Source organism: Amycolatopsis anabasis (genome assembly GCF_009765355.1).
In the GTDB taxonomy this organism is placed as follows: domain Bacteria; phylum Actinomycetota; class Actinomycetes; order Mycobacteriales; family Pseudonocardiaceae; genus Amycolatopsis; species Amycolatopsis anabasis.
Genome location: NZ_VTHK01000005.1, coordinates 1 through 55,116, shown reverse-complemented (window position 1 = coordinate 55,116; position 55,116 = coordinate 1). Strand labels below are relative to the sequence as shown.

Genomic DNA, 55,116 nt, shown 5'->3' with positions numbered 1-55,116 from the left:
GGATTCCCCGCTCGGCGCCGGGGAAAGCTGGACCCCGGAACTGGCCCTGGAATTCCTCCAAGCGCACAGCGGGCGAAACGCGGATTTCCTGGAGAGCGAGATCGTGCGGTATCTCGGCGGTCCCGGCCAGGCGATCAGCTACAAACTGGGCGAACGCGCCTGGCTGGCCGGACGCGAAGCCGCCCGCGCCACCCGGGGCGACGCGTTCGACCTGAAGTCGTGGCATATGGCCGCCCTGTCCCTCGGCGCCCTCGGCCTGGACGATCTCACCCCCGAACTGGCCCGCCTGTGAACTTGCCGAGGTGATCGCGGACCCACCCTTGCCCGAACCGGGCGAGGGTGTCCGATGTCCAGTCCCCGTCGATCGGCACCCCGTCCCAGAGCGGCATCCGGCCGCCACCGATCGTGCCGTGGCTGATGTCGACCTGGGTGCGTCCCTCGGGCCAGACGAACACGAAATGCGCGAACATGTAAACCCAGAGCAGGCGCCCGGACCGGCCCTGGCACTGAACGGGCCCTTCACTCGGAAACGGCGCCCGGTAGACGATCTGCTCACGCCCCTTGCTGTCGGTGCAGACCTCCGCCACCAACCCGGGCGCCACCACCGGCCGCACGCCCTCAGTCCTCGACAATCGTGATCGTGCCGGTGCCGCCGCAGTTCGCGCACCCCTTGCCGGGGCAGTCCCCGCAGCTACTGGTCAGGTCATCCATGCCCCGGAGGCTAGGACCCTCGTTGGCTTGGCGCGAGAAATGTTCTCATTCATTCTCGAACTTTTCCGGATCGTCCTCATCGGGGAACTCGGCGGCAAGCTCGTCGATCACCCGAGTGATGATCGCCCGCGCCTCGCTCCCGTAACTGGCCACCGCGGCAAGCTGCTGAAACACCCGCGAGTACAGTTCGATCTCCTGCGGCTGCGCCAGATTCAACTCCGCGGAGAAGGTCTCGATCCTCACTACGTCATCGTCGAGCAACCAAAATCCGTTGAGGGGTGCCAGCTCGAGGGTGTTCTCGAAGCCGATGATGCCCAGCCGCACGTTACGCAGCGCGGTAAGGGACACCAGGCGGTCAAGCTGCGGCAGCAACACCTCCGGCCGAGTCAGCCGGTAGCGCAGAGCGGCTTCGGTCAGGACGAAATGAAAACGCTTGTCCGACCGGTACAACATCTCCTGACGCTGCATGCGGACGCGCACCGCGTCGTCGAGGTCTTTGGCTCCAGCACCAATCCCGGACCCCAAACGCGCCCGTGCGTAGTCCGCCGTTTGAAGCAAGCCGGGCAGGATGACCGGCTCAAACACCCGAAAGAGTCTGACACGTTTGTCCTTTTCAGCCAGTTCTCTTTGATGCGGCTGAAGCCCGGGGCGGAGAACCCGCCGCCACTCGGCATGTCGAGTTTCGAGGGTGTGCAGCGAGGCCAGCAGAGCCTCGGCCTCCGACTCGCTACCGGTCGCGATCGTCCAACTGCGGATGTCATCGTCAGTAGGTGTCTGTCGGCCATTCTCCAGTTTGGAGATCTTCGAAGTAGGCCAAGACAACGACTCCGCGAGTTCCTTGCCGGTCAGCTTGGCTTCCCGGCGCAGCTCGCGGAGCCGTAATCCGAGTGCGCGGCGTGCCTCCTGCACACTGGTCACGCCGCTGGTCTTACTCGATCGCAAATTCTTCCCGTCGGACGGCACGGTGCCAGGCTAGATCACGCCAGTAGTTGTGCCGCACGATCTCGACCGGGTCATCGACGACTTCCGCTCCAACGAAGGTGTCATCGTCGTCATTGAAGTGCATCCTGACCAGCTTGCGGGAGTCGAAGAGCCAATAGTCATGGGTGGGCAAGCCTTCGGCCTGGTCGCGAGCCAGGTATCGGATGTCTTCGCCCGCGGCGTTGTTGAACTGAGAACTCCAGTAGCCATATCGGTTGTAGTCGCTTGGTGGTCGACTGACGACCCGCACCCGCTCGAACCGCTTCCCCGCGGCGACGATCTCCCCGATCATGGCATACCAGCCAGCGAAAAGATCCCGATCTTCCTCCTCTCCGGCAAGGAACTGGCGCAGCGATTCGGATTCGTGCGGCGCGTTGTAGCGGTCGCGCACCTCCAAGCGGAAGGCCGTGAGCTCGAAGTCTTTGAAGAGTTGCTGGAAGTCGTCACCGATCAAGAGGCTCATAGGCTCACCTCTCTCGCGAAGCGCAGGACGTCCGCTGGAACCTCCACCACGGACTCACCCTTGGGAAGCGGACCCAATTCACTCAAGGCTTCCGAGTCTGTGACGATCCACCCTTGAACGAGGTAGGTCTTACGTTCAGCACGGTCCGTCGCGAACAGAGTCGGCGAGTCTCCATGATCGGAGTCCGGATCCTTGCCCAGAAACTTGATATGCATCCCAGCCCACCTTAGAAAGTTTGACGAATGTTCTTGGGTAGCGTCCCGTAGGTTGGTGCGGCGGTCAATACGGCCATCGGGGGTCTGCGGTCAGCGGGTTGCCCCCGGACCGGCCACAAGATCACACGACACGGTGACGCCCGGGCAATTGCCGACGAACATTCGTTTTGTTCAGCACGAAATAAAAGGATTCGAAAACTCGGGGACCAAATCGTGGGAAATGGTGTGCAAACCGTGGACTCGGTGCTTTTCTGGACATCGTGGTGAACACACTTCCGGTCATCGACATCTCCCGGTTCCGCGGCCCGGACCGGGCGGCGTTCCTCGACGAGTTGCGGCATGCGGCGCACGACGTCGGTTTCTTCTACGTCGTGGGGCACGGTGTGAGCGAGCAGATCACCGACGGCGTGCTGGACGCCGCTCGCCGGTTCTTCGCCCTGCCCGAAGCGCACAAACTCGAGATCGAGAACGTCCACTCGCCGCAATTCCGCGGGTACACCCGCACCGGCACCGAATACACCGCGGGCAGCGCGGACTGGCGGGAACAGATCGACATCGGGCCGGAACGGGCCGCGCTGGACCTGGACGAGTCCGCACCCGCCTATTTGCGGCTGGTCGGGCCGAACCAGTGGCCGTCGGCACTGCCGGAACTGCGCGAGATCGTGCTCACCTGGCAGTCCGAGGCGCTGCGGGTGTCCCGCGAGGTCCTGCGCGCGCTCGCCGCCGCGCTCGGCCAGGAGGAGACCTACTTCGACGACTGGTTCGACGCCGAAGCCGCGCTGTTCCTCAAGGTCGTGCACTACCCGCCGCGCGCGGAGGCCACCGCGGGACAAGGGGTCGGCGCGCACAAGGACTACGGCTACCTGGCGCTGTTGCAGCAGGACGAGATCGGCGGGCTGCAGGTGCGGTCCGAGGACGGCACCTGGATCGACGCCACGCCGATCCCCGGCAGTTTCGTGGTGAACATCGGTGAGATGCTGGAGATCGCCACGAACGGCTACCTCAAGGCGACCGACCACCGCGTGGTCAGCCCGCCCGCTGGCGTCGACCGCTACTCGATCCCGTTCTTCCTCGCACCCCGGCTGGACGCCGTGGTGGAACCGCTGGCACTGCCGCCGGAACTCGCCGCCCGGGCCCGCGGAATCACCCAGGACGAGAATAACCCGCTACTCGCCGCCTACGGCGAAAACGCACTCATCGGCTGGCTGCGCTCACACCCGCGCGTCGCCGAACGCTGGTGGCCGGACGTACTCACCGCACACCAGAACTGAGCATCACCGCCCCGGCGGTAGAGCGACCGCGGCCAAAGTTTCCGCGAGCGCGGCCCGCCGGTCCGGGGAGAGCGAGCCGAGCAGTTCCTCGTCCACCCGCGCCGCGATCCCGGCGGCGGTGGCCAGCAGCTGTTTCCCGTGCGCGGTGACCTCCAGCCGCGCCGGGTGCCCGTGCCCCTCGTGGTGGCGGCGGACGGCTTCGATCTTCTCCAGCCCGCGCACGGTGGCGTGCATGCTCTGCGCGGTGACCCCCGCCCGCCGGGCGAGATCGCTGTAGGACAGGTCGGGATTGCGGGACAGGTGTCCCAGCGCGCCGACGTGTCGCAGGGTCAGGCCGTGTTCGGCCAGCGAATCCTCCATCCGCCGCTGCGCGGTGCGCCCGGCCACGATGAGCAAGAAACTCGCGGACGCGACGACCGGCGGCTTCGCGGGCGGCGGGCTTTCCGTGCTGTCCGAGCGCATGACCTCTTCCGGATCCGGGGCTGAAGTTACTCGGCACAGTCTGCCTCATCAGCCCGGTTGCAGCCCGGCTTTCAGCCTGGCTTAATGTAGCGGCATGACGAAGGTGCTGCTGAGCATCCACATCCTGGCCGGGATCCTCTTTGTCGGTCCGCCCACGGTCACCGCGAGCCTGTTCCCCCGCTACGCGCGCCTCGCGGGTGAACGGAGTGAGCGGGACCTCGCCGCGGCGCGGGTGCTGAACCGCATCACCCGGGTGTACGCCGTGCTCTCGGTGGCGGTGCCGGTGTTCGGACTGGCGACCGCGATCCAGATGAAGATCCTCACCCAGGCGTGGCTGCTGGTCTCGATCGTGCTCACCGCGGCCGCGGCGGGCGTGCTGGCGTTCCTGGTCCTCCCGCAACAGACCCGGATCCTGGCTTCGCTCACCGGACCGGAACCCGGAACCGAGCCGCATCCGCTGCTCGGCAAGGCGGCCATGTCGTCCGGAATCTTCGCGCTGCTGTGGACGGTCGTGGTGGTCCTGATGGTGCTCCGGCCCGGTTCGACGACGGGAGCCTGATCATGTCGACGACCCCGCTGCGCGCCGCCGCGTTCGCCGAGGCGTTCTCGCTGGTGCTGCTGCTGGCCAACCTGGCCACCGTGCACTGGAAACCGATCACCACGCTGGGCGGCCCGGTCCACGGCTGCGCCTACCTGGCGGTCATCGCGCTGACCTTCGCCCTGCCGGGATCCGGCCGCGGGGCGCGGCTGAGGGCCTTCGTGCCCGTGATCGGCGGCTACCTCGTGCTCCGCCGGGTTGCGGCTCCGGTCAGTCCGGGGCGTTGATCGGGCGCAGGCGGCGAGGGCCGGTGTCCGGCCGCGAGGGCGGCGGGCCGAGGACCACGCGCGCGTTGACGACGTAGGCGCCCGCGGGCGAAGCCAGGATCGGGTCCAGGCTGAGCGAACGCACCTCGGGGTTGTCCTCGGCGAGCGCGGCGACGCGGAGCACCAGATCCTGCAGCGCGGCCAGATCGGCGGGCTCGTCCCCGCGGTAGCCGGTGAGCAGCGGAGCGGTGCGCGGTTCGCGGATGAGCGTCGCGGCGTCGACGTCGGTGAGCGGGACCGCGCGGTAGGCCCGGTCGCCGAGCAGGGTGCTCACCAGGCCGGAGAGGCCGAACGACACCAGCGTGCCGAACGACGGGTCGTCCTGGAGGCCGATCAGGCAGGACAGGCCCTTCGGCGACATCCGCTGCACGTACACCTCCTCGTCGCCGGAGACCTCGCACAGATCCCGGTAACTGGTGCGCACGCTGTCCTCGGAGGTCAGATCCAGCCGGACCCCGGCGAAATCCGGGCGCCCGCGCAGCCGCTCGTCGACCGCCTTCAGCGTCACCGGATAGCCGAGCTCGGCCGCGGCGGCGACCGCGTCGTCCGCGGAGGACACCACGCGGAACGGCACGACGTCGATGCCGTAGCAGCCGAGCAGCCGCACGACCTCGTCGTCGGAGATCATCGTGGTCTTCTCGTCCGAGGTGGCCAGCAGCTCGCGCACGATGACCTGGGCCTGCTCGGTGTGCAGCCCGCCCGGCCGCACCAGGGCGCCCTGCGGCCGCTGGCGCCAGGCGGCGTAGCGGACCACCCGGGCCAGCGCGTTGACCGCCCGCTCCGGGCTCGGGTACGAGGGGATCGACCCCCGCCCGGGCGCCCGCTTCTCGTCCCAGACGGCCAGTTCCGCGGGCACCCCTTCGGCGGCCAGGAAGGTGGAGACGATCGGTTTCTCCTTGCGCAGCTCCACGACCGCCTCGCGCAGGGCCCGGGCGTAGGCGGTGCCGGGGATCGCCAGCGGCGGGACGAACACCACCACGAGCGCGTCCACCTCGGGTGCGTTGAGTTGCTCGCGCACGGCCGCGGCGAATTCCTCCGGGCCCGCCTGCGCGCCCACGTCGACCGGATCCGAGGTCAGCCGCAGCCCCTGCGCCCGCGCGGTGTCCGCGGCGAGCAGGCCGATCGCGCTGGAGTTGCCGACGATCGCGACCCGCGGCCCGGCGGGCAGCGGTTGGTGCGCGAAGACGAGCGCGGTGTCGAACAACTGCGCCAGCGTGTCCACCCGGACCACACCCGCCTGCTCGAACAGCGCCTGCACGCTGGATTCGTCCACTTCGGCCGAGGTGGCGGCGAGCTGCGGGCGAACCGCGTGCCGCCCCGACTTGACCGCCACGATCGGTTTGGTCCGCGCGAGCCGCCGGGCCAGGCGGGCGAACTTGCGCGGGTTGCCGAAGGATTCCAGGTAGAGCAGCACGAGATCGGTGTTCGGATCGGTCTCCCAGTACTGCAGCAGGTCGTTGCCGGACACGTCGGCCCGGTTCCCCGCCGAGACGAACGTCGACAGCCCCAGCCCGCGCGCCTCCGCGTCGGCGAGGATCGCGGTGCCGAGCGCGCCGGACTGGCAGAAGAACCCGGTGCGGCCCCGGGCCGGCAGGCGCGGGGCGAGGGTGGCGTTGAGCCGGATCGACGCCTCGGTGTTCAGCACCCCGAGCGCGTTCGGCCCCACGACGCGCATCCCGTGCGCCCGGGCCTCGCCGACCAGCCGCAGCTCGGCGTGCAGCCCGTGCGGCCCGGCTTCGGCGAACCCGGAGGAGACGATCAGCAGCGTCTTCACGCCCTTGGCCAGCGCTCCGTCCAAAACGGACTCGACCTGATCGGAGGGCACCGCGACCACCGCGAGATCCACCGGATCCGGGATGTCCACAACGGACGGATAGGCGCGGACGCCGCGCACCGAGTGGTGTTCCGGGTTCACCGGGTAGACGGTGCCCGCGAAATCCGCGGACAGCAGGTTCGTCAGGACCGCGTAGCCGACCTTGGTCGGATCGGTGGACGCGCCGATCACCGCCACCGAACGCGGATGCAGCAGGTTGTGCACGCTGCGCGCCTCGGCGGCCTGTTCGCGCGAACGGGCCACGGCGAGCGATTCCTCGGTCGGGTCGATGTCGAACTCCAGGTGCAGCACGCCCTCCTCGATCTCGCGGCTGACCTGGTAGCCCGCGTCCCGGAACACCCGGACCATGGCGGCGTTCTCCGCGAGCACCTCGGCGACGAACCGGCGCAGCCCGACCTCCGAGGCGGCCGCGGCGAGGTGCTCCAGCAGGATCGAACCGAGCCCGCGGCCCTGGTGCGCGTCGTCGACCAGGAACGCGACCTCGGCCGCGTCCCCGCCGTCGAGCCGTTCGTACCGGCCGACCGCGACGATGTCGTCGCCGAGCAGCGCGACGAACGCCACCCGGTCGTGGTGGTCCACGACGGTGAACCGCTCGAGGTCCCGTTGCGGGATCCGCGGATACGCGCCGAAGTACCGCAGGTACCGGGTGCGCTCGGACAACCGGCCGTGCAGCGCGACGATCTGGTCGGCGTCGCTGGGCACGATCGGTCGCAAGTGGACGGTTCCGCCGTCGGAGAGCAGGACGTCGGCCTCCCAGCGCCGCGGGTAGTCGTACGGATCGCGGGGACCGCTCGCGGTGTCAAGCTTCTCGGTGGTCATGGTTAGTCTCTCGGGTCATCCGGATCGAGGCCGTGCAACGGGAAGACCGCCCGCCGGGTGTCGCGGATCGCGATGTCCACCGGATCGTCCTCGCCGTCGCCCCAGGGGCGGAACTCGGTGGGCTCGCCGTCGGACATCCCCAGTGGCAGCTCCGCTCGGGGCGCCGCCCGCCGGACGCTGTCGCACCAGTCGGGCGGCAGCGGCGTCCCGGGTTTCACGTCGCGGTCCAGCACGGTCGCCAGCAGATGCGTCCAGGACCGTGGCACCACGCGGATCAGCTGGTATCCCCCGCCCCCGACCGCGAGCCACCGGCCCTCGGCGTACCGGTCGGCGAGCTCGCGCAGCGTGCGGTAGATCGTGCGGTGACCGTCCACCGACAGGGAGAGGTCGGCGAGCGGATCCTCGTCATGGGAGTCGACGCCGCACTGGGTCACCAGCAACTGCGGCCGGAACTCGGCCAGCAGCGCGGGCACGATCGCGTGGAAGGCGCGCAGCCAGCCGGCGTCCTTGGTGCGCGGCGGCAACGGGATGTTCACCGCGGTGCCCTCGGCACCGTCCGCGCCGGTCTCCGCGGAGTAGCCGGTACCCGGCCACAGCGTGAACGGATGCTGGTGCAGCGAGACGGTCAGCACTCGCGGATCGCCGTAGAACGCCGTCTGCACGCCGTCGCCGTGGTGCACGTCGGTGTCGACGTAGGCGATCCGGTCGAAGCCGTGGTCGAGCAGCCACGAGATCGCCGCCGAGCAGTCGTTGTACACGCAGAACCCGGCGGCGTGGTCGCGCATCGCGTGGTGCAGCCCGCCGGCGATGTTCACCGCGCGGGTGGCCTCGCCGTCGGCGAGCTTCCGCGCGCCGAGCAGGGTGGACCCGACCACCAGCGCGGCCGAATCGTGCATGTCGCTGAACACCGGGTTGTCCGGGGTGCCCAGCCCGTGCCCGACGTCGTGGCCCGCCAGCGGGGCCTGTTTGACCGCCTCCAGGTACTCCTCGGCGTGCACCCGGAGCAGTTCGGCGTCGCTCGCCGGTTTCGGCACGAGGAGCGGGACCCCGTCCAGCACACCCAGTTCGGTCGCCAGCCGGATGGTCAGTTCGAGCCGGACGGGGTTGAACGGATGGTCCCCGCCCAGGTCGTAACCCAGCAGCGCGGAATCCCAGACGACGGCGGGCGGGTGCATGACTGGAGGGTAACGAACCCGCCCGCGCTCAGCCCGGTTCTTCGCCGGTGGCCGCGGGCCGCGCGGGGTCGCCGGACCACTCCGACCACGACCCCACGTACAACGCCGCGGGCCGTGCCCGCCCGGCGACCTCCAGCGCCAGCACCACCGAACTGGCGGTGACCCCGGACCCGCAGTAGGCGCCCACCGGCGTGTCCCCGCCCGCACCGAGCCCGGCGAACCGTTCGGCGAGCTCGTCCGGGTTCCGCCAGCGGCCGTCCTCCCCGGTGTGCCCGGCGAACGGCGCGTTCACCGCGCCCGGGATGTGCCCGGCACGCGGATCGATCGGCTCGGTGTCGCCGCGGTACCGCTCGGGCGCGCGGGCGTCGAACAGGACCCCGGTACGCGCGAGTTCGGCGGCCTGGTCGGCGTCGAGCACGGGCATCCCGCCCGGCCGGACCTCGAAGTCACCCGGCGCCGGTTCGGGGGCCTCGGCGGTGACCGGACGGCCTTCGGCGGCCCAGGCGGCGAACCCGCCGTCCAGCACGGCGACCTCGGTATGCCCGGCCCAGCGCAGCAGCCACCAGGCACGCGCGGCGACCGAACCGTTCGCGTCGTCGTAGACCACGACCGGGTGACCGGCGCGCACCCCGGCGGCCCGCAGCACGCGTTGCAGATCGCCGGGCTCGGGCAACGGGTGCCGTCCCCGCTCGCCCGGCTCCCCGGCCAGTTCGGTGTCGATATCGGTGAAAACCGCGCCAGGCAGGTGCCCTTCGCGGTAGGAATCGATACCGGGCGGGCCACCGAGCCGGAAACGCACGTCCAGCAGGGTCGGGCGTTCGGCGGCGGGACGGTCCAGCAAGGCGGCCAGCTCGGCGGTGGTGATCAGGGGGCGCATGCCGCCATCCTGCCGCTTCCGTTGATCGTTCGCCCAGGTAGGCCGGACTTTTTCGGCTTCGGGCAGCGTTATCGATTCGGATGCCATAACTGGTGCCCATGACTGTCGGGGCATACGACTACCATGAGCAGCGCGGACGAAGGGGACAGGCGTGAACGAGCTCATCGACACCACAGAGATGTATCTGCGCACCATCTACGAGCTTGAAGAAGAGGGTGTCGTACCACTGCGCGCACGGATCGCCGAGCGTTTGGGCCAGAGCGGGCCGACCGTGAGCCAGACGGTCGCCCGGATGGAGCGGGACGGCCTGGTGGTGGTCGCCGACGATCGGCACCTGCAGCTGACCGACCACGGCCGGGAGCTCGCGATCGCGGTCATGCGCAAGCACCGCCTCGCCGAACGCCTGCTCGTCGACGTGATCGGCCTGGAGTGGGAGCACGTCCACCCGGAAGCGTGCCGGTGGGAGCACGTGATGAGCGAGGCCGTGGAACGCAAGCTCGTCAAACTGCTGGACCACCCGACCACCTCGCCGTACGGCAACCCGATCCCGGGCCTGGACAAGCTCGGCGAGGGCGGTGTCCCGGCTCCGCCGGCCGAGTCCGACCTCATTCGCCTGGACGAGTTCGCGCGCGCCGGTGGCGGCAAGGTCGAGATTCGCCGCATCGCCGAGTACGTGCAGGAGAACGAGGCCCTGATGACCGAGCTCAAGTCCGCGGGCATCGTGCCCGGCGGCACGGTGAGCGTCGGCAAGGCCAACGGCGGCGGCTCGACCGTCGAGATCACCGGCGCGAACAGCACCGTCCAGGTGGCCAGCTCGGCGCTGCACGCCGTCCTGGCGCAGGCGCGGTGAGCCCGGCCGCGGACGGTCGCTCCCGGATCAGCACCGGCGGGGATCAGCGCGCCGAGCCCGGCCGCGGGTAAGGACACCAGGGAACGCGCCCGGCCGAAGGCTCCGCTCTCGGGGCCTTCGGGGTGGCCGGGCGCCAGGACAGCGAAGCAGGAACAAGCATGCCCGAGTCAAGCCCTGGGGACCCGAACGCGGCCGCGCGTTCCCGGATCAGCGCGGAAGCCGTCGCCGCGTTCCGCGCCACGCACGGCCGCGCGCCGGATGGCGTGTGGTCCGCGCCGGGCCGCGTCAACCTGATCGGCGAGCACACCGACTACAACGACGGTTTCGTGCTGCCGTTCGCGTTGCCGCACCGCATCGCCGCGGCCGCGGCCGCCCGCGACGACCAGATCCTCACGGTCTCCACCCTCGGCGACGACGGCCGCCTGCAAGCCGCCGACCCGATGCGGATCCCGGATCTCAGCCCCGACGCGGTCGAGGGATGGGCCGCCTACCCCGCCGGGGTCGCCTGGGTGCTGGCCGGCCAGGGAATCGACCGGGGCGCGGACATCGTGCTGGCCGGTAACGTGCCCTCCGGCGCCGGGCTTTCCTCCTCTCATGCGCTCGAATGCGCTGTCGCGCTCGCCCTGCTCGGGCTCGCCGGCCGGGCCGAGCCCGATGTCGCCCAGCTGAACGAGATCGCCCGCTGGGTCCAGCACGCCGAGAACGATTTCGTCGGCGCGCCGACCGGGCTGCTCGACCAGACCGCCTCGCTGCGCTGCACCGCGTCGCACGTGCTCTTCCTCGACGTGCGCTCCGGCCACGCCGACCAAGTGCCGTTCGACGCGGCCGCGGCCGGGCTCCAGATCCTGGTGATCGACACCCGGACCAAGCACTCGCACAGCGAATCCGGCTACGGCGAGCGCCGCAAGGGCACCGAGCGGGCCGCCGCCCTGCTCGGGCTGAAAGCCCTGCGGGACATCGGTTCCGACGCCCTCGCCGCCTCCCTCGCCGCCCTGCCGGACGAGCTCCGCCCGCTCGTGCGGCACGTGGTCACCGAGAACCAGCGCGTGCTCGACGTCGTCGAGTTGCTGCGAGCCGACCGGCTGGCCGAGATCGGCCCGCTGCTCGACGCGTCGCACACGAGCATGCGTGACGACTACCGGATCTCCACCCCCGAACTCGATCTCGCCGTCGAGGTCGCCCGGGACAACGGCGCCCTCGGCGCGCGCATGACCGGGGGCGGTTTCGGCGGCTCGGCCATCGCGCTGGTACGGGAGTCCGATGTGGACACCATCGACGCGGCCGTGACCAAGGCCTACGAGGACGCCGGGTGGCGCGCGCCCCGCACCTTCGTGGCGGTGCCCTCGGCAGGCGCCGGCCGCGAGCCCGACACGGCGGGGGCTTCTCAGTAAGGCCGGGACCTTGGTTGCCAGGTGTCGGTGCTGGGCACGCTGGTCTGGGTTCCGGAGAGCGAGCGTCAATGCGGCCTTCGCTACCTTCAACGTCCCCAACGCCACATTGAGGTCTTCTCGGTAGGGCTTCTCGAGAGGTGCTCGGAGTGCTCGATGCGGTGTGGGGAACCTTGCCTTCCCGCGTGCACCGAAGGCCGCATTGACACCCGCCAACTCCCGAAACGGGGGAACTCGGGCTCCCGAAACGGGAAACACGCCCGACCAGAACGGGGAACTCGCGGCAGCGGCCTCATTCGGAGCGATCACTCACAGTTAGGGGCAACCCCCGGGAACGTGGCGCGTCGACCTACAGAGACACTAAGCGCTAACTCGGCATGCGTACCTCCCGGATGAGAAAGGCTCCGATCGTGACGGAGAAGCAGAGCAAGACCCTGAAACTGATCGTCACGGGCGGTGCCGGGTACGTGGGCAGTGTGTGCGCGGCACGGCTCGTCGAGGCCGGGCACGAAATCGTCGTTGTGGACGACCTCTCCACGGGCCACGCCGACGCGGTTCCCGAGGGCGCCCGGTTCGTCGAAGGCGACGCCGCCGACGCCACCGAGTCGCTGCTGCACGAGGGCTTCGACGGTGTCCTGCACTTCGCCGCCAAATCACTGGTCGGCGAGTCCATGCAGGACCCGGCCAAGTACTGGCACGGCAACGTGGTGACCTCCCTGCGCCTGCTCGACGCCATGCGCGCCCACGGCACCCCGCGGCTGGTTTTCTCGTCCACGGCGGCCACCTACGGCGAACCGGAGCAGTCCCCCATCCCGGAGAGCGCGCCGACCCGGCCGACCAACACCTACGGCGCCACCAAGGTCGCCATCGACCACGCCATCACCACCTACGCTCGGGCGCACGGGCTCGCCGCGGTGAGCCTGCGCTACTTCAACGTCGCCGGGGCCTACGGACGGTTCGGCGAGCGGCACCTCACCGAGACGCACCTCATCCCGCTCGTCCTGCAGGTCGCCACCGGCGACCGCGAACAGATCTCGATCTACGGCGAGGACTACCCCACCGACGACGGCACCGCGGTCCGCGACTACATCCACGTCACCGATCTCGCCGACGCCCACCTGCTCGCCCTGGAGCACGCCCGCGCGGGCGAGCACCGCATCTACAACCTCGGCAACGGCACCGGCTTCTCCGTCCGCCAGGTGATCGAGGCGTGCCGCGAGGTCACCGGGCACCCCATTCCGGCGGTGGTGGCTCCGCGGCGCTCCGGAGATCCGGCGGTGCTCGTGGCCGCGAGCGACCGGGCCCGCGAAGAACTCGGCTGGAAGCCCGAGCGGGCGGATCTGGGCGGGATCGTGGCCGACGCCTGGCGGTTCGCCCAGGAGCGCGCGGCCCAGGCCGGACAGCGCAGCTGAGAACCGGAGCGACCCGCGGAAAACGCGGCGGCAGTGCGCCTGACGGTGAAAGCTGAGCGTGGCTCGTCCAGGTGCGCCCGGTTGACGTGATCGCGGAGCGAGTTCTCAGAAAGGCACCGAACCCGGCGGCCGTCATCGGTCCGGCTCCCAGAGACCGGGGACCGTGTCCACGCTGGCGAGGCGCCGCAGTTTCCGCGGTGGTGTGCCGTGCCAGAGGCACTGGCTGAGCAGCTGGGCGAGCGTGTGCCGGGGATCGGCCCGCAACGCGTTCTCCAGTGCCATGTTCGCCAGCGTGCCGTCACCGCGCATGTACGCGGAGAAACCGAGCAGGCTCGCCGGTTCGGCACGCCCGGGTGCGGGCGCGGCACGGATGAGCGCGGTCCACAGGCGTTCCGCCTCCTGGCTGCGCTTGCCTTCCGGGGGCAGGGCCGTCGCCAGGCAGGCGTCCCGCACCTTGGTCTCGGACAGCGCGAGCACCAGCCGCACCACCTGCTCGTCGGTGAGGGCGAGTTCCCCGTCCGCCGCCTGCCGCAACGCGGCCCGGACCTCGGCACGCCCGGCCTCGGCCCGCCGACCGGGATCGTCGTCCAACTCGTTCCGCGCCGCCTCCAGCAGGCCCGCCCGGCGTGCCAGCGCGCCGGGATCATCCGGGGCCAGCTGCCGTTCCATCGCCTCGCGGCTGCCGAAGGTCACCATGCCCACGCTCGCGGCGGCCGCGGCCATCACCGTGCTCCCCGGATCGGGCAGCAGGCCGCCGCAATCCTGGTCGTCGTAGCACCGCCAGCGCACGCCCGCCCGGATCTCGGGCGTCCACATGGCGTGCAGCACCGGAACGCCCACCCGGCGGAGCGCTTCGGTCATGCGCTTGACGAACCGGCCGTGCGGCGGCCGCTCATCGGGCGGGGAGCGGTCCGTGCGGCGCCCGACCACGATGACGGTGGCGCCGATGGCCGGGGCTTCGGAGCGCAGGCCGAGGTTGGCGGCCAGATGCTCGGCGGCCGCCCGCTCGTATTCGCGGGCGGGCAGGTCGAGCCGCTGGACCAGGCCCACGCGCCGCCCGGCGCCCGGGCTGTGCCCGATGAGCACGAGGGACTCGGCCGGGCGGAAGCCCAGCAGGTGGGGTATCGCGGAGATCAGTTGGGCCGGTTCGGAGAGGTTGACCTGGATCCGGTCGGCCGTTGATGAGGTGGTCATGCCTCCACCCTGCGGCACCGGAGGGTCGCGGGGTGGAGGCGAGGGAAATCTGTGGACAACCGGGGTCGAAGTGGACAGTTCGGGGTAGTCGATCTTGGTTCGGCGGTTTTCGTCGGGGGTGTGCGCTAAGGTGCGCGGCTTCCTAGTCGCAGTGCTCGAACGGGCTCTCGTAGCTCGAGGAGCCCACCGAGCCACCCCATTTCACGCAGGTGGAACCCGCCGCCTTGGTGACCGGGCCCGCGTAGTAGGTGAAGTTGCCCGAGTCGGTCACCCGCGCGGAACCCTGCACCTCCAGGAACGCCGACACCGCCGAAGCCTGGCCGAGGGACACCGCCTTCAGCGTGGTCACGCAGTTGCTCTTGGTCGAGCCGTTGTAGAGCAGGTACGCCGTCCCCGCGGTGCCCAGCGCCTGCGAGTCGACCACCGAGAATCCCGAGCCGCACACCTGTTCCGGCGAGTACGGGTTGCCGCCGCAGCCGTTCTTGCTGGTGAAGTTCGTGTGGCCGTAGTACGGCACCGCGACGCCGTTCAGCACGGCCTTGACCACCGTTCCGGACGAGCGCTGTTCGTAGTGCAGATGCGGCCCGGTGACCCCGCCGGTCGCCCCGGCCTTGCCGATTTCCTTGCCCAGCGCGACCTGCTGCCCCACCGACACCTCCTGCGCGGAAAGGTGCGCGTACCGCGTGGTCCAGCCGCCGCCGTGGTCGATCTCGATCCAGCGCCCGTAGCTCACGTTGCCCTCGTTCGCGACCCGGGTGACCTTGCCGGGGGCCGAGGCGAGCACCGGCATCCCGGTGATCCCGGACTTCTGGAAGTCGACCGAATAGGGCGGGTTGTGGCCGGAGAACGTGGCGGCGGTGACCGTGACACCGCATTTGAACGGAACCTGGAAGTTGGGGGCCGCGGACGCCGGGGCCTGGGCCGCCACCACGCCGAGCCCGGCGAGCACCGCGGTGGCCGCCGCGAGCCCGAGTCTTCTCCACACCGATCGCATTGAAACCTCCGGAGAGCAGGGAATCCGGCTCCAGGAAAGCGGGCGGCGGTACACGTTCCATACAAATGCTCCGCCCTGGGGTTGACCCGCGGGTCCGGCGAACAGCGCTTCTCCGAAGCTGGAAGCACGACGACTTCGGAGAGGACAACACCGTGCACAACGGTGACGGGGACCGCCCCGGCGCCCTGAGGAACGGGACGGGGCGTCGACCCGGGCAGCGGTGACGTCATCGGCACCGAGGAAGAGCAGACCGCCACCAGACCGGCGGGCGAGGTCAACTGGCGGAACTCCAGGGTCGGGGCGATCACCCAGGGCGTCGCCGACGAGATCGGGGCGCCGCCTGTGCGCTGAGCCGTTCGGGACGCGAACCATCCGGCCGGGGTGAAGGACCGAGCGGCCCGGTGACTCGAATACGCGTGTTACCGGGCCGCTCGGCATTCATCATTCCGAGTGGGTTTTCGGGGAAATCCTCCTCGAGTAGGCCACCAAAAACACCGATCCGGGTGATTTTCGAAACACGGTGGCGGAAACTCCGTGCGCGCCGGACCGGCCCGCCCCCGGTAGTTTCACTCGTTACGGGCTGCCGGGAGAACCACCACCATCGGGCGGGGATCCGCACACGAACAGCAGCAGAACTCCACTCGATGAACGGAATACGGTTTTTCCCGGAAGCATCGCAGCGACCAAGGGGAGAGAACGAAATGCGCCATCGTGTTCGAGTGTTGCTCGCCGCCGCCTTGATTTTCTCCGCGCAGGCGGCCGTGCCCGCCGCCACCGCCGAACCCGCGCGGCCCGCGGCCGGGAATCCCATACCCGGCCAGTACCTGGTGACCCTGAAGACCGGGTACAACCCGCAGGAGGTGCTGAACCGGCTCGGCGCCACCCCGCTGTTCGTCTACGCGACCGCGGTCATCGGATTCGCCGCGAAACTCACCGCGTTGCAGGTGAACCTGCTGCGGAAAACTCCCGGTTTCGAAAGCATCGAGCAGGACGCCGAGATCGACGCGGTGTCCATAACGGACTCCCAACGGGCGCGGGCCGTGGGTTCCTGGGGTCTGGACCGCATCGACCAGCGCGACTTGCCGCTGAACGGCGCCTACACCGCCAGCCACGACGGCTCGAATGTCACCGCCTACATCGTCGACACCGGGATCGACTTCGGGCACGGCGAGTTCGGCGGGCGCGCCCGCGCGGGCTACGACGCGATCGGCGACGGCCGCAACGGCGCCGACTGCAACGGCCACGGCACCCATGTGGCGGGCACGGTCGGCGGCTCGACCTACGGCGTGGCCAAGAAGGTCAAGCTGGTCAGCGTCCGGGTGCTCGGCTGCGACGGCCGCGGCGCCTGGTCCGGGATCGTCGCCGGATTCGACTGGGTCGCCAGGAACGCCGTGAAACCCGCGGTGATCAACGCCTCGCTCGGCGGCACACCCGGCGTGAACGCGGTCGACTCGGCCTCCGACGGCGCATCGAACAACGGCGTGTTCACCGCCGTGGCCGCGGGCAACGACACCGCCGACGCCTGCGACTACTCGCCCGCCCGCGCGTCCAAACCGATCACCATCGGCGCGACCACCAAGACCGACGGCTACGCCGGCTACAGCAACCGGGGCACCTGCGTGCAGCTGCTCGCCCCCGGCACCGACATCACCTCGGCCTGGCCCGGCGGCGGGACGAACACGATCAGCGGGACGTCCATGGCGAGCCCGCACGTGGCCGGGGTGGCCGCGCTGTACAAGCAGGCCTACGGGGACAGGTCCCAGGCCGAGGTCAACAACTGGCTGTGGCAGAACGCGAGCACCGGCAAGATCGGCTCGGTGCCCGCGAACACGCCCAACTACCTGTTGTTCTCCGCCGGTCTCTGACCGGAAGCTAGAAGGCCGCCCGCAGGGCCGCCTTCCCGCCGACGACCGGCAGGGTCACCGCGGTGCGGGTCAGGTCGATGGCCAGGCCCGCACCCGGTTTGGGCCGCAACGTGAAGTCGTGATCGCTCGACGCGAGCACGAACTCCAGCTTGTGACCGGCCGCCAGCAGGTAGTCCTTCGGCATCAGCTCGACCTCGACCCGGTAGGTGGCGCCGGGCTGGATCGGCTCGGTACGCGCCGGGTCGTGGCGGTTCTGGGGGTCGGTCCAGCCCCGCGTGATCACGCGGGAGGTGCCGTCCGGCGCGCGGTCGACGAGCACCCCGGTGATGTTCGCGGCGGGCCGGTCGAACGAGATCGCCAGGCCGACCTTGGCGGTACCGGACAGCCGGACCGCCTTCTTCGCCGCCGAGGTGGCGTAGGCGAGCCGGTTGCCGGAACTGGGCAGGTCGGCCAGTTGCTCGATCGTCTTGGTCGCGTCATCGGCGAGCCGTTCCACGTTCGCGGTGCCGGGCACCGGGTTCCGCACGTCGATCGTGCCGCGCTTCGACCCGCCCGGCCACGGGTAGACCTTGGCGTCCTCGGTGCCGGCCGCGGGCCAGTCGGCCTCGTCGATCCAGGACTTGTCCTCGCGCTGGATGGTCGCCTTCGGCGCGAGCTGGATGCCGTTGTCCACCCCGAAGAGGTAGTGCGACATCCACTTGTTCAGCGTGACCAGCCACTCGTCCCGGCGCAGGCTGTACGGATCGGCGTGCCCGGCCTGGTGCAGCCAGATCTTGTGCTCGATCCCCCGCTCTCGCAGCGCCGCGTACCATTTAGCGACCTGGCTCATCTTGACGTTCCAGTCGTTCATGCCGTGCACGGCGAGGACCGAAGCGCGCACCTTGCCCACGTCGTTGCGGTAGTTCCGGTCGTCCCAGAACTCGCTGTAGTCACCGGTGACCCGGTCCTGGTCGGTGTCGAGCTTGTCGATCACCGGGCGGCAGATCGCCCGGTCGGCACGCGTGTAGACGTAGTCGGCCAGCACGTCCGCGTCCTCGCCCTGGTAGCCGCCCGGGGCCACGACGGCGCCGTCCTCGCGGTAGTAGTCGTACCAGCTGGAGATCGCCGCGATCGGCACGATCGTCTCCAGCCCCGCCACGCCCGTGCTCGCCACGGCGTTGGGCAGCGTGCCGTTGTACGAGACGCCCATCATGCCGGTCTTGCCGGTGCTCCAGTCGGCCTTGACCGCTTTCCCGGCCGCGTCGCGTGCGGGGGCCCGGCCGTTCAGCCAGTCCACTACCGACTTCGCGCCGATGGTCTCGTTCTTGTCGCCGGTGGTCGGGCAGCCGGTCGACTGCCCGCTGCCCAGGGACTCGCCGTACACCACGGCGAACCCGCGGGCGGTGAAGTACTGCTCGTAACGCCAGGTGATCGGCGCGGCGGCCGGGCCCACCACCGAGGTCGGGATCCGGGGTCCCTCGGCACCGCGCTTGCCGCCCGGGACGTACAGCTCGACGTCGACGTTGTGGTTGGCCACGTCGTTCCCGCCCGCGTAGTACGGGCTCGCCTGGTACACCACGGGCGCCTTCATGCCCTGCTGGGTCGCGCGCGGCCGGACCACCTCGACGTGCACCTGGTCGTCCTTGCCGTCGTGGTCGCTGTCCACCGGCGCGGTCACCCAGAGGCTCTCCCGCACCACGTCCGCCGGGTCGAACACCGGCTGTGCCTGGCCGCCGGAGAACACCGGCGCCGGAGGCGTTTCCGCCTGCGCGCCCAGGGGGAACAACGGCGCCGCGACGACCGCGGCGAGCAGTGCGGCTAGGCGTGCGGTTCTCACTCAAAACCCCCAGTCGGGCCGGGACTCTCCAACGGCCTAAACCTTCCCCGCGGGTCAGACGGTGTCAAGAAAATCGCGGCGCTCCCCGACGAAAGGCGGGAGCCATGCCGACACTTGGCTGAGCCCGTTGCGGCGTCGGCGGTACCGTGCGGACATGGACGCCCCGATCGTCGCCGTGACCGTCTATCCGCACAACGCCCGGATCACCCGCCGGGGCCGGGCAAAACTCGGCGACGGCAACCGGTTCGCCGTGTCCGGGCTGCCGCTCACGCTGCAGCAGGACTCGGTCCGGGTCAGCGGTTCCGGCCCGGCCTCGATCGCGGGGGTGGAAATCGCCACCGAGCACCTGCCCCGCACCGACGATCCCGAGGTGCGCACCCTGCTCGACCGGCAGCGCGAAACGCGGGCCCGCCGGGACGAGGTGGCCGACGCCCAGGCGGTCGAGGAGTCGCGCGCGGAGTTGCTCGGCTCACTGTCCCGGCGCAGCGGCGGCGCGTTCGCCAAGGCGCTCTCGTCCGGTACGGCCGAACCGGACCGGGTCGCCCAGGTGTCCGGGGCGCTGGCCGAGCAGTACGCGGGCGTGCTCGCCCGGCGCCGCGAACTCACCGAACGGCACGCGGAGCTGGCCGAGGAGCTCGCCGCGATCGACCGCGCCCTGCAAGCCCGCCAGGCGGCGGCCGCCCCGGATCGCGTGACGGTCACCGTCGACCTGGATCCCGCCGCGGACGCCCCGGAAGACGCCGAGGTCGAGCTCGAACTGTCCTATGTGGTCAGCGATGCCTGGTGGGAGGCGAACTACGACGTCCGGCTGCGCGAAAACGCGGTCGCGGTCACCTGGCACGGCATGGTCACCCAGAGCACCGGCGAGGACTGGCCGGAATGCGAGCTGGCGCTGTCCACCGCCCGGCCCGCGTCGACGGTCGGCGTGCCGGAGCTCGAACCGTGGTTCCTCGACCGCGTCAAACCGGTGCGGCACTTCGCCCAGAGCGCGCCCGCGGAGCCGGGGTCGGTCGGCTACGGCGGCGCGCCCCGCGAGCTGCTGGCCGCGGCCCCGATGCCCCAGCAGGCCGCCGCGCTCGAGCAGGGCGCCACCGCCGCGACCTACCGGCCCGCGCGGCCGATCGCGGTCCCCGCCGACGCGGTGGCGCACCGCACGACGCTCGCCGAACTGGAGTTCGAGGCGGAGCTGGACTACCTCACCGCGCCCCTGCTCGGCGAGGAGGCGTACCTGCGGGCCGTGGTGACCAACACCAGCGAGCACACGCTGCGCCAAGGCAGGGCGTCGGTGTTCCACGGCAACGACTTCACCGGCGCGATCTGGTTGAAGGGCTGGGCGCCCGGCGAGGAGACCGAACTCGCGCTGGGCGTGGACGACCGCGTCCGCGTCGAACGGAAGCTCGTGCGGCGCGGCGCGAGCAAGGGCACGCTGTCCGGGACGCGGAAGCGGGAGGCGGAGTACCGGATCACCGTGGAGAACCACACGGCCCGGCAAGCCACGGTCACCGTCCTGGACCAGGTGCCGGTGTCCCGCGACGACGCGATCAAGGTGCGCGAGGTGCACGCCACGCCGGAGCCGGTGCAACGCACCGAGATGGGCGAGCTGACCTGGCGACTGGACCTGGCCGCGGGCGCGACCGGCGAGGTCACCCTCGCGTTCCGGGTGGACGTCGATCGGGGTGTCGAGGTGAGCGGGTGGCGGGAATGAGCTCGGAGAAGCTGCGCCGCCGGGTCGTCACGGCCGCCGAGACCGCGCTGACCCGGTCGAAGTACGTCGCCCCCGTCGAAGTGCTGAACGCGCTCGGCTGGTTGCCCGCGCCGCGGGTGGACGAATGGCGCCGCGGGCAGCTCCCGCATCTCGAGCAGGCCACCGCCGTGGATGCCGGGAAGATCGTGGAGGCGCTGGAGTACCTCAGCGGCTGGGCCCGCGAACGGTCCTTGCGGCCGAGCGAGACCGCGTACCTGGCGAGCACCCGCGATCGCCGGAACCTGCGCTTCACCGCGGCCGCGGACGAGCGCGTGGAACTGGCCTTCCGCACGCACTGGGTCTCGCCGGAACTGTCCGACAAGCGGCGCGCCCAGCTGGCGGCCCGGCAGAGCAAGGCGCCCGATCTGGTCGTGGTCTCCCCGCTCAACGAGTGGACCTGCACGGGCTGCCGCAGCGCCGCCGAGGCCGGGGAGTTCCTGTTCCAGGAGGACGGCGAACCGCTGTGCCTGTCCTGTGCGGACTTCGATCACCTGATCTTCCTGCCGTCGGGCAACGCCGCGCTCTCCCGCCGGGCCAAGAAGGAGAGCACGCTGTCCGCGGTGGTCGTGCGGTTCAACCGCAGGCGCAAGAGGTACGAGCGCCAGGGAATCCTGGTCGAGGAGGCCGCGCTGGAGCGCGCCGAGGGCCAGTGCCTCGCGGACGCGGACGTCCGCGAGCGCCGCCGGGAACGGGACGCGGTGCGGCGGGCCGCCCAGGACGTGGAGTTCGCGGCGGACCTGGCCGCCGCCATCGTGCGGCAGTTCCCCGGATGCCCGGCCGACCGCGCGCGGGCGATCGCCGAACACGCCGCCACGCGCGGCAGCGGACGGGTCGGCCGGTCCGCGGCGGGACGGGCGCTGGACGAGAACGCGATCCGGCTCGCCGTGATCGCCTCGGTCCGGCACCTGGACACGAACTACGACGAACTCCTGATGTCCGGGGTCGCCCGGGAGGACGCCCGGGACCGGATCCGCGACGATATCGACCGGGTGCTCGAATCCTGGCGAGGTTGACCTCCAGCGAACTCGAGGTTCTACCGTCGGTGGTGTCCGATCCCGTTCTGGCGAAAGGAAATCCACCATGGCGATTCAGCTCAACCACACCATCGTCGCGGCGCGGGACAAGGCGAAGTCGGCGAACTTCCTGACCGAGATCCTCGGCCTCCCGGAGCCGACCACGTTCGGGCCGTTCCAGGTCGTCCAGACGGACAACGACGTCTCCCTCGACTTCTACGAGGTGGCGGGCGACGTCGTCTCGCAGCACTACGCGTTCCTCATCAGCGAGGAGGAGTTCGACCAGATCTTCGACCGGATCCGGCAGCGCGGGGTGCCGTACTGGGCGGACCCCTTCCACGACAAGCCCGGCGAGATCAACACCAACGACGGCGGGCGCGGGGTCTACTTCGAGGATCCGGACGGCCACAACCTGGAGATCATCACTCGTCCGTACGGCAGTGGCGGGTGACCGCCTACCGGTCCAATTTCCCGGCCCCGGCGCCAAGGTCAAGTAGCCTCGCGACATGCGGGTGCTGCTCTCCGGCGGATCGGGGCTGACCTCCCGTCAGGTGGCCACCCAGCTCGCGGCGCACGGACATGAGGTCCATGCCGTCGCGCCGCCCGGGCCCTGTCTGGCCCGGCTGACCGGCCACGTGCGGGAGGTCCACCGAGTGCCCGCTTACCGCGCCGATCCACGCGCGTGGTTCGCCGCGACCCTGCGGGTTCTGGAGGCGGGCACCTTCGACGTGCTGCTGCCCACCGGCGAACAGGCCTTCCTGCTGGCCCGCGAAGCCGGGCGGGTGCGCGGGCTCGGACCGACGCTCCCGGTGCCCGCGGCCGAAGCGGTGCGGCGGCTGGCGGCCGGGCGGGCCGCCGCGACGCTGACCGGACTCGGCATCCCCGCGGGCTCCGCTGTGGACGGTCCACTTCAGACGGTGCGGGCGGTCTACGACAAGGGCGCGCTGATCGCCGCGCACGCGAGCCTGCGCGTCCGGCCGGGCCATCGGCGCGGGGTGGCGACCGGTCTGGTCCGGGAGCATCTGGAGGCGTTCGGGCGGGGCCTGGACTGGACGGGCGGGGCCTCCTTCGACGTCGTCGTGCATGATCGCCGTCCGTGTTTCCTGCGCGCCGATCCGTGGCTGGCGGAACCGGGCGACGCGTGGCGGTCGGGCGTCGACCTGGTGGACGCGCTGGTGCGGGTGGCCACCGGCGCGGTGGTCACCCCGATGCCGTCGGGCCGGCCGGGGGTGCGGACCCATCAGCTCCTCGTGGCGGCGCTGGACGCGGCGCCGAGGGGCCGCCGCGCGGTCGCCGCCGAGTGGCTCGCGTGCCGGTTCGGACGCGGCGACTACGCGGGCAGCCGGGAGGAACTCACCCCGGGCTACCGGGATCCGCGCGCGACGGTGAGCACCGCCGCGCTCCTGCTGGCGCTGGTGTGCCGCCCGTCGCTGGCGAACCGGCTCACCTTGCGTATGTCCGAGGACTCGCTCCGCGATCAGCCCTGGGCGATGTAGGCCTCCAACTGCTCCTGGCTGCGTTCGAGTTCCTGCATGCGGACCTTCACCACGTCACCGATGCTGACGATGCCGACCAGTTTGCCATCGGCGAGCACCGGAACGTGCCGGATCCGGCGTTCGGTCATGACCACGCTGAGCTGGTCGACGGAGTCCTCCGGGGCGCAGCTCGCCACCATCCTGGTCATGATCTCGGAGACCGGCTGCCCGAGCAGTCCGGGACCGCGTTCGTGCAACTTGCGCACCACGTCGCGTTCGGAGACGATGCCCGCGATCCCGTCCGGGGCGAGGACGACCATCGCGCCAACGTTGTGCTCGGCAAGGCCGGCTAGCAGTTCGGTCACCGTGGTCCTCGGTTCGACCGTCGCCACCTGGGAGCCCTTGCTCCGCAGTACATCGGCAATCCGCATCTGCACCCTCCCGGGTCCGGTGAGCTGGCTCACACCAGGTTAGGGTCTACCGGGCTACAGCGAAAGTCGCGAACCCGGCAAATCCAGCAGTCCGAAATCCGCCAGCTTCGCACTCGCGCGCCACGCATCCTCGAGGCATGCTCATTCGCCACCGCGACCGCACACCCGAGGTGCACCCCACCGCGTGGATCGCTCCGACGGCGACGCTGGTCGGCAACGTGTCCGTCGGCCCGCACGCCCGGGTGCTGTACGGGGCCGTGCTCGACGCCGAGGGCTCCCGGGTCGAGGTGGGCGCGTCCTCGATCGTCGCCGAGCACGCGGTGCTCCGGGCGAGCGCGGTCGCCGAGCCCGAGCGCCCGGTGCTGATCGCGGATCACGTGTTCGTCGGCCCGCACGCGTGCGTGCTGGGCGCGGAGATCGCGCGCAGCGTCTACCTCGCCGCGCACGCCACGGTCCTGCACGGCGCCGAGGTCGCGACGGGTTCGTGCGTCGCGGTCGGCGCGCTGGTGCACGCGAACACCGTGCTGCCCCAGGAGTTCTTCGTGCCTCCGCACACCACGGCCGTCGGTTCGCCGGTGCGGGTGCTCGGCCCGGACCGGCCCGGAGAACTCGTCGACGCGATCGCCTCGGCGGGGTTCGCCGCGGCCGCGTTCGGCGTCACGGGCCGGTGGGAGGACCGCGCGGCGCGGTACGAGCGGGCCGCGGAGATCCGTTCGGCAGAGTTCGCCGCCCATGTGCGGGACACCGTTGTGCGCGGGTGAACGCGGTCATCGGCGCACCAACTCGCGGATCGCGGCGGCGACCTCGGTGGGACATTCCTCGGGCAGGAAATGCCCGCACGGCAGCGTTCCGGTGCGCAGATCGCTCGCCCAGGCGCCCCACACCTCGGCCGGGTCGAACGGCAACGGCAGGTCGCCCGGGTCCTGCCACAGCGCCAGCGCCGGCATGCCGAGCCGCCGCCCGCTCGCCCGGTCCGCGGCGTCGTGCTCCGGATCGGCGAACGCGCTCGCGCGGTAGTCCTGGCAGATCGCGTGGATGCTCGCCGGGTCCCGCGCCGCCTCGAGATAAGCCGACCGCACCGCCGCCGGGATCGCGCCGGGCGCCTTCGTCCACGTGTCCAGGAAATGCCCGAAGAACCGGTCCGGCGCCGCGCCGACGAGGGCTTCCGGCAACGGTTCCGCTTGGGCGAGCAGGTAGAGGTGGAACGCGAACACGCCGCCGATCCCGGCGAGCGACGCCCACATGTCCAGTGCGGGAATCACGTCGAGCACGCCGAGGTGGCTGATCCGCTCCGGCCGGTCGAGCGCCGCCCGGAAGGCGACCAGCGCGCCCCGATCGTGTCCCACGAGCGCGAACCGTTCGCAGGAGAACCCGTCGAGCAACGCGAACACGTCCGCGGCCAGCGCCCGTTTCGCGTACCGTCCCGCGTCGGGCGGTTTGTCGCTCGCGCCGTACCCCGGCAGGTCCGGGCAGACGACGAAGTGGTCCGCGGCGAGGTCGGCGGCCACCGACCGCCACGCGAGGTGCGTCTCGGGAAACCCGTGCAGCAGCACCACGGGCGGCCCGGCGCCCCCGTAGGCGACGTTGAGCGCGAGGCCACCAGCGGTGCGCCGCTGGTAGTCGAAATCTGGGATTCGTGGGGTCACGGACCCACGGTCGCACCCGGCACCGACAATTTCGGCGAGTGCTACCCGGCGACCCGCCGCATCACCACGCGCGGCCCGATCTTCTCCAGCCCCGCCGCGCGTTCCGCCTCGATCACCGCGCGCAGCCCGGCACCCCATTCCTCCTCCGGCAGCACGGAAAACCCTTGCCGCGCATACCAGGGCGCGTTCCACGGCACGTCCGCGAAGGTCGTCAGCGTCACCGGCCGCGGACCGGCCGCCCGCACGGCCGCCGAAAGCAATGCCGTCCCCAGCCCCCGCCGCCCGTATTCCGGATCCACCGACACCTGGTGCACATGCATCCCGTCGTCCAGCGGCCCGCTCACCAGGAACCCGACCGGCGGCGAACCCACCACGAACACCGAATGCGACGCGTCCAGTTCATCCAGGATGCTGCCCGGCGGGAACCGGACTCCCTCGAACATCGCGTCCGACGCCCGCTCCACACCCGGCAGCGCATCGAGTTCGGCGACGCGCGGGATCCGCACCTCGAAGTCGGTCATCCGCCCAGCCGCTCCGCCAAACCGTCCAGGGCCGCCCGGATTCCTCGCGCGTACTCGTCGTCGCCCAACGCGGAAAGCTTCTCCCGCGCCAGCGCCACCTGCTCCCGCGCCCGGTCGAAATCCCCCAGTTTCCGGTAATCCTCTCCCAGATTCAGATGCAGCGACGGGTAGAACCCGCGGACCGCCAGCGAATCGTGATACTCCTTCGCCCGCTCGTCGGTCAGCGAATCCGCGGCCGCCAGCGCACGGAGATCCCAGTCCAGTTCCTCGGCCGGATCATCGCGCACATCCGCCATGTGGTGCGCCAAAGCGCAGCGGTGCAACGGATCCCCGTCCGGCCCGACCTCCGCCCACAGCCGGGCGAACAGCTCCCGCGCGCCCGCCCGGTCGCCGCCGACGTGCAACCGCAGGCCCTCGTGGATCCGCGCCATCACCGCGTCGCCCTCGCTCACCGCCACGTCCCTTCGTCCAGAACCACCCGCAACCGCCGCAGCCCGAGCCGGATCCGCTCCGGGCGAATGGCGCCGTAGCCGAACACCAAACCCGGCCGGACGTCCTCCCGCTCGCTGAATCCTCCCAGCCGGTAAAGGAAAACCCCGGACGCACGCGCCGCACGAACCAGCCCCGGCGTCCCGCATTCCCCGATCGCGCTCAGGTGCAGGCCCGCCGAGCACGGTACCGGTGTGAGCACGTCGGCGAAATCGAGTTTCAGCGACTCGGTCACCAGTTCGTGCCGCGCCCGGTACTCCCGCCGCATCTTGCGCACGTGCCGCGCGAACGCGCCCTCGTCCAGGAAACGCGCGAGCGCGGCCTGCGCGGGGCCCGGGGAATGCCAGTCGGTCAGGTACTTCGCCTTGCGCAGCGCGGAACGCAACGACGGCGGCGCGATCAGGTAGCCCAGTCGCAGCGCGGGATACAGCACCTTGGAGAACGAGCCCACGTAGATCACCCGCCCGGCGCCGTCCAGGCTGTGCAACGGTTCCATGGGGCGGCCGGTGAACCGGAACTCGGTGTCGTAGTCGTCCTCGACGATCACCGCGTCCTGCCGTTCCGCCCACGCGATCAGCTCCATCCGCCGCCGCATCGACATCGCGATGCCGAGCGGGAACTGGTGCGACGGCGTCACATACACCAACCGGGTGCCGGGCGGGATCGCGTCCACCACGATCCCTTCGGCGTCCACCGGAACCCCGGCGACCCGCGCGCCGAACCCGGTGAACACCAGCCGCGGCGGCGGATACCCGGGATCCTCGACCGCGGCGGTCTCCCCCGGCCGCAGCAGCACCCGCGCGATCAGGTCCAGCGCCTGCTGGGTCCCGCTGGTGACGAGCACGTCCGCCGGATCGGTCCGCACGTTCCGCGACACCCCCGCCTGCCGCGCGATCGCCTCGCGCAGCGGCGGATGCCCGCCCGGTTCGACGTAGGTGAGTATGTCCGCATTGGACACTCGCAGCTGCTGCGCGACCAGGCGCCGCCAGGTGTCGAACGGGAACATGCCAAGATCCGGCACCCCGGTGCGGAAGTCGAATTCCGGCGGCGGCGCGAAGCCGCGCGGCTGCTCCGGCAGCCGGTCCCACACCTCGACCGGCTCCACCGCCGATCCGGCGGGTGGCCGATCGAAATCGCTTCCGCTGAGCCCGTCCCGCACGAACGTGCCGGAACCGACCCGGCCGGCCAGGAAGCCCTCCGCGGTCAGCCGGTCGTACGCGGCGCTGACCGTGTTCCGCGAGACCGCGAGCCGCGCGGCGAGTTCCCGGGTCGGCGGGAGCGCGGCGCCCGCGCGCAGGCGACCGTCCAGCACGGCGGACCGGATCTGCCGGTAGATCGCGTCGCGGCGCGGCTCACCGGCCGCGAAGTCGATGTGGAGATCCACGGCACCACCCTAGATCGCAGGCCGCGATTGGCCCAGTCAGACTGACCCGATTTTGGCCCTTCAGGGGAGCCGATCGCGCACCTAGTGTCCACGACATGGACATTCGCCACCTGGACCGGCGCGCGCTCGAAACCATCGACAAGATCATCGCCGACGCGCACCCGAACGACCTGGACCGCCCGACCCCCTGCGCCGCGTGGAACCTCCGCGACCTGCTGCGCCACCAGATCAGCGAGAACACCGCGTTCTCGATCGCCCTGCGCGAAGGCGCGGCTGCCGACTGGGAATCCGGCGCCCGCAGCACGGACGTGTTCCGCGACTACGCCGAATCCGTCACCGCCGTCCTCGGCGCGATCGACGCGGAAGGCACCCTGGAACGACCGGTCTCCATCCACGAGTTCGGGCCCTTCCCCGGACGGATCGCGGTGAGCATGCACCTCGTCGACTCGGTGGTGCACGGCTGGGACATCGCGAAAACGCTCGGCGTGCCCTACCAGCCGGACCCGGACGCCGTGCACGAGGCCCTGCTCTTCGCGGAGAAGATCCCGGCGGACCCGGAAACCCGGGGGCCGGACGCCAGCTTCGACCTGGTCGTCCCGGTCGGCGCGGACGCGTCCGAACTGGAGCGCCTGCTCGGGCTGGTCGGCCGCTCGCCGGGCTGGGCGCCGCCGCGCTAACGCACGTCCCCGGCCGGGGCCGTCCAGGTGTTGCAGGCGGAGGTGTGCTTCCCGTCGAACCCGGCGCGCGCCCACTTCACCTGGTGCTGCCGGGTGCCGTGGGAGTCGCTGTCCTCGACGTACCCGAACTCGATCATCGCCTTGTCGGCGAGCGACTTGCTCACCGAGCCCCGGCCGGCCGCGGCCGCGATGAACATCCCGGCGAAGCAGTTCGCCTGCAGCTCCAGCCGGCGGCCCAGCTCGAGGTCCTCCGGGGTGCCCTTGGTGATCTCGCGCTCCTTGTCCTCCAGCGCGCCCATGATCCCGCTCAGCTCCTGCACGTGGTGGGCGTACTCGTGGGCCAGCAGCGCCAGGTGCGCGGACTGGATGACCCCCGCGTCCTCAAGCAGCCGGTCGCGCGGCATGTAGATCGTGCGGTCGCCGCCGCAGTAGTACGCGGTCGCCTCCTCCTTGCTGGGCGCCGCGCCGCACGCGCTCGAACTGGGCACCTCGATCTCCAGTTCGGTGGGCTCGAACGGTTCGTTCACCTGTTCCAGCGCCGCCTTCCACGCGGTGTCCAGGCAGCCGACCTCGGCCTGGTAGTACTCGCGCAGCGCCTCCGGGGTCCGCTTGATCGCGGGCAACCGGCAGGTGATCTGCGGCAGGCCGACCCCGGGGTTCAGCAACGGGTTGGTGCCGAGTTCGTAGACCGCTGCCGCCTTCTTGCCCGGCGTGCCGTCCGCGGGTGCCTGCTCGCGGTTCGAACCGCCCGCCGGGGCGGGCAGCGCGTGCCCCTCGATCGTGCGGGAACCGCTGCCCAGCAGCGCCACCCCGCCGACGATGGCCAGGACGACGACCAGGATCCCGAACACCGCGAACGGCGAGTTGCGCGGTTGCTCGGGCGGTGGTGGCTGCCAGTACGTCTCGGGCAGCTCGGCGACCGCGGGCCGCGCGTCGTCCTGAGCCGGATCCATGGGCACCTCGGGATCGTCTGGGCATGCTGGTGCGCGCCCGGACGTGCATCCCCCGCGCAGAACAGAAAAGCGGTCCCCCAACCGGCGCTTGGCCAATCATACAAAGACCGGACATGGCTGGGATCACAGTTCGGGAACGGCGGCCGCCCGCACCCGGCGCGGACCGGAAGTACAAACTGGTCTCATGGCTGATGTGGACCCCTACCTGTGGCTGGAAGACGTGACCGGCGAGGAGGCCCTCGACTGGGTTCGCGCGCGCAACGCGGAAACGGTCGGCGAGCTGACCGGCGGCGAGCGGTTCGCCGATCTGCGGGACGGGATCCGCGAGGTGCTCGACGCCGACGACCGCGTTCCGTATGTCCGCCGCCGCGGCGAGTACCTCTACAACTTCTGGCAGGACGCCAGTCATCCGCGCGGGCTGTGGCGGCGCACCACACTCGAGGAGTACCGCCGCGAGCAGCCGGACTGGGAGCTGCTGCTCGACGTCGACGCGCTCGCCGAGGCCGAGGGCGAGAACTGGGTCTGGCAGGGCGCGAACGTGCTGCACCCCGGCTTCGGCCGGGCCCTGGTCGAACTGTCCCGGGGCGGGGCGGACGCCACGGTGATCCGCGAGTTCGACCTCGACCGGCGCGCGTTCGTCGAGGACGGGTTCTTCCTCCCCGAGGCCAAGAGCGGCGTCGACTGGATCGATGCGGACCGGATCTACGTCGGCACCGATTTCGGCGAGGGCTCGCTGACCACGTCCGGCTATCCGCGGATCTTCAAGGAATGGCGGCGCGGTACCCCGCTGGACGAGGCGACCGTGGTCTTCGAGGGCAAGGCGGACGACGTCGCCGTGCACGCCTACCACGACTCGACCGAGGGCTGGGAACGCGACTTCGTCAGCCGCAGCATCGACTTCTACCGTTCCGAACGGTTCCTGCGCGCCCTGGACGGGGAACTCGTCCGCATCGACGTGCCGGAGGACGCGAAGCCCTCGGCGTACCGGGAATGGCTGCTCATCCGGACTCGCTCGCCGTGGGCGGTCGGCGGCGCGGAGTACCCGGCGGGCGCGCTGCTCGCCGCGAAGTTCGACGACTACCTGGCCGGGAAGCGCGAGCTGACCGTGCTGTTCGAGCCCACGCCGAGCACCTCGCTGGAGTACTACGTCTGGACCCGCAACCACCTGCTGCTGAGCACGCTCTCGGACGTGAAGACCGAGTTGCGGGTGCTCACCCCGGGTGCGGACGGCTGGCGGGACGCGCCGCTGGCCGGCGCGCCCGAACTGGGGACCGCGGAGATCGTGGACACCGATCCGGACACCGGCGACGAGTACTTCCTCAACACCAGCGGCTACACCGAACCGTCGACGCTGAGCTACGGGCACGTCGGCGGCGAGGTGGAAACGCTCAAACAGGCGCCCGCCCGCTTCGACAGCACGGGGATCTCGGTCGGCCAGTACTTCGCGACCTCGAAGGACGGCACCCGGATCCCGTATTTCGTGGTGCGGCCGGCGGGCGCGGCAGGCGGCCCCGCCCTGCTCACCGGCTACGGCGGCTTCGAGGTTTCGCTCACGCCGTCCTACAGCGGCGTGATCGGCCGCGGCTGGCTCGCCCGCGGTGGGACGTACGTGGTGGCCAACATCCGCGGCGGCGGGGAATACGGTCCGGAATGGCACACGAGCGCGATCAAGGCCAACCGGCACCTGGTGTACGAGGACTTCGCCGCGGTCGCCGCCGACCTGACCGAACGCGGCATCACCACGCCGGAGCGGCTCGGCATCCAGGGCGGCAGCAACGGCGGCCTGCTGATGGGCGTGATGCTCACCCGCTACCCCGAACTGTTCGGCGCGATCGTCGTGCAGGTTCCGCTGCTGGACATGCGCCGGTACCACAAGCTGCTGGCCGGCGCGTCCTGGATGGCCGAGTACGGCGATCCGGACGAACCGGCCGAGTGGGCCTACCTCGGCGAGTACTCCCCGTACCAGAACGTCCACAGTGGACGCGACTATCCGCCGACCCTGTTCGTCACCTCGACCCGGGACGACCGGGTGCACCCCGCGCACGCCCGCAAGATGGTGGCGAAGATGCGCGAGCAGGGGCACGACGTGCGCTACCACGAGAACATCGAAGGCGGCCACGGCGCGGCGGCGGACAACGAGCAGCTCGCGTTCAAATGGGCGCTGGTCTTCGAGTTCCTGTGGGAACAGCTCGCGAAACGGCAGGGGTGAGCCCGTGCGCAAGCTCACCTACTACGTCGCCAGTTCGATCGACGGTTTCATCGCGGGGCCGGACGGGTCCGCCGACTTCTACCTCCTCGAAGGCGACCACGCCGCGCCGCTCACCGCCCACGCCCCGGAAACCGTGCCGACCGCCTGGCGCGCGGCCGCCGGGATCACCGGCGAGAACAAGCGGTTCGACACCGTCCTCATGGGACGCGAAACCTACGAGATCGGCGGACCGCGCATGGGCGTCGCGAGCCCGTACGCGCATCTGCGCCAGTACGTCTTCTCCCGCACCCTCGCCGAAGCCGCCGATCCCGCGATCGAGATCGTCTCCGGCGATCCCGTCGCCAAGGTCCGCGAACTCAAGGCCGAGGAATCGGCGCTGGGCATCTGGCTCTGCGGCGGCGGTTCCCTGGCGCGCACCCTGCAAGCGGAGATCGACGAGCTGATCATCAAGTTCCACCCGGTGGCCATCGGATCGGGAATCCCGTTGTTCACCGGCGACTTCCAGCCCGTGCACTACCGGGTCACCGCAAGCCACGTCTACGACAGCGGCGTCGCCGTCCTCACCTACTCCCGGCGCTGATCGTCCCCCAATGTGGCATTGGGGGCGTTGAAGGTTCCGAAAGCCGCATTGGGGGATTTCTCGGTAGGGCTTGTCGAGAGGTGCGCGGGGTGCTCGATGCGGTGTGGGGAACCTTGCCTTCCCGCGCGCGCCGAAGGCCGCATCGGACACCCGCCTACTCCCGGAACGGGGAACACACCCGACCAGAACGGGGAACTCGCGGCAGCGGGCCCTCCACCTGCCGCGAGTCCCCCGTTTCGGACGTGCGAGTCCCCCGTTTCGGCACACCGAGTTCCCCATCTCGGTAGGCGAGCCCCGGCATCCGGGCACCCCACGAACACGGCACCACACCACACACCGAGAAAACCGCATTGGGGGATTTCACGCGAGGAAGTCGGCGAGGGTAGCGGTGAGCTGGGCCGGGGTGTCTTCCTGCACCAGGTGGCCCGCGCCGGGGAAGAGGCGGAGCCGGGCGCCCGGGATGGCGGCGGCGAGTTCGTGCGCCTTGGCCACCGGGATCCACGAATCCGCCTCGCCCCAGCACACCAGGGCCGGCAGGTCGAGTTCGCCGTAGCGGACCTGGATCTCGTCGGTATAGCGCTGGTCGGCTTGCGCGATCTGGCGGTAGAACGCGGGCTGGCCGCGTTCGCCGAGCCAGGGCGCCACCAGCCGGTCGAGCACCGCCGGATGCAGCCCGGGCCCGCTCGCCGAGCCCACGTACTCGCGCACCAGGGCGGCGTGCAGGGCGGGCGGGAGTCGCTCGAACACCACGCTGTTCGCTCCGACCAGCCGGAAGAAATCCGAACCCCAGGGTGCGAGGGCGACCGGATCGACGAGCGCGAGCCGGTCGTAGGCCACGGCGTGCAGGAGGTGCGCGCGCAGGGCGACCGCGCCGCCGAAGTCGTGGGCGACCACCCGCGGCGCGGTGAGCCCCCAGTGCGCCACGAGGTCGGCGAAGATCCGGGACTGCGCGGCGAGGGAGACGTCCTGACCGTCGCCCATCTCCGACTGCCCGTAGCCGAGCATGTCCCAGACGTGGACCTCGTAACGCCCGGCGAGCGCGCGAGCGATATCGCGCCAGACGAACGAGGAGAACGGCGTGCCGTGCAGGAGCACCACCGGTGGCCCGGCGCCGAGTTTGGCCCACCGCACCACGCCGTCCGGCGTCGCGAACTCCTCGGTGAGCCGCCAGTCGTCGCTCATGGTCCCCTCCCAGGCTGTTACCCACTGAACACCGAAGACGGTAACATCCAGAGGTGACGTTTTCGCGGGTCGATGCGCCCGGTGATCTGGGGCGGATCCAGGAGTTCTGCAATTCGGCGCGGTTCCTGCACGGGGAGGACGCGTTCGCCGATCCGGCCGGGGCCGCGGCGTGGTTGCGCGAGCACCGGCTGGTCGCCGGTTCGATCGCACTCGACCGGCGCAAGCTCGATCGGCTCGTCGAGGTCCGGGAAACGATCCGCGACCACCTCGGCGGAACCGATCCGGTGCGCACCTCGGCCGCGCTCAACCGCTTCGCCCGGCCCGCGCTGTCCGGTCCGGAATGGACGGCCACCGGCGAGCCGGTCGTGCGGCCGCGGGTGGATCTGGTCGGGCCGCTGCTCGCGATCCTGTTCACCGCCGGGATCACCGGTGAATCCGCGCGCCTCAAACCGTGCCAGGCCCCGGAATGCCGCTGGGTGTTCTACGACCGGTCCCCCGCCGGGAACAGCGTCTGGTGCAGCATGAACATCTGCGGCGCGCGGCACAAGATGCGCGCCTACCGCTCCCGGCTGGCGACTTCCTGATCGAGCGTCTGCCGCTCGACGATCGCGAGCTTGTCCGGGTTGGCGATGATCCGCAATCCGGTGACGCGCTCGTCGGCGATGTCGAACGCCAGCACGGCCCCGAGGGCGCCGTCGAGCCACGCGAGCACCCCGGGCCCGCCGTTGACTTCGGCGAGCGTGAATTCGACGTCCCGGGCGAACTTCGCCCAGCCACCGGCGAGGTAGCGCGCGATCTTGGTGGCGCCGAGGATCGGGCGGCGCGCGACGCCGACCCGGCCGCCGCCGTCTGCCCACGAGATCGCGTCGGCGGCCAGCAGCCGCTCCAGTCCCGGCAGGTCACCGTCCCGCGCGGCGGTGAGGAAACGCTCGACGAACCGGCGCCACTGCTCGCGGTCCGGCGTCCGGACCGGTCGCGCGGCGTCCGCGGTGACCCGTTCGCGGGCGCGGCGATGCAACTGGCGGCAATGGGGTTCGGTCAGCTCGACCAGTTCGGCGACCTCGCGATGGCTGTACCCGAACGCCTCGCGCAGCACGAACACCGCGCGTTCGGTCGGCGTCAGCCGTTCCAGGAGCACCAGCAGGGCCAGCGACACCGACTCGCGCTGCTCGGTGGTCTCCAGCGGCCCCAGGGCCCCGCCCTCGGTCACCACCGGTTCCGGCAGCCACTGGCCGATGTACTGCTCGCGCCGCGCGCGGGCCGAGGTGAGCCGGTTCAGGCAGAGGTTGGTGACCACTTTGGCCAGCCACGCCGACGGCGTCTCGATCGCGGCCCGGTCGGCGCCGTTCCAGCGCAGGAACGCGTCCTGCACGGCGTCCTCGGCCTCCTCCGCCGAACCGAGCAGGCGGTAGGCCAGGCCGAACAGGCGCGGGCGCTGCGCCTCGAACTCGTCCACCGAACCGGCCGTCACGCCTCGAGCCTGCCAGATGGCTCGAAGCTCAGGTCAGGCCGCCGCCCGGCCGGTAGTCCACCCGCACGGTGACCGGGTTGGTCTCCAGCGCGCGGAACCCGGCGGCGGCCAGCGCCTGGCTGAACCGGCCCGCGCCGAAGCCCCGCGCCCGGGCGCGCACATCGTCCTCGGGCAGCAGCCGGGCCACCCCGGAGTGCCAGTCCCGCCCGACGCGGACCCGCACCGCCGGGGACGCCTCGATGTTGTGCACCCATCCGGAACCCCGGCCGTGCTGGGCGATCAGCCACACCCCCTTGCGGTCCGGTGCGCCGGTCAGCGGCACGCGGCGGATCTTGCCGGTCACGCGGCCGACGGTCTCCAGCTCCACCAGCATGCGCGGGGCGAGGCCCAGCCGGGCCAGGCCGCGCGCCAGCGGATTGGCGAAGTAGCGGCCGACCAGGATCTCCATCCGACGTTTCCGGCTCATGTCGCCTCCCTGGACCGTCCTATGTCGACCAACATAACCTAGAGTGGGAGCATGGGACAACGCACGACCGGCCGCGATCGCATGATCACCGGCGCCATGCGGCTCTTCCGCGAGTACGGCGTCGCGGGCACGTCACTGGCCGACGTGGTGGAGCACAGCGAGGCGCCCCGCGGTTCGATCTACCACTACTTCCCCGGCGGCAAGGCCCAGCTCGCCGAGGAGGCCACCGCGCACGCCGGTCGCCTGATGGGCGCCACGATCAGTGCCCTGGTGGCCGCCGAGGGACCGGTCAAGGCGCTGAACCTGGTCGTCGAACACTTCCGGAAAGACCTGGTGGAAAGCGATTTCACCGCAGTGTGCCCGGTCCTGGCCGGTGCCCTGGACGGCGGTGAGTCCCCGGCCGCGCGCGAGGTGGCCGGGGAGGCGTTCAGCTCGTGGGAGGCCACCCTCTCGGCGGCGCTCTGGCAGCACGGCATCCCCGCCCGCCGCGCGGACCGGATGGCCACCACGGCCATCTCGGCGATCGAAGGCGCCCTCGTGCTGGCGCGGGCCCAGCGGAGCACGCGCCCGCTGGACCGGGTCGCCGAAGCGCTCGCGGAACAGGTCGGCGCCCTGCTGACCGCCTCGGAAACCCAGCCCTGAGTTATACCGATCCACATAGAAGTGAGGCGTACATGACCGCGAACGAACTGCCCGCCCTGACCCGCGACGGGGACGTGTTCGTGCTCGACCTCGGCGAAACCGAGAACCGGTTCTCCCCGGAGTGGCTGGACACCGTCGACGCGCTGCTGGACAAGGTCACCGAACAGGGCCCGGGCGCGCTCGTCACGATCGCGCGGGGCAAGTTCTGGTCCAACGGGCTCGACCTGGAATGGCTGACGGCCCACGGCGACGAGGCGCAGTCCTACGTGCACCGGGTGCACGGCCTGTTCTCCCGGGTGCTCACGCTGCCGGTGCCCACGGTCGCGGCGATCACCGGGCACGCGTTCGGCGCCGGGGCGATGCTGGCGATGGCGCACGACTTCCGGGTCATGCGGGCCGACCGCGGTTACCTCTGCTTCCCCGAGGTCGACATCCGCATCCCGTTCGCCCCGGGCATGGCCGCCCTGATCCAGGCCAAACTCACCCCGGCGACGGCCCGGACCGCGATGCTGACCGGGCGGCGGTACGGCGGCGCCGAGGCGGCCGAGGCGGGCCTGGTCGACGCGAGCGCGGCCGAGGACGCCGTGCGTTCGGCGGCCCTCGACCTGGTCCGCCCGCTGGCCGCGAAGGACCCCGGCACGCTGGGCGCCATCAAGTCGACCATGTACGCCTCGGTGGTCACCGCGCTGGCCGGTTAGCCGCCAGGCGGCGACTGGCGTACAGCAGCACCAGCGGGATCACCGCGCCCAGGCTGAGCAGGCTCAGCAGGGCGGCCGACTGACCGGGCGGGAGGTGCCCCAGGTACCGGGTGTGGATCACCACGTGCGCGGCGGAGAACACCAGGTACGCCAGCAGGGCCGGGACGACCAGGCGGCGTTCGGTGACGATCGTCGCGGCGCCGAGGATCACCGCCAGGGCCAGGTTCATCGCGCCGTAGTCGAGCATCAGGTGCTCGTTGTACGCCATGTGCATGTTCACCCACGGCAGGGCGAAGAACGAACGCGGTGCGCTCAGGATCCACCCGCCGAGGCCGAGTTGGATGAGGGTCAGGGCGGCCAGCCCCGCGCGAAGCCAGGTACGCATCCTCACACACCCTTCGCGGCGACGTGGGTGGCGAGGAACTCGTCGAAAGTGATCTTGCCGTCCGCGTGCTCCGGCGTCGTGTGGTGGCCCGCCCGGTACGCGGCGAAGAACGCACCCGGCACTCGCACCGGCAGCACCGGGCGGCGCCGTCCGGCGGCCCGCGAATGGGCTCGCGCGAGTTCGCGGGCGCCGCGGATCTCGGGGCCGCCCATATCCGGCACCCGCCCCGCGGGTTCGGCGACCGCGAGTTCGGCCAGCCGGTCGGCGACCTCACCGGCGTCGACCGGCTGGAAGTCGGTGCCGCTCAAGGTAAGCGTCACCGGAAGCCACCGCTGGATCGCGAAGATCTTGACGAGGAGTTCGTGGAACTGGGTGGTGCGCAGGATCGTCCACGGCAGCCCCGACTCTTCGATGATCCGTTCGGAGTCCAGTTTGGCCCGGTAGTAGAAGAACGGCAGCCGGTCGATGCCGACGATCGAGATGTAGACCAGATGCGGGTTCCCGGCGCGGCGCGCGGCCTCCACCAGGTTCCGGGTCGCCGCCACATCCTTCGCGCCGAGGGTGGTGGCGCAGTGGACGATAGTGTCCACATCGGACACGGCATCGGCGATTCCGGTGCCGTCCTCGAGGTTTCCCGTCGCCCAGGAGTGCGGCGCGTCTTCGGCGTGCGGGCGGCGGCTGAGCACGCGCACCGCGTGCCCGGCTCCGATGAGCCGCTGGACGACCAACCGGCCGAGGGTGCCGGTGCCGCCGGTCACCAGGATCGGTTCCATCGCGAGTTCCTTCCGTCGAAGCGATTGCACCCGCGTAGAACCGGCCAAGCCCGCCGAACGTGACGGGGTGTGCCGCGCACCACCCCGTCCGGTCAGCCGACGGGCTCGTGGACGCAGCGCGCCTCGGCGATCCGCCGCATGTGCTTCTCACCCCATTCGCCGAGCGGCTCCAGGGCCTCGTTGAGCGAAACACCGAACTCGGTCAGCGAATACTCCACCCGCGGCGGCACTTCGTGGTAGACCTCGCGATGCACCAGGCCGACGGCCTCCATCTCGCGGAGCGACTGGATCAGCATCTTCTCGCTGATGCCCGGCACGTGCCGCTTCAATTCCCCGAACCTGCGGTGCTGGGTGTGCAAGGCCCACAGGATCATCGCCTTCCACTTACCGCCCACCACATCCACGGCGGCGTCCAGACCGCAGCTGTAGACCTTCTGCTTCATGCCCGACCCCTTTACTTACCAATTGGCAGGTACTTGAGGTTATTGCCGGTACTTGCGGATAGTCAACCAAGCCCTCGCGATGCGGGTGGCGGGCTTCGGGAACCTCATCGAGGTGCCGCGGAACGTGCACGACACTGCGCCGAACCGAGACGTCACGGTCGTGGGTTCCAGCAGGCAGCTCTCCGGTTACGCCGGCTAGTCACACCTCAACCGGGACTTCCGCGGGCTCACCGGGTCCACGCCGTCCGGCCTTCTTCTCCCGTAACGCGATACCGACCGCGGCGGCGACCGCGAGCGCTTCCACACCCGCGGCGGCCCACCCGATGGCGGCGACGCCGCCCCCGGCGAGCGCGGCGGAGCCGAGGACGCCACCGAGGGAGATGCCGAGGTAGATCGCGCTGGTGTTGAGCGAAAGGACGACCCCGGCCTGCTCCGGGACGAGCCCGACCAGGCGGTGTTGCTGGATCGGGGCGAAGGACCAGCCGAAGACACCCCACACCGCGAGCACCACGGCGGACGCGACGGCACCCGCGCCACCGGACACGCCGAACGCGGCAAGGACGCCGAAGGCGGCGAGCGCGACGGTCAACCCGCTCGTGCTGACCACGACCAGCCACATCACCGGGTAGCGGTCCGCGGCACGCCCGCCGAGGACGTTGCCGATGCTGGCCGCCAGTCCGAAGATCAGCAGCCACGCGCTCAGCGCCCCGCCGGTCACGCCGTCGATGCTCGCGAGCACCGGGCCGAGGTAGGTCAGCACGGTGAACGCCCCCGCGATCCACAGCACGGTGAGCACGAGCGCACCCGGCACCCCGCGGGCGCGGGCCACCGCGACGCGTTCCCGCATCCCCGCGGCACGCGCGGAACGCAGGGGTGGCAGCAGGACGGCGAGCCCGGCGGTGGCCACCGCGCCGAGCGCGGCCACGGCCAGGAACGTCGCCCGCCAACCGAACGCCCCACCGACCAGCGTGCCGAGCGGCACCCCGATCGCGGTGGCGACCGAGATTCCCGCGGACACGGTCGCCAGTGCGCGCCCGCGCCGTTCGGCGGTGGCCAGCGCGGCGGCGGCCGCGGCCGCCGCCGGGGCGAACATCGCGGCGGCGAGCGCGGCCACCACGCGCAAGGCGAGCATCGCCGGATACGAATCCACCATCGCGGTCACGACATTGGCGACGGTGAAGACCGCGAGGCTGCCGATCAGGATCGAGCGCCGGGGCAGCCCCGCGGTCGCGACACCGAGCAGGGGCGCGCCGAGGGCGTAGGCGAGCGCGAACACGGTGACGAGTTGCCCGGCGGCGCTTTCGGACACCGCCAGCTCGCGGGCGACGTCCGGGAGCAGCCCGGTGATGACGTAACCGTCGGTGCCGAGGGCGAACATGCCGACCGCGAGCAGGAGCAGTTGGGCACGGGTGGACAAGAAAGGAACCTCCACAAAGGACTCAGTGCGCGTGCAGGAAGAGTTCGAGCAGGGCAAGCAACGGTTCCGGGGCGTCTTCGGGGGTGAAGTGGCCCGCGCCGGCGAGCTCGACGATCGGCGCTTCCGGGAACGCGGCTCGGAAGGCCGGAATCACATACCGCGGCAACAGGGCCGTGTCGCACATGCCCTCGGCGAGCATCGCTGGTTTGGCACGCAGTTCCGCGACCGCGGCGGGATCGGGCGGCGCCGTTGTTTCTTCGTTGGGCGCGACGAGTTGTTGCGGGAACCGGAGCACGCCACGGCATTCCGCCCGGCTCGTGAAATGCGCGGCGTAGGCGCGGATCCAGGTCGGGGTCACGATTTCCGGGCGGGTGACGGTCTGCAGCGCGAGCATCAGGTGGGTGATCGTGCTTCCGGCGTTGCCGAGCACCTCCTCCAGGGAGCCGTCGGCATGCGCGGCGCGGGCCCAGCGGAACCAGGCGCTGTCGGCGAGGTTGGCGGCCATGAGCTCGGCGTAGCCGGGCAGTCCGAGCGGGAGCACGGTGTTCGTGGCGAAGACGCGGGCGATCCGCCCGGGGTGCCGCAGCGCGAAACCGGTGCCGATCGGGCCGCCCCAGTCGTGCAGCACCAAGGTGATCCGGTCCAGGTCCAGCACGTCCGTGAGCAGCATCTCGAGGTTGTCGATATGCTCACCGGCGAGGTAGCTGGAGTCGGCGGGCGTGGCGCTCTTGCCGAATCCCATGTGGTCGGGCACCACCACCCGGTGGGTGCGAGACAGCGGGCCGATCAGGTGCCGCCACAGGTAGCCCCAGGTCGGTTCGCCGTGCAGCAGCACGAGGGTTTCCGCCGCCTCGCGCGGACCCTCGTCGACGTAGTGCTGGCGGAATCCGGCCTTTTCCGTGTAGCGGGCCGGAAACGGCCAGGTGCGGTCGAAGTCTTCCTCGGCGGAAATCATGTCTCCCCTTCGCGGCTCGATTCGCTTACCGAGCGAAGCTACGACGGCTTCCCTGACACCTTTTGTCAGTGGAGTGCGCGAGACTTACCGGCATGCGCGCGAGCCGGTTGGTGTCGACCCTGATGCTGTTGCAGACCCGGGGCCGGATGACGGCCCAGGAACTCGCCGAGGCACTCGAGGTGTCCGTTCGCACGGTGTACCGGGATATGGAGTCGCTCAGCGCGGCCGGGGTGCCGCTGTACGGCGAGCCGGGACACGACGGCGGGTACCAGTTGCTCGACGGTTACCGGACCCGGTTGACCGGGCTCACCACCGGCGAGGCGGAGTCGCTGTTCCTGGCCGGGCTGCCCACGGCGGCCGCCGATCTCGGCCTGGGCGCCGTGGTGACCGCGGCCCAGCTCAAGCTGATGGCCGCGTTACCGGCGGAGTTGGCCGAGCGGGCCGGACGGATCTCCGAACGGTTCCACCTCGACGCGCCGTCGTGGTACCGCGATGGCGACCATGCCCCGCACCTGACGACCGTCGCCGACGCGGTGTGGAACCAGCGCGTCCTGCACATGCGCTACGAGCGATGGGCGAAACCCCACGAGGTCACCCGTACCGTGCACCCGTTCGGTCTGGTGCTCAAGGCGGGCCACTGGTACCTGGTCGCCCGCGGCGAGGGCCACCTGCGGACCTACCGGGTCTCCCGGATCCTGGCGGTCGAGGTCCTCGCCGAGTCGTTCGAACGCCCGGCCGACTTCGACCTGGTCACCCACTGGCAGCAGTACCTCGCCCAGTTCGACGCCCGCCGGCGCAGCGGCGAGGCGACCCTGCGCCTGTCCCCGCACGCGCTCGCGCACCTGCCGAACCTGCTGGAACCCGCCCTGGTCGAGGCCGCCCGCGAAACCGCGACGGAACCGGACGCCGACGGCTGGGTCCAGGTCACCATCCCCATCGAATCCCCTGGCCACACCCTCCCCGAACTCCTCAAACTCGGCGCCGACGCGGAAATCCTCACCCCACCCGAACTCCGCGCCCAGCTCACCGAAACCCTCAAGGCCATGACCCGCCGCTACGAACGCGTCGCCCCACGGTCATGATCGGCGCGGAGCGGGTGCTCGACCTGGTGGGAAAGCCTGATGGGGTGTCCGCGCCATCGGCGGACACCCCATCAGGATCCTTGAATCAGCTGCAGCCGGAGGTGGCGCCGCAGCCTTCGCAGGCGTAGCAGGAGCCCGCCGGGCGCATCTTGGTGCCGCAGGTCATGCACAGCGGGGCGTCGGCGGCCTTGCCGAGGCGGAGTTCCATCAGCTCGGTGGTGGTGTGCGCCTCGCGGGCCGGGTCGGCCTCCTTCGCGGGAGTCGTGGCGCTGGTGGCGTCCACGCTGCTGCGCAAGGCTTCCAGGTCGACGTTCTCCTGCTCGGTGGCCGGGGCGCCGTAGTCGGCCTCGACCTGGGCCGAGCGTTCGTCGGCGGTGAAGATGCCGAGCTGCGAACGCTTTTCGTAGGGCAGGTAGTCCAGCGCGAGGCGGCGGAACAGGTAGTCCAGGACGCTGGTGGCGATCCGGACGTCCGGGTCGTCGGTCATCCCGGCCGGTTCGAAGCGCAGGTTGGAGAACTTGGAAACGTAGAACTCCAGCGGAATCCCGTACTGCAGACCGACCGAAATGGACATCGAGAACGCGTCCATCACACCGGCCAGCGTCGAGCCCTGCTTGCCGAGCTTGACGAAGATCTCGCCCAGGCCGTCGTCCGGGTACGAGCCCGCGTGCAGGTAGCCTTCCGCGCCGCCGACGGTGAAGGACACGGTCTGGCTCGGGCGCTTCTTCGGCAGCCGCTTGCGAACCGGCCGGTACTCGACGACCTTCTCCGGCTCGGCCTCCGCCTTGTCCTTCTTCGCGGTGGACAGCGGCTGGCCGACCTTGCAGTTGTCGCGGTAGATCGCCAGCGCCTTCAGCCCGAGCTTCCAGCCCTGGAAGTAGATCCCCTCGATGTCCTCCACGGTGGCCGACTCCGGCATGTTCACCGTCTTGGAGATGGCGCCGGAGATGAACGGCTGCACCGCGGCCATCATCCGCACGTGGCCCATCGGCGCGATGGACCGCTCACCGACCGCGCAGTCGAACACCTCGTAGTGCTCGGGGCGCAGGCCCGGCGCGTCGACCACGTGGCCGTGCTGGGCGATGTACTCGACGATCGCCTCGACCTGCTCGTCCTGGTAGCCCAGCGAGGTCAGCGCGCGCGGCACGGTCTGGTTGACGATCTGCATGGAACCGCCGCCGACCAGCTTCTTGAACTTCACCAGCGAGAAGTCCGGTTCGATGCCGGTGGTGTCGCAGTCCATCATGAAGCCGATGGTGCCGGTGGGCGCGAGCACGCTCGCCTGCGCGTTGCGCCAGCCGTTGGCCGTGCCGATCTCGATGCCGCGCTTCCATTCCGCGGTGGCCACCTCGCGCACCGCGGCGTCGTTCTCGTGGTAGGTGCGGATCAGCTCGTTCGCGGCCGCGTGCTTGCGCATCACGCGCTGGTGCGGCTCCGCGTTGCGGGCGTAGCCCTCGTAGGCGCCGACCACTCCGGCCAGTTCGGCGGACCGGCGGTACGAGACACCGGTCATCAGCGAGGTGATCGCCGCGGCGAGCGCCCGGCCGCCGTCGGAGTCGTAGGCGTGCCCGAGCGCCATCAGCATCGCGCCCAGGTTCGCGTAGCCGATGCCCAGCTGGCGGAACTTGCGCGTGGTGTCGCCGATCGCCTCGGTCGGGAAGTCCGCGAAGCAGATGGAGATGTCCATCGCGGTGATCACGAACTCGACGGCCTTGACGAACAGCCGCGCGTCGAACCGGCCGTCGTCGGTGACGAACTTGAGCAGGTTCAGCGAGGCGAGGTTGCAGCTGGAGTTGTCCAGGTGCATGTACTCCGAGCACGGGTTGGACGCGGTGATGCGGCCGGATTCGGGGCAGGTGTGCCAGTCGTTGATCGTGCTGTCGTACTGCAGGCCCGGGTCGGCGCATTCCCACGCCGCCTGCGCCATGGACCGGAACAGCTTCTTCGCGTCGACGCGCTCGAGCACTTCGCCGGTCATCCGCGCGCGGAGCCCGAAGTCGCCCTTGTTCTCCACGGCCTGCATGAACTCGTCGGAGACGCGCACGGAGTTGTTCGCGTTCTGGTACTGCACCGAGGTGATGTCCGCGCCGGACAGGTCCATGTCGAACCCGGCGTCGCGCAGGACCTTGATCTTCTCTTCCTCGCGCGCCTTGGTCTGGATGAACTCTTCGATGTCCGGGTGGTCGACGTCGAGGACGACCATCTTCGCCGCGCGCCGGGTGGCGCCGCCGGACTTGATGGTGCCCGCCGAGGCGTCCGCGCCGCGCATGAAGGACACCGGGCCGGACGCGGTGCCGCCCGAGGACAGCAGTTCACGCGAGGAGCGGATCCGGGACAGGTTCAGGCCGGCGCCGGAGCCGCCCTTGAAGATCAGGCCCTCCTCGCGGTACCAGTTGAGGATCGACTCCATGGTGTCGTCCACGGCGAGGATGAAGCACGCCGAGACCTGCTGCTTCGAGGTCGTGCCGACGTTGAACCAGACCGGCGAGTTGAAGCTGAACACCTGGTGCAGCAGCATCCAGGTCAGTTCGTGCTCGAAGATCTCCGCGTCGGCCGGGGTGGCGAAGTAACCGTTGTCGGTACCGGCCTTCACGTAGGTCCTGACCACGCGATCGATGAGCTGCTTCAGGCTGCTCTCACGCTGCGGGCTGCCGACCGCGCCGCGGAAGTACTTGCTGGTGACGATGTTGGTGGCGTTCACCGACCAGAACTCGGGGAACTCCACGCCCCGCTGCTCGAAGTTCACCGAGCCGTCGCGCCAGTTGGTCATCACCACATCGCGCTTCTCCCAGGCCACCTCGTCGTACGGGTGCTTGCCCTCGGTGGTGAACACGCGCTTGATCGCCAGCCCCCGCTTGGCCTTTCGGCTCGTCTTGCGGGTGGTCTCCGCGCCCACGGTCTCCGTCATAAAGCTCTCCCTCACTCCAGCGCGCACCGGCGTCAGTCGCCGGGCTCGCTTCCTTCGCCTTCGTCCGGCGCGGTCGAACCCGCCATGGCCTTGCGAAGGTCCGAGATCTCCTTCTCGAAGTCCTCGACCGAGGAGAAGGAACGGTAGACACTGGCGAACCGGAGGTAGGCGACCTCGTCGAGCTCGCGGAGCGGGCCGAGAATGGCCAGCCCGACCTCGTGGCTCGGGATCTCGGCGACCCCGGCGGACCGGATCGACTCCTCGACGCGCTGCGCGAGCTGCTGCAGCGCGTCGTCGTCCACCGGCCTGCCCTGGCAGGCGCGCGCGACTCCCCGGACCACCTTGTCCCTGCTGAACTGCTCGGTGACCCCGGAACGCTTCACGACGGCGAGCACCATCGTCTCCGAGGTGGTGAACCGGCGACCGCATTCGGAGCACGACCTCCGGCGGCGGATCGCCTGACCTTCATCCACTTCACGGGAGTCGACGACCCGGGAATCGGCATGGCGGCAGAACGGGCAACGCATCCGCCGATCACCTTCCCCTTCACGACGGCTACCACGGGCATCCGGACCGCCACGCGCGGTATGACCTGTTGATCATTCTGTGGATGCCCAGTGGGTGAACACCGGCAAACTGTGGACAACCTGTTCCCAGTCTACCCCAACCTATGGACCAACTACAGCCGTGTAACTACTATATATAGCGGTCGACCATAGATCGCAGGGGTATCCCGCGCAAGCTCCTCAACCGGGTGAAGAAGATCGTGTCGCACCATCGGAGCCCTCCCCTGCCCCGGGTTTTCACCCGACCGCGTCGCCGCGGCCGCGGGTCAGCGCGACTGGGCGGGGACGGTCAGCGGAAGGCCCGGGGTGAGCGCGGCGCCGCCGAGGCCGTTCAGCTCCTGGATCCGGGCGACGACCGCGGACGGATCGCTGTCCGGGGCGAACCGCTCGGCCAGGTCCCACAGGGTTTCCCCGGCGCCGACCGGCACGGTGACGGTCTGCGCGGGCACCGCCGGAGCCATCTCGTTCGCGAACGCGCCGAGCCCCGCGACCACCAGACCCGTCGCCACGGCGAGCCCGGCCAGCCACGGCCACCGCACCGGCAGGCGACGCGGCGCGCAGTCCGCCACCGGGGACGGCCGCCGCCCGGCGACCACCCGGGCCCGCGTCGGCGGGCGCCGCAGCTCGCCCGCCCGCGGATGCCGCCGCACCTGGCGCAGCGGCGCCCCCGCACGAGGGGTGGCGTGGGTGGCCGAACCGCCACCGACCAGGCCTTCGTCAACCAGAACCGCCATCTCGGAACCTCCTCACAAGTCCCACCGCTCCGGTGGCGCTCCGCGGTGCCACCGGGTCGAACACGCGTTCTATCGAACGCCCGTGCGAATGTGTACCACCCGGCACCGACAAAATCGAGAGCCTGCGGCGTGTCGTTCGAACAAATGTTTGAAATCAGCCGGACGGCGGGCTAGCGTCGGTGATCAGGACACCGAAGTCGGCCGGGTGCGCTACGCGGACGGTCGGCGACAAGCTGGAAGGAAGCGCAGTGGCAGGCAACAAGGACCAGACCGGAGGCAAGGTACACCCCCTCCCGGAGGTCGAGGACGCCGAAGAGGGCCTGACCGCGCGGCAGCAGCAGGTGCTCGAGGTGATCAGGGCGTGGGTGGAGCGCTTCGGCTACCCGCCGAGCGTGCGCGAGATCGGCGAGGCGGTCGGGCTCACCTCGACCTCGTCGGTGTCCCACCAGCTCCGCGCCCTTCAGCGGAAGGGCTACCTGCGGCGGGACGCGAACCGGCCGCGCGCGGTCGGCGTGCTCACCGCGCAGGCCGAGGCGACGACCGCGATCAGCGAACTGCCGAAGCCCGCATACGTGCCGCTGGTCGGGCGCATCGCCGCCGGCGGCCCGGTGCTCGCCGAGCAGGCCATCGAGGACGTCTTCCCGCTGCCGAAGGACATCGTCGGCGAAGGTGACGTCTTCCTGCTCAGCGTCACCGGCGATTCGATGATCGACGCGGCGATCACCGATGGCGACTGGGTGGTCGTGCGGCAGCAGCCGAACGCGGAGAACGGCGACATCGTGGCCGCGATGATCGAGGGCGAGGCGACGGTCAAGACCTTCAAGCGCAAGGACGGCCACGTCTGGCTGATCCCGCACAACGACGCCTACGAACCGATCCCCGGCGACGACGCCACCATCCTCGGCAAAGTAGTGGCGGTATTGCGCAGGCTTTAGCGGCGGGCGCGGCGGCGGAGGCGGTTGACGCCGAACAGCAGCAGGCCCGCGACTCCCACGGCGATCACGATCCCGGGCAGCACCGGGACACCGGATCCGCCGGAAGAAGCGTTTCCCTGGGGATCACCGGCCACGGCCCGGGCATCACCCTGCCGATCGGCGACGAGCGCCGCCGCGCCGCGCACCGCTCGCAGGGGTTGCCCGGCGCCTTCGGTCCCGGACAGCAGCGTGCCGTCCGGGTCGAACGCGATCGCTTCACCCTGCTTCTCGTTCGGGAGCGGGACGCGCACCGGTTCCCGGCCCAGCGCGGCGACCACGTCGCCGTCCGGAGCCGGGTACAGGTAGGCGTCGGTGTAGGTGCGCAGGGCGATCACCTTGCCGTCCGGGGTGGACGCCGCCCCGGTCACCAGCACCGAACCGAGCGAACCCACCGGCCCGCCCGGGGTGTCGGTGGTCTTCAGGCTCACCGAACCGGCCTTCTCCAGGGCGGTCGGTCCCGGGCTCGCGAGTTTCCCGGCCGGGCGGTAGATCGTGGCCTCGCCCAGCACGTTCTTGGTGATGAGGAACGGCGTCCCGGACCGGTCGAGCAGCAGCGCCTCGGTGTCGTGCTGGCCGTCCGGGTAGGTCAGCCGGTACAGCGTCGACTTGCCCTGCGGGGTGACCGCGTGCAGCGCCACGGTGTCCCGTTGCTTGCGGTTGTCCCCGGTGTCGGCGAGCCACAGCGTGCCGTCCGCCCCGCGCGCGAGGTCTTCGACGTCGAAGGGATCGGTCGGGCTGGTGATCACCTTCCGCACGCCGCAGTCGCGCCCGAGCACGAAGATCTCGATCCGGCTGCCGCCGTCGTTGATCGCGTACCGGTTTTCACCGTCGCTCGCCAGCCCGGACAGCTCCCCGACCCGCTTGTCGTTGATCGTGCACACCGTCTCGGGGGCGGCCGGTTCGGCGGCGCCCGCCGCCGGGGCGGTGAGCACCGACATGCCGACCAGGAAGGCCGCGAGGGCCAGCAGGCTACGCCCGTGAAGAGTCACGACCTCCACGGTACTGAGAACGGGCGGTTCAGGCTGGTGAGCCGTTCACCGCGAAACGCTCCAGCGCGGAAGCCAGATCCGGGCGCACCCGGGCCCGCAGCCGCGTGCCTTCGGGCATGTGCTCCTCGTCCAGCACCTCGCCGTCCGCGTGCACCCGGGCGACCAGTTCACCGCGGGTGTACGGCACCACTGCCTCCACGACCAGTTCCGGGCGCGGCAGCCGGTCCGCGATCGCCTCGATCAGCTCGGTCACGCCTTCCCCGGTCCGCGCCGAGACCACCACCGCGCCGGGCAGCAGGTGCCGCAGCCGGGCCAGTGCCAGTTCGTCCGCCGCGTCCGCCTTGTTGATCACGATCAGTTCGGGCGGCAGCGGGTCGGACCGGCGCTGGGTGATGTCGGCCAGCACCTCGCGCACGGCGTTGACCTGCTCCTCGGGCGCCGGATCGGAGCCGTCCACCACGTGCAGCAGCAGATCCGCGTCGGCGGCCTCGTCCAGCGTGGACCGGAACGCGTCGACCAGCTGGTGCGGCAGGTGGCGCACGAAACCGACGGTGTCGGTCAGCGTGTACGTCCGCCCGTCCGGCGTCTCCGAGCGCCGCGTGGTCGGATCGAGGGTGGCGAACAGCGCGTCCTCGACCAGCACGCCCGCGCCGGTGATGGCGTTCAGCAGGCTGGACTTGCCGGCGTTGGTGTAGCCGACGATGGCCACGCTCGGCACCTCGTTGGCGATCCGGCGGCCGCGTTTGGTCTCGCGGATGGTGTCCATCGCGGCGATCTCGCGCCGCAGCTTGGACACCCGCTTGTTGATCCGCCGGCGATCGGTCTCCAGCTTGGTCTCACCGGGACCGCGCAGGCCCACGCCGCCGTTCGCGCCACCGGCGCGGCCACCGGCCTGCCGGGACAGCGATTCACCCCAGCCGCGCAGCCGCGGGATGAGGTACTGCAGCTGGGCCAGCTCGACCTGCGCCTTGCCCTCCCGGGAACGCGCGTGCTGGGCGAAGATGTCCAGGATCAGCGCGGTCCGGTCGATCACCTTGACCTTGAGCTTGGCCTCCAGCTGACGCAGCTGGCCGGGCGACAGCTCACCGTCGCAGATCACCGTGTCGGCCCCGGTGGAGACCACGACGTCGAACAGCTCGCGCACCTTGCCCGAGCCGATGTAGGTGGCCGGATCCGGCCGGTCCCGCCGCTGCACCAGGCCTTCGAGGATTTCCGAGCCCGCCGTTTCGGCGAGCCGGGCCAGTTCGGCCAGCGATGCCTCGGACTGCTCGGCGGTGCCTTCGGTCCACACCCCCACCAGCACCACGCGCTCCAGGCGGAGCTGGCGGTACTCGACTTCGGTGACGTCCGCGAGCTCCGTGGACAGCCCCGCGACGCGGCGCAGTGAAGCGCGGTCTTCGAGTTCGAGCTCGCCGACGGAGACTTCGTCGTCGAGGAGATCGTTGTGTGTCAGTTCTGTCATCGTCCTTCCATGGTCCCACGATCCGGCGGCATGGCCGAATCATTTAGGGGCTGGGGTATCAAGGGCTGGGGTACAGCGAGAGATAGATCGCGGTGCGGTCCGCGTCCGGATCCACCGGGCGTTGTTTGAACTCTTCGAGCAGCGCGTACAGCCGCCGTTCGAGTTCGGCGCTCTGCTCGGCGTCGAGCTGCACGACCAGCCGGGTCTGCCGTACCGGATCGATTCCGGTTTCGGCGATCTCGGCGAGGTACGCCTCGAGCATCGCTTCTCCGATGCCATCGCCGTGCGGTCCGTCCAGGTTCCACGAGAGACCGGTCGACAGGTACGGGATCTCCTTCGCTCCGCGCGCGCCGCGCCGCGCCGGTTGGGGCGCCAGGAACCCGGTGTCCACCAGCTTGCGCACGTGGTGCAGCGTGGTCGCCGGATCGCGGCCGAGCCGTTCCGCCAGCTCCTTGTTGGTCAGCGCCTCGGTGAAGGTCAACCGGATGATGCGCAGCCTTATTCCCGAAGCCAGCGCGGCGGCCTCGGCCTCGGTCGCCTTCCTTCGCGTGGTGCTCACCGCCGACAGCCTAGGGCCGCCGAAGTGATTGACACTTTCCAATCACTTCCGCGAGGCTGTCCGCCATGCGCCGAGACTCCCTGTGGTTCCACCCGGACTTCCGCCGGTTGTGGGCCGGTGACACGGTCAGCCAAGTTGGCACTTTCGTGGGACACACCGTGCTGCCGATGATCGCGGTGACCGCGCTCTCGGCGTCGGCGTTCGAGACCGGGTTGCTCACCGCGGCGGAAAACGCGGCGTTCCTGCTGATCGGGCTCCCGGCCGGGGTCTGGGTGGACCGGCTGCGCCGCCGCCCGCTCATGCTGCGCGCCGACTTCTTCCGGGCCGCCCTGCTGTTCACCGTGCCGCTCGCCTGGTGGCTGGACATGCTCACCCTCGCCCAGCTGGTCGTGGTGGCGCTGCTGGTCAGCGTCGGCACGGTGTTCTTCGACGTGGCCTACCAGTCGTACCTGCCGTCCCTGGTCGGCCGCGGCCAGCTGGTCGAGGGCAACGCGAAACTGCAGGCCAGCCAGTCGGTCGCGCAGATCACCGGACCGGGCGTCGGCGGCGGGCTCGCGCAGCTCGCCGGCGCGGCGAACGCGGTGCTCGTCACCGGATTCGGTTACCTGGCGTCGGGCCTGTTCCTGCTGCGCATCAAGGCGAGCGAACCCGCCCCGGAACCGCACGACGGCAGCGGGCTCGGCGCCCGGATCGCCGAGGGCCTGCGGTTCGTCTTCGGCAACCCGGCCCTGCGGGCGATCACCCTCTGCACGTCGACGGCGAACCTCGCGAACAACGTCTTCCTCGCGGTCCAGATCCTGTACCTCATCCGCGAACTCGGCCTGTCCCCGGCGGCCACCGGCGCGGTCCTGGCGGTCGGCGGCGCGGGCGGCGTCCTCGGCGCGCTCACCGCGACCTGGTGGACCCGGCGGATCGGCCAGGCCCGGGCGATCTGGCTGGTCATGCTGGTGTGCGCGCCCGCGATGCTGCTCGTCCCGCTGGCCGGTCCCGGGTGGCGGATCGGCCTGCTGCTCCTCGGGCTGGCGATCTTCGACTACGGCGTGATCGTCTACAACGTCGCCCAGGTGAGCTACCGGCAGGCGATCTGCCCGGACCGGCTGCTCGGCCGGATGAACGCGAGCGTCCGGTTCGTGGTCTGGGGCACCATGCCGATCGGCGGGCTGCTCGGCGGCGCGCTCGGGGAATGGCTCGGCGTGCGCGGCACGGTGTGGGTGGCCGCCGTCGCGGCGCCGCTCACCGTCGTCCCGCTGCTGCTCTCGCCGCTGCGCCGGATGCGCGACATCCCCGATGTCACAGGTTCGCCCGCCCTCTCGTCCCCGGTGTGAAGGAGGCGAATCCGATGAACGTCGCATTGTGGATCTCCCAGGGGCTGCTGGCCTTGACCTGCGCGGTTTCCGGCAGCTTGAAGTCGACCATGTCGATGGAGCGCATGCTGGCCACCGGGCAGACCGGGGTGCGGGGCTTTCCGCTGCCGGTGATCCGGGTGGTCGCGGGTGCCGAACTGCTCGCCGCGCCCGGCCTGATCCTGCCCTGGTGGACTGGCATCGCGCCGGTGCTCACCCCGCTCGCCGCCTGCAGTTTCGGCGTGCTCATGATCGGCGCGGCGCTCTCGCACGGCAGGCTGCGCGAGTTCGGCTCGGTCTCGGTGAACCTGCTGCTGTGCGCGCTGTGCGTGTTCGTCGCGGCCGGGCGCTTCTAGCGCGCGGCTTCCCACCAGGCTTCGTCGAGCTCGCCGCGGGCCACGAACTCGGCGGGACCGGTCAGCGTCGACGCGCCGCGTTCCACCGAGACCGTCACCCGCCCGCCCGGGATGTCCACTGTGGACGTTCCGTGGTCGGCGCCGGCCAGGTGCAGGGTGGCGGCGACCGCAGCCACGGTCCCGGTGCCGCAGGCCCGGGTCTCGCCGACGCCGCGCTCGTACACCCGCATGCGCAGCGCGCCCTCGCCGAGCGACTGCACGAACTCCAGGTTGACCCCGTCCGGGAAGATGTCCCGGTCGTAGTCCGGCTGTTCCCGCAGGTCGAGGAATTCGACGTCCTCACCGGCGTCGGACACCAGGTGCGGGTTGCCGACGTCCACCGCCACCCCGGAGAACGGCTGCCCGGCGACCACGGTCACCGAGGTGCCGGTGATCGTCGCCGGTCCCATGTGGACGGTCACGGACCGGTCCGGGTGCACCCGCACCGGCCGGTCGCCCGCGCGGCTGCCGACGGTGAACTCGTCCCCGGTGACCAGCCCGGCGTCGACCAGGTAGCGGGCGAACACCCGCACGCCGTTGCCGCACATCTCGGCGACCGAACCGTCCGCGTTGCGGTAGTCCATGAACCACTCGGCGGTGACGTCCGCCTCCGGCCGCAGGACTTCGGTGCGGATCACCCGCAGCACACCGTCCGCGCCGAGCCCGCGCTGCCGGTCGCACAGTGCGGCCACCCGGCCCGGGGTCAGCTCCAGCCGGCCATCCGGATCGGGCAGCAGCACGAAGTCGTTCTGGGTGCCATGCCCCTTGAGGAATCCGATGCCAGCCATGCGCACAAGATTATCCGGCGACCACGGACAGCACCCGATCGGCCAACCCCTCGGCGGCGCCGTCGAACCAGTGGATCCGCGCGTCCCGGCGGAACCAAGATCGTTGCCGCCGCACGAAACGCCGGGTCGCCTGGGCGGTGGCCTGCGCCGCCGCGGCGAAGTCGCCGCCCGCGTCGAGCGCCTCGAGCACCTGCTGGTAGCCGAGCGCCCGCGACGCGGTCTTCCCCGCGCGCAGCCCGCGTGCCTCCAGCGCGCGCACCTCGTCGACCAGACCGTTCGCGAACATCCGCTCGACCCGCAGGTCCACCCGGGCGTCCAGCTCGGCGGTCTCGCGGTCGACCCCGATCAGCACGGTGTCGTAGCGCGGGGGTCCCGGCCGCGGCAGGTTCGCCGAGAACGGGCGGCCGGTGAGCTCGATGACTTCCAGCGCACGCACGATCCGGCGGACGTTGCCCGGCAGGATCGCGGCCGCGGCCTCCGCGTCGAGTGCGGCGAGCCGCTCGTGCAGGGCCGCCGCGCCCGCCTCGGCCGCCTCCGCCTCCAGCCGGGCGCGCACGTCCGGATCGGTGCCGGGGAAGCGCAGGTCGTCGAGCACCGCCTGCACGTACAGTCCGGAGCCACCGGCGAGCACCGGGACCCGGCCGGCGGCCAGCAGGCGTTCGACCACCGCCCGCGCCTCGCGCTGGTAGGCGGCGACCGAGGCCGTCTCGGTCACGTCGAGCACGTCGAGCAGGTGGTGCGGCACGCCGCGCATCTCTTCGGCGGTCAGCTTCGCGGTGCCGATGTCCATCCCCCGGTAGAGCTGCATCGCGTCCGCGTTGATCACTTCGCCCCCCAGTTCACGCGCGAGCGTGACGGCCAGGTCGGACTTGCCGGTCGCGGTGGGACCCACTACGGCGACCGGCCTCATCCGGTTCTCTCAGATAGGCACAGCGTGATCACGCTGGCCGAGGTTACCCGGCGTGGCGGCCGGGTTTCGATGAGCGTCTTCCGATCGCAGGATCACCCGCTCGATTCCTTCGTCGAGTACCACGAGCCGCGCTGAACTGCTTGAATGCGGCGAGGGATCGTTTGGTCCCTGCGATCCACGTGCTTGCACGACCCGGCCCCGCCGCTGGCGGGGCGCCCGCCGGCCGGCGGGCCTACGGCCGAGAAGGAGCCTGCGATGGCCGACGAAACCACAGACAACGGCACCCCGGCGCCGCACCCGGTGCCGCACGCGCTCACCAGCGCCGGACAGGGCGCTCCGCCGGTGCCACCGGCGGAGCCGAACCCTTCGCGGTGGGGGCGCGTGGACGCCGAGGGCACGGTGTACGTGCGCACCGCCGACGGCGAACGCGCGGTCGGCGTGTGGCAGGCCGGTACCCCGGACGAGGGACTGGAGCATTACGCGCGCCGGTTCGACGATCTGCGCACCGAGGTGGAGTTGCTGGAGACCAGGCTGGCCTCGGGCGCCGGCGATCCGAAGCACGCGCTGTCGAGTGCGACCCAGTTGCGCGACGGGCTCGCCGAGGCCGCCGTGGTCGGCGACCTCGCCGCGCTGAGCGCCCGGGTCGAGCAGGTCATCGCGCACGCCGAGAGCGCGCTCGCCACCGCCAAGCAGGAACGCGAGCAGGCCCGGTCGGCCGCGGTGGCCCGCAAGCAGGCGCTGGCCGAGGAGGCCGAGAAGATCGCCGCGGAGTCCACCCAGTGGAAGGCCGCGGGCGACCGGCTGCGGGCGATCCTGGACGAGTGGAAGACGATCAAGGGCGTCGACCGCAAGACCGACGACGAGCTGTGGAAGCGGTTCTCCAAGGCGCGCGAGGCGTTCAACCGGCGGCGGGGTTCGCACTTCGCCGAACTGGACAAGCAGCGCGCGGGCGCCAAGGCGCGCAAGGAGGAGCTGATCGCCGAGGCCGAATCGCTGGTCGACTCGTCCGACTGGGGTCCCACCGCGGCCCGGTACAAGGAGCTGATGAGCGAGTGGAAGGCGGCCGGGCGCGCGCCGAAGGACAGCGACGAGGCGCTCTGGCAACGGTTCCGCGGTGCGCAGGACAAGTTCTTCGCGCGCCGGTCGGCGGCCTTCTCCGAGCGGGACGCCGAATTCGCCGGTAACGCGGCGAAGAAGGAGGAGTTGCTGGCCGAGGCGGAGAAGATCGATCCGGCGGCCAACCTGGACGCGGCCAAGGCACACTTCCGCAAGATCCAGGAACGCTGGGACGAGGTGGGCAAGGTGCCGCGGGAGCGGATCCGCGACCTCGACGGGCGGCTCAAGGCCATCGGGGACAAGATCCGGGCCGCCGAGGACAGCAAGTGGCGCCGGACCGATCCGGAGGCCCAGGCCCGGGCGGCGCAGTTCCGCGAGCGGGCCGAGCAGTTCGAGGCCCAGGCCGCCAAGGCCCGCGCCGCCGGAGACGAGCGCCGCGCGAAGAAGGCCGAGGAACAGGCCGCCCAGTGGCGTGAATGGATGGAAGCCGCCGAGAACGCCGTCGCCGACCGCTAGCCGACCAGTCCGGGGTCGTGAGTGTTCGGACCGGTTAGAACCGGCCGGGTAACTAGTCAGGTCCGCTGTCGGGTGGTGGTCGTCGTGCT

The 55,116-nt window shown here is 70.7% G+C and carries 56 protein-coding genes (1 of these 56 only partly in view); 24 read left to right on the top strand and 32 right to left on the bottom strand.

Annotated features, from left to right (window positions below; translation table 11 throughout):
- A protein-coding gene (locus FXO23_RS08395; protein WP_158882588.1) for a DUF885 domain-containing protein crosses the window boundary here: on the top strand, positions 1-292 show its end. 1,382 nt of this gene lie to the left of the window's left edge; only the last 292 of its 1,674 coding nucleotides appear in the window; its start codon lies off the left edge, out of view; its stop codon occupies positions 290-292.
- Here FXO23_RS08395 and FXO23_RS51480 read toward each other — a convergent pair.
- The 3 genes from FXO23_RS51480 to FXO23_RS08380 form a co-directional block, all read right to left on the bottom strand.
- Complete coding sequence (locus FXO23_RS51480; RefSeq protein ID WP_246257046.1) at positions 267-614, bottom strand: hypothetical protein; 348 nt, start codon at positions 612-614, stop codon at positions 267-269. The genes FXO23_RS08395 and FXO23_RS51480 overlap by 26 nt on opposite strands.
- 142 nt (positions 615-756) lie before the next feature.
- On the bottom strand, positions 757-1,674 hold the full coding sequence (locus FXO23_RS08385; RefSeq protein ID WP_246257041.1) for a helix-turn-helix domain-containing protein: 918 nt from the start codon (positions 1,672-1,674) through the stop codon (positions 757-759).
- Entirely contained in the window at positions 1,640-2,155 is a 516-nt protein-coding gene (locus FXO23_RS08380) for a DUF6879 family protein (protein ID WP_158882586.1), read from the bottom strand. Before FXO23_RS08380 ends, FXO23_RS08385 begins: the two co-directional genes overlap by 35 nt.
- A gap of 475 nt (positions 2,156-2,630) precedes the next feature.
- On the opposite strand from FXO23_RS08380, the gene FXO23_RS08375 reads away from it, so the two are divergent.
- On the top strand, positions 2,631-3,641 hold the full coding sequence (locus FXO23_RS08375; protein ID WP_425484851.1) for an isopenicillin N synthase family dioxygenase: 1,011 nt from the start codon (positions 2,631-2,633) through the stop codon (positions 3,639-3,641).
- Between the two features lie 3 nt (positions 3,642-3,644).
- On the opposite strand, the gene FXO23_RS08370 is transcribed toward FXO23_RS08375, so the two are convergent.
- Entirely contained in the window at positions 3,645-4,103 is a 459-nt protein-coding gene (locus FXO23_RS08370) for a MarR family winged helix-turn-helix transcriptional regulator (protein ID WP_158882584.1), read from the bottom strand.
- 94 nt (positions 4,104-4,197) lie between these two features.
- Here FXO23_RS08370 and FXO23_RS08365 point away from each other — a divergent pair, with 94 nt between their 5' ends.
- Together FXO23_RS08365 and FXO23_RS08360 are read left to right on the top strand one after the other, a co-directional pair.
- Positions 4,198-4,662 (top strand): DUF2269 family protein, encoded by a 465-nt coding sequence (locus FXO23_RS08365; protein WP_158882582.1) that lies wholly within the window; start codon positions 4,198-4,200, stop codon positions 4,660-4,662.
- A gap of 2 nt (positions 4,663-4,664) precedes the next feature.
- Positions 4,665-4,928, top strand: coding sequence for a hypothetical protein (locus tag FXO23_RS08360; protein WP_158882580.1), 264 nt, complete (start codon positions 4,665-4,667; stop codon positions 4,926-4,928).
- Here FXO23_RS08360 and FXO23_RS08355 read toward each other — a convergent pair.
- From FXO23_RS08355 to FXO23_RS08345, 3 genes are read right to left on the bottom strand one after another with little or no spacing between them, the layout of a single operon-like run.
- Positions 4,912-7,620, bottom strand: a complete 2,709-nt coding sequence (locus FXO23_RS08355) for a bifunctional acetate--CoA ligase family protein/GNAT family N-acetyltransferase (protein WP_158882578.1) — start codon at positions 7,618-7,620, stop codon at positions 4,912-4,914. The two genes, FXO23_RS08360 and FXO23_RS08355, sit on opposite strands and share 17 nt — an antisense overlap.
- Before the next feature lie 2 nt (positions 7,621-7,622).
- Positions 7,623-8,795, bottom strand: coding sequence for an acetoin utilization protein AcuC (locus FXO23_RS08350; RefSeq protein ID WP_158882576.1), 1,173 nt, complete (start codon positions 8,793-8,795; stop codon positions 7,623-7,625).
- A gap of 28 nt (positions 8,796-8,823) precedes the next feature.
- Positions 8,824-9,672: a sulfurtransferase gene (locus tag FXO23_RS08345; RefSeq protein WP_158882574.1), complete on the bottom strand. Its 849-nt coding sequence runs from the start codon at positions 9,670-9,672 to the stop codon at positions 8,824-8,826.
- 151 nt (positions 9,673-9,823) lie between these two features.
- Between FXO23_RS08345 and FXO23_RS08340 the strand changes: the two genes are divergently transcribed.
- The 3 genes from FXO23_RS08340 (at position 9,824) to galE (ending at position 13,322) form a co-directional block, all read left to right on the top strand.
- Positions 9,824-10,522, top strand: a complete 699-nt coding sequence (locus FXO23_RS08340) for an iron-dependent transcriptional repressor DtxR (protein WP_158882572.1) — start codon at positions 9,824-9,826, stop codon at positions 10,520-10,522.
- Between the two features lie 158 nt (positions 10,523-10,680).
- Entirely contained in the window at positions 10,681-11,913 is a 1,233-nt protein-coding gene (galK, locus tag FXO23_RS08335; protein ID WP_158882570.1) for a galactokinase, read from the top strand.
- A 407-nt stretch (positions 11,914-12,320) separates the two neighbouring features.
- A complete protein-coding gene (gene galE / locus FXO23_RS08330; RefSeq protein WP_246257039.1) occupies positions 12,321-13,322 on the top strand; it encodes a UDP-glucose 4-epimerase GalE in 1,002 nt (333 codons plus the stop codon).
- A 132-nt stretch (positions 13,323-13,454) separates the two neighbouring features.
- On the opposite strand, the gene FXO23_RS08325 is transcribed toward galE, so the two are convergent.
- Positions 13,455-14,516: a DUF4192 domain-containing protein gene (locus tag FXO23_RS08325; protein WP_158882565.1), complete on the bottom strand. Its 1,062-nt coding sequence runs from the start codon at positions 14,514-14,516 to the stop codon at positions 13,455-13,457.
- A 142-nt stretch (positions 14,517-14,658) separates the two neighbouring features.
- Positions 14,659-15,510: a M23 family metallopeptidase gene (locus tag FXO23_RS08320; RefSeq protein WP_158882563.1), complete on the bottom strand. Its 852-nt coding sequence runs from the start codon at positions 15,508-15,510 to the stop codon at positions 14,659-14,661.
- A 701-nt stretch (positions 15,511-16,211) separates the two neighbouring features.
- Between FXO23_RS08320 and FXO23_RS08315 the strand changes: the two genes are divergently transcribed.
- Positions 16,212-17,375, top strand: coding sequence for a S8 family peptidase (locus tag FXO23_RS08315; protein ID WP_158882561.1), 1,164 nt, complete (start codon positions 16,212-16,214; stop codon positions 17,373-17,375).
- Positions 17,376-17,382: 7 nt separating this feature from the next.
- Here the strand turns inward: FXO23_RS08315 and FXO23_RS08310 are convergent, their stop codons facing one another.
- Entirely contained in the window at positions 17,383-19,191 is a 1,809-nt protein-coding gene (locus tag FXO23_RS08310; RefSeq protein ID WP_158882559.1) for a Xaa-Pro dipeptidyl-peptidase, read from the bottom strand.
- Positions 19,192-19,345: 154 nt separating this feature from the next.
- Here FXO23_RS08310 and FXO23_RS08305 point away from each other — a divergent pair, with 154 nt between their 5' ends.
- The 4 genes from FXO23_RS08305 to FXO23_RS08290 all read left to right on the top strand — a co-directional run bounded on the left by FXO23_RS08305 (position 19,346) and on the right by FXO23_RS08290 (position 23,444).
- Positions 19,346-20,896 carry a mucoidy inhibitor MuiA family protein gene (locus FXO23_RS08305; protein WP_158882557.1) on the top strand — a complete coding sequence of 517 codons (1,551 nt, stop codon included), beginning with the start codon at positions 19,346-19,348 and terminating at the stop codon, positions 20,894-20,896.
- Positions 20,893-21,948 carry a DUF2293 domain-containing protein gene (locus tag FXO23_RS08300; RefSeq protein WP_158882555.1) on the top strand — a complete coding sequence of 352 codons (1,056 nt, stop codon included), beginning with the start codon at positions 20,893-20,895 and terminating at the stop codon, positions 21,946-21,948. The genes FXO23_RS08305 and FXO23_RS08300 overlap by 4 nt, the downstream gene beginning before the upstream one ends.
- 67 nt (positions 21,949-22,015) lie before the next feature.
- Positions 22,016-22,399, top strand: a complete 384-nt coding sequence (locus tag FXO23_RS08295) for a VOC family protein (RefSeq protein WP_158882553.1) — start codon at positions 22,016-22,018, stop codon at positions 22,397-22,399.
- 55 nt (positions 22,400-22,454) lie between these two features.
- Positions 22,455-23,444: an ATP-grasp domain-containing protein gene (locus FXO23_RS08290; RefSeq protein WP_158882551.1), complete on the top strand. Its 990-nt coding sequence runs from the start codon at positions 22,455-22,457 to the stop codon at positions 23,442-23,444.
- Here the strand turns inward: FXO23_RS08290 and FXO23_RS08285 are convergent.
- A complete protein-coding gene (locus tag FXO23_RS08285; protein WP_158882549.1) occupies positions 23,426-23,854 on the bottom strand; it encodes a CBS domain-containing protein in 429 nt (142 codons plus the stop codon). The genes FXO23_RS08290 and FXO23_RS08285 overlap by 19 nt on opposite strands.
- Positions 23,855-23,991: 137 nt before the next feature.
- Here FXO23_RS08285 and FXO23_RS08280 point away from each other — a divergent pair, with 137 nt between their 5' ends.
- Positions 23,992-24,615 carry a gamma carbonic anhydrase family protein gene (locus FXO23_RS08280; protein WP_158882547.1) on the top strand — a complete coding sequence of 208 codons (624 nt, stop codon included), beginning with the start codon at positions 23,992-23,994 and terminating at the stop codon, positions 24,613-24,615.
- Positions 24,616-24,621: 6 nt separating this feature from the next.
- On the opposite strand, the gene FXO23_RS08275 is transcribed toward FXO23_RS08280, so the two are convergent.
- The 4 genes from FXO23_RS08275 to pdxR are packed head-to-tail and all read right to left on the bottom strand — an operon-like array spanning position 24,622 to position 27,894.
- Positions 24,622-25,500: an alpha/beta fold hydrolase gene (locus tag FXO23_RS08275; protein ID WP_179956719.1), complete on the bottom strand. Its 879-nt coding sequence runs from the start codon at positions 25,498-25,500 to the stop codon at positions 24,622-24,624.
- 41 nt (positions 25,501-25,541) lie between these two features.
- Positions 25,542-26,021 (bottom strand): GNAT family N-acetyltransferase, encoded by a 480-nt coding sequence (locus tag FXO23_RS08270; protein ID WP_246257037.1) that lies wholly within the window; start codon positions 26,019-26,021, stop codon positions 25,542-25,544.
- The gene (locus FXO23_RS08265) at positions 26,018-26,452 is read right to left on the bottom strand and encodes a hypothetical protein (RefSeq protein ID WP_158883036.1); all 435 of its coding nucleotides are present in this window, start codon (positions 26,450-26,452) and stop codon (positions 26,018-26,020) included. The genes FXO23_RS08270 and FXO23_RS08265 overlap by 4 nt, the downstream gene beginning before the upstream one ends.
- 17 nt (positions 26,453-26,469) lie before the next feature.
- The gene (gene pdxR / locus FXO23_RS08260) at positions 26,470-27,894 is read right to left on the bottom strand and encodes a MocR-like pyridoxine biosynthesis transcription factor PdxR (protein ID WP_158882543.1); all 1,425 of its coding nucleotides are present in this window, start codon (positions 27,892-27,894) and stop codon (positions 26,470-26,472) included.
- 95 nt (positions 27,895-27,989) lie between these two features.
- Between pdxR and FXO23_RS08255 the strand changes: the two genes are divergently transcribed.
- A complete protein-coding gene (locus tag FXO23_RS08255) occupies positions 27,990-28,571 on the top strand; it encodes a TIGR03086 family metal-binding protein (protein WP_158882541.1) in 582 nt (193 codons plus the stop codon).
- Here FXO23_RS08255 and FXO23_RS08250 read toward each other — a convergent pair.
- A complete protein-coding gene (locus FXO23_RS08250) occupies positions 28,568-29,524 on the bottom strand; it encodes a neutral zinc metallopeptidase (protein ID WP_158882539.1) in 957 nt (318 codons plus the stop codon). The genes FXO23_RS08255 and FXO23_RS08250 overlap by 4 nt on opposite strands.
- A gap of 184 nt (positions 29,525-29,708) precedes the next feature.
- On the opposite strand from FXO23_RS08250, the gene FXO23_RS08245 reads away from it, so the two are divergent.
- Together FXO23_RS08245 and FXO23_RS08240 are read left to right on the top strand one after the other, a co-directional pair.
- Positions 29,709-31,733 (top strand): prolyl oligopeptidase family serine peptidase, encoded by a 2,025-nt coding sequence (locus FXO23_RS08245; protein ID WP_158882537.1) that lies wholly within the window; start codon positions 29,709-29,711, stop codon positions 31,731-31,733.
- 4 nt (positions 31,734-31,737) lie between these two features.
- Positions 31,738-32,313: a dihydrofolate reductase family protein gene (locus FXO23_RS08240; RefSeq protein WP_158882535.1), complete on the top strand. Its 576-nt coding sequence runs from the start codon at positions 31,738-31,740 to the stop codon at positions 32,311-32,313.
- Between the two features lie 360 nt (positions 32,314-32,673).
- On the opposite strand, the gene FXO23_RS08235 is transcribed toward FXO23_RS08240, so the two are convergent.
- Positions 32,674-33,495 carry an alpha/beta fold hydrolase gene (locus tag FXO23_RS08235; protein ID WP_158882533.1) on the bottom strand — a complete coding sequence of 274 codons (822 nt, stop codon included), beginning with the start codon at positions 33,493-33,495 and terminating at the stop codon, positions 32,674-32,676.
- 53 nt (positions 33,496-33,548) lie between these two features.
- Between FXO23_RS08235 and FXO23_RS08230 the strand changes: the two genes are divergently transcribed.
- Positions 33,549-34,079 (top strand): CGNR zinc finger domain-containing protein, encoded by a 531-nt coding sequence (locus tag FXO23_RS08230; protein WP_158882531.1) that lies wholly within the window; start codon positions 33,549-33,551, stop codon positions 34,077-34,079.
- On the opposite strand, the gene FXO23_RS08225 is transcribed toward FXO23_RS08230, so the two are convergent.
- Both FXO23_RS08225 and FXO23_RS08220 read right to left on the bottom strand, forming a co-directional pair.
- Positions 34,052-34,966: an RNA polymerase sigma-70 factor gene (locus FXO23_RS08225; RefSeq protein ID WP_158882529.1), complete on the bottom strand. Its 915-nt coding sequence runs from the start codon at positions 34,964-34,966 to the stop codon at positions 34,052-34,054. The genes FXO23_RS08230 and FXO23_RS08225 overlap by 28 nt on opposite strands.
- Before the next feature lie 28 nt (positions 34,967-34,994).
- A complete protein-coding gene (locus FXO23_RS08220) occupies positions 34,995-35,432 on the bottom strand; it encodes a nitroreductase/quinone reductase family protein (RefSeq protein WP_158882527.1) in 438 nt (145 codons plus the stop codon).
- 51 nt (positions 35,433-35,483) lie between these two features.
- Between FXO23_RS08220 and FXO23_RS08215 the strand changes: the two genes are divergently transcribed.
- Together FXO23_RS08215 and FXO23_RS08210 are read left to right on the top strand one after the other, a co-directional pair.
- Positions 35,484-36,074, top strand: a complete 591-nt coding sequence (locus FXO23_RS08215; RefSeq protein ID WP_218951926.1) for a TetR/AcrR family transcriptional regulator — start codon at positions 35,484-35,486, stop codon at positions 36,072-36,074.
- Between the two features lie 32 nt (positions 36,075-36,106).
- Positions 36,107-36,772: an enoyl-CoA hydratase-related protein gene (locus FXO23_RS08210; RefSeq protein ID WP_158882525.1), complete on the top strand. Its 666-nt coding sequence runs from the start codon at positions 36,107-36,109 to the stop codon at positions 36,770-36,772.
- Here FXO23_RS08210 and FXO23_RS08205 read toward each other — a convergent pair.
- From FXO23_RS08205 to FXO23_RS08185, 5 genes are all read right to left on the bottom strand, one after another.
- The gene (locus FXO23_RS08205; protein ID WP_158882523.1) at positions 36,753-37,157 is read right to left on the bottom strand and encodes a hypothetical protein; all 405 of its coding nucleotides are present in this window, start codon (positions 37,155-37,157) and stop codon (positions 36,753-36,755) included. The genes FXO23_RS08210 and FXO23_RS08205 overlap by 20 nt on opposite strands.
- 2 nt (positions 37,158-37,159) lie before the next feature.
- Positions 37,160-37,930 (bottom strand): SDR family oxidoreductase, encoded by a 771-nt coding sequence (locus FXO23_RS08200; protein ID WP_158882521.1) that lies wholly within the window; start codon positions 37,928-37,930, stop codon positions 37,160-37,162.
- A gap of 92 nt (positions 37,931-38,022) precedes the next feature.
- Positions 38,023-38,373, bottom strand: coding sequence for a winged helix-turn-helix transcriptional regulator (locus FXO23_RS08195; protein WP_158882519.1), 351 nt, complete (start codon positions 38,371-38,373; stop codon positions 38,023-38,025).
- 199 nt (positions 38,374-38,572) lie between these two features.
- Positions 38,573-39,790: an MFS transporter gene (locus FXO23_RS08190; protein ID WP_158882517.1), complete on the bottom strand. Its 1,218-nt coding sequence runs from the start codon at positions 39,788-39,790 to the stop codon at positions 38,573-38,575.
- Between the two features lie 22 nt (positions 39,791-39,812).
- On the bottom strand, positions 39,813-40,745 hold the full coding sequence (locus tag FXO23_RS08185; protein WP_158882515.1) for an alpha/beta fold hydrolase: 933 nt from the start codon (positions 40,743-40,745) through the stop codon (positions 39,813-39,815).
- Positions 40,746-40,837: 92 nt separating this feature from the next.
- On the opposite strand from FXO23_RS08185, the gene FXO23_RS08180 reads away from it, so the two are divergent.
- Positions 40,838-41,827, top strand: coding sequence for a helix-turn-helix transcriptional regulator (locus tag FXO23_RS08180; protein ID WP_158882513.1), 990 nt, complete (start codon positions 40,838-40,840; stop codon positions 41,825-41,827).
- Between the two features lie 85 nt (positions 41,828-41,912).
- On the opposite strand, the gene FXO23_RS08175 is transcribed toward FXO23_RS08180, so the two are convergent.
- The 3 genes from FXO23_RS08175 to FXO23_RS08165 all read right to left on the bottom strand — a co-directional run bounded on the left by FXO23_RS08175 (position 41,913) and on the right by FXO23_RS08165 (position 46,035).
- On the bottom strand, positions 41,913-44,735 hold the full coding sequence (locus tag FXO23_RS08175) for a vitamin B12-dependent ribonucleotide reductase (RefSeq protein ID WP_158882512.1): 2,823 nt from the start codon (positions 44,733-44,735) through the stop codon (positions 41,913-41,915).
- A gap of 32 nt (positions 44,736-44,767) precedes the next feature.
- Positions 44,768-45,262, bottom strand: a complete 495-nt coding sequence (gene nrdR, locus FXO23_RS08170; protein WP_158882510.1) for a transcriptional regulator NrdR — start codon at positions 45,260-45,262, stop codon at positions 44,768-44,770.
- Between the two features lie 305 nt (positions 45,263-45,567).
- Positions 45,568-46,035: a LysM peptidoglycan-binding domain-containing protein gene (locus tag FXO23_RS08165; protein WP_158882508.1), complete on the bottom strand. Its 468-nt coding sequence runs from the start codon at positions 46,033-46,035 to the stop codon at positions 45,568-45,570.
- 248 nt (positions 46,036-46,283) lie between these two features.
- Between FXO23_RS08165 and lexA the strand changes: the two genes are divergently transcribed.
- Positions 46,284-46,970, top strand: coding sequence for a transcriptional repressor LexA (gene lexA / locus FXO23_RS08160; protein ID WP_179956718.1), 687 nt, complete (start codon positions 46,284-46,286; stop codon positions 46,968-46,970).
- Here lexA and FXO23_RS08155 read toward each other — a convergent pair.
- The 3 genes from FXO23_RS08155 to FXO23_RS08145 form a co-directional block, all read right to left on the bottom strand.
- On the bottom strand, positions 46,967-47,947 hold the full coding sequence (locus FXO23_RS08155) for an SdiA-regulated/phytase-like domain-containing protein (protein WP_158883030.1): 981 nt from the start codon (positions 47,945-47,947) through the stop codon (positions 46,967-46,969). The two genes, lexA and FXO23_RS08155, sit on opposite strands and share 4 nt — an antisense overlap.
- Before the next feature lie 79 nt (positions 47,948-48,026).
- Complete coding sequence (hflX, locus tag FXO23_RS08150; RefSeq protein WP_158882506.1) at positions 48,027-49,460, bottom strand: GTPase HflX; 1,434 nt, start codon at positions 49,458-49,460, stop codon at positions 48,027-48,029.
- 58 nt (positions 49,461-49,518) lie between these two features.
- Positions 49,519-50,019 (bottom strand): ArsR/SmtB family transcription factor, encoded by a 501-nt coding sequence (locus tag FXO23_RS08145; RefSeq protein ID WP_158882504.1) that lies wholly within the window; start codon positions 50,017-50,019, stop codon positions 49,519-49,521.
- 65 nt (positions 50,020-50,084) lie between these two features.
- Here FXO23_RS08145 and FXO23_RS08140 point away from each other — a divergent pair, with 65 nt between their 5' ends.
- Together FXO23_RS08140 and FXO23_RS08135 are read left to right on the top strand one after the other, a co-directional pair.
- The gene (locus tag FXO23_RS08140; RefSeq protein WP_158882502.1) at positions 50,085-51,344 is read left to right on the top strand and encodes an MFS transporter; all 1,260 of its coding nucleotides are present in this window, start codon (positions 50,085-50,087) and stop codon (positions 51,342-51,344) included.
- Between the two features lie 14 nt (positions 51,345-51,358).
- On the top strand, positions 51,359-51,718 hold the full coding sequence (locus tag FXO23_RS08135) for a DoxX family protein (RefSeq protein ID WP_158882500.1): 360 nt from the start codon (positions 51,359-51,361) through the stop codon (positions 51,716-51,718).
- Here the strand turns inward: FXO23_RS08135 and dapF are convergent.
- Together dapF and miaA are read right to left on the bottom strand one after the other, a co-directional pair.
- Positions 51,715-52,545 carry a diaminopimelate epimerase gene (gene dapF / locus FXO23_RS08130; protein ID WP_158882498.1) on the bottom strand — a complete coding sequence of 277 codons (831 nt, stop codon included), beginning with the start codon at positions 52,543-52,545 and terminating at the stop codon, positions 51,715-51,717. The two genes, FXO23_RS08135 and dapF, sit on opposite strands and share 4 nt — an antisense overlap.
- A 10-nt stretch (positions 52,546-52,555) precedes the next feature.
- A complete protein-coding gene (gene miaA, locus FXO23_RS08125) occupies positions 52,556-53,455 on the bottom strand; it encodes a tRNA (adenosine(37)-N6)-dimethylallyltransferase MiaA (RefSeq protein WP_158882496.1) in 900 nt (299 codons plus the stop codon).
- 255 nt (positions 53,456-53,710) lie between these two features.
- On the opposite strand from miaA, the gene FXO23_RS08120 reads away from it, so the two are divergent.
- Positions 53,711-55,027, top strand: a complete 1,317-nt coding sequence (locus tag FXO23_RS08120; protein WP_158882494.1) for a DUF349 domain-containing protein — start codon at positions 53,711-53,713, stop codon at positions 55,025-55,027.
- The last annotated feature ends 89 nt before the right edge of the window (positions 55,028-55,116 follow it).

Coding starts and splice junctions, on each gene's coding strand:
- FXO23_RS08380 (WP_158882586.1), bottom strand. CDS start 2,155: ATGAGCCTCTTGATCGGTGACGACTTCCAGCAACTCTTCAAAGACTTC.
- FXO23_RS08370 (WP_158882584.1), bottom strand. CDS start 4,103: ATGCGCTCGGACAGCACGGAAAGCCCGCCGCCCGCGAAGCCGCCGGTC.
- FXO23_RS08365 (WP_158882582.1), top strand. CDS start 4,198: ATGACGAAGGTGCTGCTGAGCATCCACATCCTGGCCGGGATCCTCTTT.
- FXO23_RS08360 (WP_158882580.1), top strand. CDS start 4,665: ATGTCGACGACCCCGCTGCGCGCCGCCGCGTTCGCCGAGGCGTTCTCG.
- FXO23_RS08355 (WP_158882578.1), bottom strand. CDS start 7,620: ATGACCACCGAGAAGCTTGACACCGCGAGCGGTCCCCGCGATCCGTAC.
- FXO23_RS08350 (WP_158882576.1), bottom strand. CDS start 8,795: ATGCACCCGCCCGCCGTCGTCTGGGATTCCGCGCTGCTGGGTTACGAC.
- FXO23_RS08345 (WP_158882574.1), bottom strand. CDS start 9,672: ATGCGCCCCCTGATCACCACCGCCGAGCTGGCCGCCTTGCTGGACCGT.
- galK (WP_158882570.1), top strand. CDS start 10,681: ATGCCCGAGTCAAGCCCTGGGGACCCGAACGCGGCCGCGCGTTCCCGG.
- FXO23_RS08325 (WP_158882565.1), bottom strand. CDS start 14,516: ATGACCACCTCATCAACGGCCGACCGGATCCAGGTCAACCTCTCCGAA.
- FXO23_RS08320 (WP_158882563.1), bottom strand. CDS start 15,510: ATGCGATCGGTGTGGAGAAGACTCGGGCTCGCGGCGGCCACCGCGGTG.
- FXO23_RS08315 (WP_158882561.1), top strand. CDS start 16,212: ATGCGCCATCGTGTTCGAGTGTTGCTCGCCGCCGCCTTGATTTTCTCC.
- FXO23_RS08305 (WP_158882557.1), top strand. CDS start 19,346: ATGGACGCCCCGATCGTCGCCGTGACCGTCTATCCGCACAACGCCCGG.
- FXO23_RS08300 (WP_158882555.1), top strand. CDS start 20,893: ATGAGCTCGGAGAAGCTGCGCCGCCGGGTCGTCACGGCCGCCGAGACC.
- FXO23_RS08295 (WP_158882553.1), top strand. CDS start 22,016: ATGGCGATTCAGCTCAACCACACCATCGTCGCGGCGCGGGACAAGGCG.
- FXO23_RS08290 (WP_158882551.1), top strand. CDS start 22,455: ATGCGGGTGCTGCTCTCCGGCGGATCGGGGCTGACCTCCCGTCAGGTG.
- FXO23_RS08285 (WP_158882549.1), bottom strand. CDS start 23,854: ATGCGGATTGCCGATGTACTGCGGAGCAAGGGCTCCCAGGTGGCGACG.
- FXO23_RS08280 (WP_158882547.1), top strand. CDS start 23,992: ATGCTCATTCGCCACCGCGACCGCACACCCGAGGTGCACCCCACCGCG.
- FXO23_RS08270 (WP_246257037.1), bottom strand. CDS start 26,021: ATGACCGACTTCGAGGTGCGGATCCCGCGCGTCGCCGAACTCGATGCG.
- FXO23_RS08265 (WP_158883036.1), bottom strand. CDS start 26,452: ATGGCGCGGATCCACGAGGGCCTGCGGTTGCACGTCGGCGGCGACCGG.
- FXO23_RS08255 (WP_158882541.1), top strand. CDS start 27,990: ATGGACATTCGCCACCTGGACCGGCGCGCGCTCGAAACCATCGACAAG.
- FXO23_RS08250 (WP_158882539.1), bottom strand. CDS start 29,524: ATGGATCCGGCTCAGGACGACGCGCGGCCCGCGGTCGCCGAGCTGCCC.
- FXO23_RS08245 (WP_158882537.1), top strand. CDS start 29,709: ATGGCTGATGTGGACCCCTACCTGTGGCTGGAAGACGTGACCGGCGAG.
- FXO23_RS08235 (WP_158882533.1), bottom strand. CDS start 33,495: ATGAGCGACGACTGGCGGCTCACCGAGGAGTTCGCGACGCCGGACGGC.
- FXO23_RS08220 (WP_158882527.1), bottom strand. CDS start 35,432: ATGAGCCGGAAACGTCGGATGGAGATCCTGGTCGGCCGCTACTTCGCC.
- FXO23_RS08215 (WP_218951926.1), top strand. CDS start 35,484: ATGGGACAACGCACGACCGGCCGCGATCGCATGATCACCGGCGCCATG.
- FXO23_RS08210 (WP_158882525.1), top strand. CDS start 36,107: ATGACCGCGAACGAACTGCCCGCCCTGACCCGCGACGGGGACGTGTTC.
- FXO23_RS08205 (WP_158882523.1), bottom strand. CDS start 37,157: ATGCGTACCTGGCTTCGCGCGGGGCTGGCCGCCCTGACCCTCATCCAA.
- FXO23_RS08200 (WP_158882521.1), bottom strand. CDS start 37,930: ATGGAACCGATCCTGGTGACCGGCGGCACCGGCACCCTCGGCCGGTTG.
- FXO23_RS08195 (WP_158882519.1), bottom strand. CDS start 38,373: ATGAAGCAGAAGGTCTACAGCTGCGGTCTGGACGCCGCCGTGGATGTG.
- FXO23_RS08185 (WP_158882515.1), bottom strand. CDS start 40,745: ATGATTTCCGCCGAGGAAGACTTCGACCGCACCTGGCCGTTTCCGGCC.
- FXO23_RS08180 (WP_158882513.1), top strand. CDS start 40,838: ATGCGCGCGAGCCGGTTGGTGTCGACCCTGATGCTGTTGCAGACCCGG.
- FXO23_RS08175 (WP_158882512.1), bottom strand. CDS start 44,735: ATGACGGAGACCGTGGGCGCGGAGACCACCCGCAAGACGAGCCGAAAG.
- nrdR (WP_158882510.1), bottom strand. CDS start 45,262: ATGCGTTGCCCGTTCTGCCGCCATGCCGATTCCCGGGTCGTCGACTCC.
- FXO23_RS08165 (WP_158882508.1), bottom strand. CDS start 46,035: ATGGCGGTTCTGGTTGACGAAGGCCTGGTCGGTGGCGGTTCGGCCACC.
- FXO23_RS08155 (WP_158883030.1), bottom strand. CDS start 47,947: ATGTCGGTGCTCACCGCCCCGGCGGCGGGCGCCGCCGAACCGGCCGCC.
- hflX (WP_158882506.1), bottom strand. CDS start 49,460: ATGACAGAACTGACACACAACGATCTCCTCGACGACGAAGTCTCCGTC.
- FXO23_RS08140 (WP_158882502.1), top strand. CDS start 50,085: ATGCGCCGAGACTCCCTGTGGTTCCACCCGGACTTCCGCCGGTTGTGG.
- FXO23_RS08135 (WP_158882500.1), top strand. CDS start 51,359: ATGAACGTCGCATTGTGGATCTCCCAGGGGCTGCTGGCCTTGACCTGC.
- dapF (WP_158882498.1), bottom strand. CDS start 52,545: ATGGCTGGCATCGGATTCCTCAAGGGGCATGGCACCCAGAACGACTTC.
- miaA (WP_158882496.1), bottom strand. CDS start 53,455: ATGAGGCCGGTCGCCGTAGTGGGTCCCACCGCGACCGGCAAGTCCGAC.
- FXO23_RS08120 (WP_158882494.1), top strand. CDS start 53,711: ATGGCCGACGAAACCACAGACAACGGCACCCCGGCGCCGCACCCGGTG.